The 57,671-nt window shown below is 41.5% G+C and carries 53 protein-coding genes and 1 riboswitch (2 of these 54 cut by a window edge); of the genes, 28 read left to right on the plus strand and 25 right to left on the minus strand.

Annotated features, from left to right (window positions below):
- Together F896_RS16080 and F896_RS20980 are read left to right on the plus strand one after the other, a co-directional pair.
- A protein-coding gene (locus F896_RS16080) for a hypothetical protein (RefSeq protein ID WP_016162628.1) crosses the window boundary here: on the plus strand, positions 1 to 490 show its end. Its footprint begins 866 nt before the window's first position; only the last 490 of its 1,356 coding nucleotides appear in the window; the start codon falls outside the window, past its left edge; it ends in the stop codon at positions 488 to 490.
- 20 nt (positions 491 to 510) lie between these two features.
- Positions 511 to 1,602, plus strand: a complete 1,092-nt coding sequence (locus F896_RS20980) for a hypothetical protein (RefSeq protein WP_016162629.1) — start codon at positions 511 to 513, stop codon at positions 1,600 to 1,602.
- 515 nt (positions 1,603 to 2,117) lie between these two features.
- Here the strand turns inward: F896_RS20980 and F896_RS16075 are convergent.
- The 3 genes from F896_RS16075 to F896_RS16065 all read right to left on the minus strand — a co-directional run bounded on the left by F896_RS16075 (position 2,118) and on the right by F896_RS16065 (position 5,461).
- Entirely contained in the window at positions 2,118 to 2,699 is a 582-nt protein-coding gene (locus F896_RS16075) for a L,D-transpeptidase family protein (protein WP_016162630.1), read from the minus strand.
- A 12-nt stretch (positions 2,700 to 2,711) separates the two neighbouring features.
- Entirely contained in the window at positions 2,712 to 4,154 is a 1,443-nt protein-coding gene (locus F896_RS16070; protein WP_016162631.1) for a protein adenylyltransferase SelO, read from the minus strand.
- 137 nt (positions 4,155 to 4,291) lie between these two features.
- Positions 4,292 to 5,461: an acyl-CoA desaturase gene (locus F896_RS16065; RefSeq protein ID WP_016162632.1), complete on the minus strand. Its 1,170-nt coding sequence runs from the start codon at positions 5,459 to 5,461 to the stop codon at positions 4,292 to 4,294.
- A 211-nt stretch (positions 5,462 to 5,672) separates the two neighbouring features.
- On the opposite strand from F896_RS16065, the gene F896_RS16060 reads away from it, so the two are divergent.
- A complete protein-coding gene (locus F896_RS16060; RefSeq protein ID WP_016162633.1) occupies positions 5,673 to 6,197 on the plus strand; it encodes an META domain-containing protein in 525 nt (174 codons plus the stop codon).
- Between the two features lie 37 nt (positions 6,198 to 6,234).
- Here F896_RS16060 and F896_RS16055 read toward each other — a convergent pair whose 3' ends face one another.
- The 3 genes from F896_RS16055 to F896_RS16045 form a co-directional block, all read right to left on the minus strand.
- A complete protein-coding gene (locus F896_RS16055; RefSeq protein ID WP_016162634.1) occupies positions 6,235 to 6,951 on the minus strand; it encodes a glycerophosphodiester phosphodiesterase in 717 nt (238 codons plus the stop codon).
- A 21-nt stretch (positions 6,952 to 6,972) separates the two neighbouring features.
- Positions 6,973 to 7,560: a cob(I)yrinic acid a,c-diamide adenosyltransferase gene (locus F896_RS16050; RefSeq protein ID WP_016162635.1), complete on the minus strand. Its 588-nt coding sequence runs from the start codon at positions 7,558 to 7,560 to the stop codon at positions 6,973 to 6,975.
- A gap of 104 nt (positions 7,561 to 7,664) precedes the next feature.
- Positions 7,665 to 9,488 (minus strand): TonB-dependent receptor plug domain-containing protein, encoded by a 1,824-nt coding sequence (locus F896_RS16045; RefSeq protein ID WP_016162636.1) that lies wholly within the window; start codon positions 9,486 to 9,488, stop codon positions 7,665 to 7,667.
- Positions 9,489 to 9,522: 34 nt separating this feature from the next.
- Positions 9,523 to 9,737, minus strand: a riboswitch (cobalamin riboswitch).
- 119 nt (positions 9,738 to 9,856) lie between these two features.
- Here F896_RS16045 and F896_RS16040 point away from each other — a divergent pair.
- From F896_RS16040 to F896_RS16030, 3 genes are read left to right on the plus strand one after another with little or no spacing between them, the layout of a single operon-like run.
- Positions 9,857 to 10,516, plus strand: a complete 660-nt coding sequence (locus tag F896_RS16040; RefSeq protein WP_016162637.1) for a phosphoribosylanthranilate isomerase — start codon at positions 9,857 to 9,859, stop codon at positions 10,514 to 10,516.
- Positions 10,497 to 11,741, plus strand: a complete 1,245-nt coding sequence (trpB, locus tag F896_RS16035) for a tryptophan synthase subunit beta (RefSeq protein ID WP_005193001.1) — start codon at positions 10,497 to 10,499, stop codon at positions 11,739 to 11,741. The genes F896_RS16040 and trpB overlap by 20 nt, the downstream gene beginning before the upstream one ends.
- A 9-nt stretch (positions 11,742 to 11,750) precedes the next feature.
- Positions 11,751 to 12,263 carry a DUF1543 domain-containing protein gene (locus F896_RS16030; RefSeq protein ID WP_016162638.1) on the plus strand — a complete coding sequence of 171 codons (513 nt, stop codon included), beginning with the start codon at positions 11,751 to 11,753 and terminating at the stop codon, positions 12,261 to 12,263.
- A 62-nt stretch (positions 12,264 to 12,325) separates the two neighbouring features.
- Here the strand turns inward: F896_RS16030 and F896_RS16025 are convergent, their stop codons facing one another.
- Positions 12,326 to 14,104, minus strand: coding sequence for a bifunctional metallophosphatase/5'-nucleotidase (locus F896_RS16025; RefSeq protein ID WP_016162639.1), 1,779 nt, complete (start codon positions 14,102 to 14,104; stop codon positions 12,326 to 12,328).
- A gap of 214 nt (positions 14,105 to 14,318) precedes the next feature.
- Here F896_RS16025 and F896_RS16020 point away from each other — a divergent pair, with 214 nt between their 5' ends.
- Complete coding sequence (locus F896_RS16020) at positions 14,319 to 15,314, plus strand: DUF2804 domain-containing protein (protein WP_016162640.1); 996 nt, start codon at positions 14,319 to 14,321, stop codon at positions 15,312 to 15,314.
- Between the two features lie 226 nt (positions 15,315 to 15,540).
- Complete coding sequence (locus tag F896_RS16015; protein WP_016162641.1) at positions 15,541 to 15,936, plus strand: hypothetical protein; 396 nt, start codon at positions 15,541 to 15,543, stop codon at positions 15,934 to 15,936.
- 57 nt (positions 15,937 to 15,993) lie between these two features.
- Here F896_RS16015 and F896_RS16010 read toward each other — a convergent pair whose 3' ends face one another.
- On the minus strand, positions 15,994 to 16,869 hold the full coding sequence (locus F896_RS16010) for a metal-dependent hydrolase (protein WP_016162642.1): 876 nt from the start codon (positions 16,867 to 16,869) through the stop codon (positions 15,994 to 15,996).
- 116 nt (positions 16,870 to 16,985) lie between these two features.
- Between F896_RS16010 and F896_RS16005 the strand changes: the two genes are divergently transcribed.
- The gene (locus F896_RS16005) at positions 16,986 to 18,008 is read left to right on the plus strand and encodes an AraC family transcriptional regulator (RefSeq protein WP_016162643.1); all 1,023 of its coding nucleotides are present in this window, start codon (positions 16,986 to 16,988) and stop codon (positions 18,006 to 18,008) included.
- Positions 18,009 to 18,278: 270 nt separating this feature from the next.
- Here the strand turns inward: F896_RS16005 and F896_RS16000 are convergent, their stop codons facing one another.
- The gene (locus tag F896_RS16000) at positions 18,279 to 19,610 is read right to left on the minus strand and encodes a Na+/H+ antiporter NhaC family protein (protein ID WP_016162644.1); all 1,332 of its coding nucleotides are present in this window, start codon (positions 19,608 to 19,610) and stop codon (positions 18,279 to 18,281) included.
- 275 nt (positions 19,611 to 19,885) lie between these two features.
- On the opposite strand from F896_RS16000, the gene trpA reads away from it, so the two are divergent.
- From trpA to F896_RS15975, 5 genes are all read left to right on the plus strand, one after another.
- A complete protein-coding gene (trpA, locus tag F896_RS15995; protein ID WP_016162645.1) occupies positions 19,886 to 20,689 on the plus strand; it encodes a tryptophan synthase subunit alpha in 804 nt (267 codons plus the stop codon).
- Entirely contained in the window at positions 20,686 to 21,582 is an 897-nt protein-coding gene (gene accD / locus F896_RS15990; protein WP_004802814.1) for an acetyl-CoA carboxylase, carboxyltransferase subunit beta, read from the plus strand. Before trpA ends, accD begins: the two co-directional genes overlap by 4 nt.
- Positions 21,579 to 22,865, plus strand: a complete 1,287-nt coding sequence (folC, locus tag F896_RS15985; RefSeq protein WP_016162646.1) for a bifunctional tetrahydrofolate synthase/dihydrofolate synthase — start codon at positions 21,579 to 21,581, stop codon at positions 22,863 to 22,865. Before accD ends, folC begins: the two co-directional genes overlap by 4 nt.
- Positions 22,856 to 23,920: an SPOR domain-containing protein gene (locus F896_RS15980; RefSeq protein ID WP_016162647.1), complete on the plus strand. Its 1,065-nt coding sequence runs from the start codon at positions 22,856 to 22,858 to the stop codon at positions 23,918 to 23,920. Before folC ends, F896_RS15980 begins: the two co-directional genes overlap by 10 nt.
- Positions 23,921 to 24,014: 94 nt before the next feature.
- On the plus strand, positions 24,015 to 24,953 hold the full coding sequence (locus tag F896_RS15975) for a DUF6929 family protein (RefSeq protein ID WP_016162648.1): 939 nt from the start codon (positions 24,015 to 24,017) through the stop codon (positions 24,951 to 24,953).
- A gap of 132 nt (positions 24,954 to 25,085) precedes the next feature.
- Here F896_RS15975 and F896_RS15970 read toward each other — a convergent pair whose 3' ends face one another.
- From F896_RS15970 to F896_RS15960, 3 genes are all read right to left on the minus strand, one after another.
- Entirely contained in the window at positions 25,086 to 25,670 is a 585-nt protein-coding gene (locus tag F896_RS15970) for a dual specificity protein phosphatase family protein (RefSeq protein ID WP_032882025.1), read from the minus strand.
- A 1-nt stretch (position 25,671) separates the two neighbouring features.
- Positions 25,672 to 26,481 carry an MBL fold metallo-hydrolase gene (locus tag F896_RS15965; RefSeq protein WP_016162650.1) on the minus strand — a complete coding sequence of 270 codons (810 nt, stop codon included), beginning with the start codon at positions 26,479 to 26,481 and terminating at the stop codon, positions 25,672 to 25,674.
- Between the two features lie 413 nt (positions 26,482 to 26,894).
- Positions 26,895 to 27,536: a peroxiredoxin gene (locus F896_RS15960; RefSeq protein ID WP_016162651.1), complete on the minus strand. Its 642-nt coding sequence runs from the start codon at positions 27,534 to 27,536 to the stop codon at positions 26,895 to 26,897.
- A 363-nt stretch (positions 27,537 to 27,899) separates the two neighbouring features.
- Between F896_RS15960 and secA the strand changes: the two genes are divergently transcribed.
- Both secA and F896_RS15950 read left to right on the plus strand, forming a co-directional pair.
- The gene (gene secA / locus F896_RS15955) at positions 27,900 to 30,629 is read left to right on the plus strand and encodes a preprotein translocase subunit SecA (RefSeq protein ID WP_016162652.1); all 2,730 of its coding nucleotides are present in this window, start codon (positions 27,900 to 27,902) and stop codon (positions 30,627 to 30,629) included.
- Between the two features lie 150 nt (positions 30,630 to 30,779).
- Entirely contained in the window at positions 30,780 to 31,184 is a 405-nt protein-coding gene (locus tag F896_RS15950; protein ID WP_004802827.1) for a thioredoxin domain-containing protein, read from the plus strand.
- A gap of 62 nt (positions 31,185 to 31,246) precedes the next feature.
- Here F896_RS15950 and lpxO read toward each other — a convergent pair whose 3' ends face one another.
- The 3 genes from lpxO to trhA form a co-directional block, all read right to left on the minus strand.
- Positions 31,247 to 32,152 carry a lipid A hydroxylase LpxO gene (gene lpxO / locus F896_RS15945; protein WP_016162653.1) on the minus strand — a complete coding sequence of 302 codons (906 nt, stop codon included), beginning with the start codon at positions 32,150 to 32,152 and terminating at the stop codon, positions 31,247 to 31,249.
- A 162-nt stretch (positions 32,153 to 32,314) separates the two neighbouring features.
- Positions 32,315 to 33,625, minus strand: a complete 1,311-nt coding sequence (locus tag F896_RS15940; RefSeq protein WP_016162654.1) for an MFS transporter — start codon at positions 33,623 to 33,625, stop codon at positions 32,315 to 32,317.
- Between the two features lie 105 nt (positions 33,626 to 33,730).
- A complete protein-coding gene (gene trhA / locus F896_RS15935) occupies positions 33,731 to 34,372 on the minus strand; it encodes a PAQR family membrane homeostasis protein TrhA (RefSeq protein WP_023271383.1) in 642 nt (213 codons plus the stop codon).
- Between the two features lie 101 nt (positions 34,373 to 34,473).
- Between trhA and F896_RS15930 the strand changes: the two genes are divergently transcribed.
- Positions 34,474 to 35,691 carry a class I SAM-dependent methyltransferase gene (locus F896_RS15930; RefSeq protein ID WP_016162656.1) on the plus strand — a complete coding sequence of 406 codons (1,218 nt, stop codon included), beginning with the start codon at positions 34,474 to 34,476 and terminating at the stop codon, positions 35,689 to 35,691.
- A gap of 17 nt (positions 35,692 to 35,708) precedes the next feature.
- Entirely contained in the window at positions 35,709 to 36,137 is a 429-nt protein-coding gene (locus F896_RS15925; RefSeq protein WP_016162657.1) for a GNAT family N-acetyltransferase, read from the plus strand.
- A gap of 32 nt (positions 36,138 to 36,169) precedes the next feature.
- Here the strand turns inward: F896_RS15925 and F896_RS15920 are convergent, their stop codons facing one another.
- From F896_RS15920 to F896_RS15900, 5 genes are all read right to left on the minus strand, one after another.
- Positions 36,170 to 36,403, minus strand: coding sequence for a hypothetical protein (locus F896_RS15920; protein ID WP_016162658.1), 234 nt, complete (start codon positions 36,401 to 36,403; stop codon positions 36,170 to 36,172).
- 200 nt (positions 36,404 to 36,603) lie between these two features.
- On the minus strand, positions 36,604 to 37,458 hold the full coding sequence (locus tag F896_RS15915; protein WP_016162659.1) for a patatin-like phospholipase family protein: 855 nt from the start codon (positions 37,456 to 37,458) through the stop codon (positions 36,604 to 36,606).
- Positions 37,459 to 37,524: 66 nt separating this feature from the next.
- On the minus strand, positions 37,525 to 37,749 hold the full coding sequence (locus tag F896_RS15910) for a hypothetical protein (protein ID WP_016162660.1): 225 nt from the start codon (positions 37,747 to 37,749) through the stop codon (positions 37,525 to 37,527).
- A gap of 166 nt (positions 37,750 to 37,915) precedes the next feature.
- A complete protein-coding gene (locus F896_RS15905; RefSeq protein ID WP_016162661.1) occupies positions 37,916 to 40,051 on the minus strand; it encodes a 3-hydroxyacyl-CoA dehydrogenase NAD-binding domain-containing protein in 2,136 nt (711 codons plus the stop codon).
- Positions 40,052 to 40,061: 10 nt separating this feature from the next.
- Entirely contained in the window at positions 40,062 to 41,267 is a 1,206-nt protein-coding gene (locus tag F896_RS15900) for an acetyl-CoA C-acetyltransferase (RefSeq protein ID WP_016162662.1), read from the minus strand.
- A 226-nt stretch (positions 41,268 to 41,493) separates the two neighbouring features.
- On the opposite strand from F896_RS15900, the gene F896_RS15895 reads away from it, so the two are divergent.
- The 3 genes from F896_RS15895 to F896_RS15885 all read left to right on the plus strand — a co-directional run bounded on the left by F896_RS15895 (position 41,494) and on the right by F896_RS15885 (position 43,645).
- A complete protein-coding gene (locus F896_RS15895; RefSeq protein WP_016162663.1) occupies positions 41,494 to 42,591 on the plus strand; it encodes an agmatine deiminase family protein in 1,098 nt (365 codons plus the stop codon).
- A gap of 83 nt (positions 42,592 to 42,674) precedes the next feature.
- On the plus strand, positions 42,675 to 43,217 hold the full coding sequence (locus tag F896_RS15890) for an AAA family ATPase (RefSeq protein ID WP_016162664.1): 543 nt from the start codon (positions 42,675 to 42,677) through the stop codon (positions 43,215 to 43,217).
- The gene (locus F896_RS15885; protein WP_016162665.1) at positions 43,214 to 43,645 is read left to right on the plus strand and encodes an NUDIX hydrolase; all 432 of its coding nucleotides are present in this window, start codon (positions 43,214 to 43,216) and stop codon (positions 43,643 to 43,645) included. The genes F896_RS15890 and F896_RS15885 overlap by 4 nt, the downstream gene beginning before the upstream one ends.
- Before the next feature lies 1 nt (position 43,646).
- On the opposite strand, the gene F896_RS15880 is transcribed toward F896_RS15885, so the two are convergent.
- Positions 43,647 to 44,132, minus strand: coding sequence for a GNAT family N-acetyltransferase (locus F896_RS15880; protein WP_032882062.1), 486 nt, complete (start codon positions 44,130 to 44,132; stop codon positions 43,647 to 43,649).
- Between the two features lie 95 nt (positions 44,133 to 44,227).
- A complete protein-coding gene (locus F896_RS15875; protein WP_004652394.1) occupies positions 44,228 to 45,241 on the minus strand; it encodes an AraC family transcriptional regulator in 1,014 nt (337 codons plus the stop codon).
- A gap of 213 nt (positions 45,242 to 45,454) precedes the next feature.
- Between F896_RS15875 and F896_RS15870 the strand changes: the two genes are divergently transcribed.
- The 5 genes from F896_RS15870 (at position 45,455) to F896_RS15850 (ending at position 52,786) form a co-directional block, all read left to right on the plus strand.
- Positions 45,455 to 46,573, plus strand: coding sequence for a CaiB/BaiF CoA transferase family protein (locus F896_RS15870; protein ID WP_016162667.1), 1,119 nt, complete (start codon positions 45,455 to 45,457; stop codon positions 46,571 to 46,573).
- Positions 46,574 to 46,717: 144 nt separating this feature from the next.
- Positions 46,718 to 47,941 (plus strand): carbohydrate porin, encoded by a 1,224-nt coding sequence (locus F896_RS15865; RefSeq protein ID WP_171069645.1) that lies wholly within the window; start codon positions 46,718 to 46,720, stop codon positions 47,939 to 47,941.
- A gap of 144 nt (positions 47,942 to 48,085) precedes the next feature.
- Positions 48,086 to 50,491 carry a glucose/quinate/shikimate family membrane-bound PQQ-dependent dehydrogenase gene (locus F896_RS15860; protein ID WP_016162669.1) on the plus strand — a complete coding sequence of 802 codons (2,406 nt, stop codon included), beginning with the start codon at positions 48,086 to 48,088 and terminating at the stop codon, positions 50,489 to 50,491.
- A gap of 173 nt (positions 50,492 to 50,664) precedes the next feature.
- Positions 50,665 to 52,308, plus strand: coding sequence for a nitrite/sulfite reductase (locus F896_RS15855; protein WP_016162670.1), 1,644 nt, complete (start codon positions 50,665 to 50,667; stop codon positions 52,306 to 52,308).
- Positions 52,301 to 52,786, plus strand: coding sequence for a DUF934 domain-containing protein (locus F896_RS15850; RefSeq protein ID WP_016162671.1), 486 nt, complete (start codon positions 52,301 to 52,303; stop codon positions 52,784 to 52,786). The genes F896_RS15855 and F896_RS15850 overlap by 8 nt, the downstream gene beginning before the upstream one ends.
- Before the next feature lie 69 nt (positions 52,787 to 52,855).
- Here the strand turns inward: F896_RS15850 and F896_RS15845 are convergent, their stop codons facing one another.
- The 3 genes from F896_RS15845 to F896_RS15835 all read right to left on the minus strand — a co-directional run bounded on the left by F896_RS15845 (position 52,856) and on the right by F896_RS15835 (position 55,230).
- On the minus strand, positions 52,856 to 53,299 hold the full coding sequence (locus F896_RS15845) for a VOC family protein (protein WP_004652388.1): 444 nt from the start codon (positions 53,297 to 53,299) through the stop codon (positions 52,856 to 52,858).
- 129 nt (positions 53,300 to 53,428) lie between these two features.
- Positions 53,429 to 54,604, minus strand: a complete 1,176-nt coding sequence (locus F896_RS15840; RefSeq protein ID WP_016162672.1) for a thiolase family protein — start codon at positions 54,602 to 54,604, stop codon at positions 53,429 to 53,431.
- Positions 54,605 to 54,714: 110 nt separating this feature from the next.
- Positions 54,715 to 55,230, minus strand: a complete 516-nt coding sequence (locus F896_RS15835; RefSeq protein WP_016162673.1) for a GspH/FimT family pseudopilin — start codon at positions 55,228 to 55,230, stop codon at positions 54,715 to 54,717.
- A 366-nt stretch (positions 55,231 to 55,596) separates the two neighbouring features.
- On the opposite strand from F896_RS15835, the gene omp38 (F896_RS15830) reads away from it, so the two are divergent.
- Together omp38 (F896_RS15830) and omp38 (F896_RS15825) are read left to right on the plus strand one after the other, a co-directional pair.
- Positions 55,597 to 56,613: an outer membrane protein Omp38 gene (gene omp38, locus F896_RS15830; RefSeq protein ID WP_016162674.1), complete on the plus strand. Its 1,017-nt coding sequence runs from the start codon at positions 55,597 to 55,599 to the stop codon at positions 56,611 to 56,613.
- A 458-nt stretch (positions 56,614 to 57,071) separates the two neighbouring features.
- Positions 57,072 to 57,671, plus strand: the 5' portion of a protein-coding gene (gene omp38 / locus F896_RS15825; RefSeq protein ID WP_004802880.1) for an outer membrane protein Omp38. The gene runs 501 nt beyond the window's last position; only the first 600 of its 1,101 coding nucleotides appear in the window; it begins with the start codon at positions 57,072 to 57,074; its stop codon lies beyond the right edge, outside the window.

The following is a 57,671-nucleotide window of genomic DNA, read 5'->3' on the forward strand; positions in this document are numbered from 1 at the left end:
TTTGAAAGGTAAGGCGATTAGCGGTTCGGAAAGTCTAAATTTAGATGCAAGTATCAAAATAAATAACGATTTAACCAAAACAATTGATATCACAAATGGTGAATCTGCTGCATCCTTTATTAATGCAGACTTAGTAATAAAACTATCAGGTAGTGTTAAAGGTGGCGCTAATGCGATCAAGCCATTTAATATGGATTTATCTGCTAAACGCAGTGATTATCAAAAAGGGAATGCAAATATTAAAATCGCAGTTGATAAAAATGCTTTAAATGTAGATGTTAAAACAGACAATCTAGTTGCTGAAAAGCCAACTATTGCTGCAAAAGTATCTCATGCTAATGGTGCATTTGTAGATATTGCAAATGTAGATCAGTTTACTTCAGCTGATATTAAAGTTGGCAATACCAAGTATGGAACAATCAATAAGGTTTCTAGAAGTGTTTATTCTGCCACCTTTACTGATAACACCACCAAAGCCATTGCACCATAATCATGAAAGGAGAGGGGTGCATGCTACCCCTTTTTTATATGCTAAGAAAAAGTTCCGTGCTCTCTATTTTATTGATAGCTGGCTCTTGTAATGCCCAAGAGCAGTTGTACTATCAAGTACGTGCCGATGTTTATAGTGAACCTTTATCAATTAAATCATTTACAGATGATTGGAGTGATCCAAATTTTAAATCTGGAAAGAATGCTTTTGCACATGGATTAATGCAGCTCGGCGTAAAACAAGGTGCATGGGATCTAAGTTGGATCTGGCGTTATGATTATCTATTAAGATTCAGTAAAGATACGGCTAAACTTTATTATCAAATAAAAAATGAAAAACCAATTGATGCGAATACTCAATATAATTTACAGCTTGAGGCACAGCATGTTGATACAGTCGGGTCTAGATTTGCCTATACATGGCAGTTGAGCCCTAACTGGAGTTTAACGACGGGTGCAACAGCATTAATTGGGCGACATTATGTAGATGGTCAAGTCAATGCTTTGGCTCAAACAACGGATCAGATACAACTCATGGATCGAGTCAAGTGGTTGAATGGTCAAATTGATTATAGCTATGATCAGCCTGCGTTAAAAGAAGATAAAATGGGATGGAAACAGCAAGCCAACCAAGGTTATGGCTTTGCTTTAGATACCTCAATTTCAGGGACGATTGCGAATAATTTTAAGATTCATGTCAATATTCAAGATGCACTAGCCTATTTATATTGGCAAGATGCACCTTATACCCGATATAAAATAAGCTACGATCAGGATATGCGTCCGCGCTTTGATATTCAGGGAAAATTTAATACATATCAGCAATACACGCAGAGACTTCCTTATAAAGTTTATACCGATGTGAGCTACCAGTCTGATCAACCATGGAGTGTTGGGGTCAGTTCGACAAGCAATGAATATATGAGCCTTTGGCAAATGAATGCGTATTGGGACACGATTTTGAAATGGGGAGTACACTATGAACCCCAAACTCATGCAATGGGAATCTCTATGCAACATAATAACTTCGGTTTGAAATATATCACTGATGATCTGAATACCAATCAAGCCAAGAGGATGGGGGCGCAATTATTTGCCCAATATCAATGGTGATAATGATTGAATAGCCCATCATTTTGTTTTGATATGAGACTGGGAAGAACGTAGTGTCTTATGAAGGCACTATTTGAAGAAAGGCAAAAAGTTTTATCCTGTGGCTACCCCTTGCGCCGCTTCAACGCGGCTCATATCCAAGAAAATGTAGAATAGTTTTCATAAATTAGCTCATCGTTTTCCTTCGTATAGAGAAGCCGAAACAAGATGGATCTTGATGATGATAAGGGATGAAGAACTGCAAAAAGTTTTATCCTGTGGATAACCACAGCGTTATCCACAGAAAATGTGGATAGTTTCGCAAAGCTTTTGTAGAAATTATCTGCTGTTATGTGGTTAAGTGAAAAAGCGGCATCTTAGCCACAAAAAAATATTACATTACTTTACAAACGGTTGTGAATATATCAGTAGTGTAATTGAGATCAATTCTCTCTATAAAACTTATCCCCTGCATAAGCCTTGTGCAGTTTGATCATCGTCTTTATCCGCAAAAGTTGTTCTGAATACTAGCCCCTTTATGGATGAATGATAATAGGGGTGTGATCCTTGACCAATTGCCATATTTCATCCATATCTGAGTTGGTCACCGCAATACAGCCCAGCGTCCAGTCTTTACGTGGCATATAGCTTGCGCTTGCAGGAAGTGATGTGGCTTGTGTTGGTACAGTGCCATGAATCATCACATCACCGCCAGCGGATTGACCCTGCTGTTGGGCATAGGCGCTATCCTGTTTATTCGGGTAGGAGATGTGCAAAGACTTATAGTAAGCGCTTTGAGGATTCCGCCAATCGATAGAATAAGTCCCTTCAGGTGTTTTGCCATCACCTTCAAATTGTTTGTGTCCGATCGGATCAAAGCCTAAACGCATTGGATAGCTGCGAATGACTTCCTGTTGATGTTTCAATTGCAAAATGCGCTGGCTTTTAAACACTTCAATTGAAGTCACGGGTTTGTTTTGTTGAAGCTGTTGTATTTCATGGGCTGAAAGCGGCTGATGCGTCGATCCTAATGTTGGGATGAACTTGCCATACTGGAAATAAGCCAGTCCAAATAAAAGGATTAAAATCGCACATCCGATCATCAGCCCAATTTTCATAGATTTCTTCTTCTAAGATGAACAACTGACAGAAATTTCAGGTACATCGTTTGGTAAAGGCCCAGTATCCTGTTCAGTTTCTAAATCAGGTTGTTTTTGATAAGGCTTATTCAGAAGCTTAAACAAACGATCAACCTCATTAAAGTCACCACGCTCCGCAAGCTCAATAGCTTTCTGCGCCATATGATTGCGCAGGATATATTGTGGATTAACCTGCTGCATGATCTCATCCAAGGCATCAGTATCTTGATGTTGTCGGATATTTTGATAGCGTGTCAGGAAGTCATCAAACTGCTGTATATGAATACAGTCATCCCTTAATGCTTTGTAATCCTGTTGCTGCAAACGAAGAAAACTCTGCGTGTAGTCCAATTGCTCTGTTTGCAAAATACCAAGAAAGGCAAAACTACAATCTAGGCTGTCTTTATGAAATTCTGGTAGCCCCATTTTTTGGCATAGGCCTTGTCCATAATGTTGTAAGAAGGTCGGCTCAAATTTTTCTAAACATGCTGCTAGATCAAGTTTGAATTGTTCTTTATTTTCTGCGGTCGCTAATGGAATTAAATTATTCAGCCATGTCCAAAGATTCCAATGGCCAATACTCGGCTGATTCTGATAGGTATAACGCCCTTGATAGTCTGAGTGGTTGTTAATCCAATTCGGGCGGAAACGTTCCATAAACCCGTAAGGTCCGAAGTCGAGTGTAGAGCCAGTAATATTGAGATTATCGGTATTCATGACCCCATGTGCAAAGCCAACCAGTTGCCATTTGGCAATCATAATCGCGGTTCGCTCAATCACAGCTTCGGCGAAAGCCAGAATTGGATTTTCAGCTTTTAGAAATTCTGGATAATGCCATTCAATACATTTTTGCGTGAATTCAACCAAAAGTTCAGGTGCATATTGATTGATCCATTCAAAATGCCCTAAACGAATATGGCATTCGGAAGTGCGCAACAGCATCGCACCTAGCTCTAAGGTTTCGCGCTGTACGCCTTGAGTCGAACTGGTAAAACCGACAGCATGACTCGATGCAACACCAAGGGCATTCAATGCATGACCCGCTAAATATTCACGAATCACTGAACGTAGGACTGCACGGCCATCACCCATGCGCGAGTAGGGGGTAGAGCCAGCACCTTTGAGATGTAGATCAATCGTTTCACCTTGCTTATTTAGGATTTGCCCGATCAACAAACCGCGGCCATCTCCTAATTGTCCAGCCCATTGTCCAAACTGATGCCCCGCATAGACCATAGCGAGTGGTGGGAATTCGGCAAAGGTTTTTTGTCCACTACAGATTTCTACCCAATTGTCCTTATCTTCTTCGTTCCATTGCAATTCATCAGCCAATGCTTCATTAAAATGCCCAGCTTTGGCACCACGTAACGGACTTGGTTGCTGTTGATGATAGAGTTTAGGATTGAGGGAAGCATAGCGGGGATTGAATTGCATAACTGAAACATCAGAGAAAGCTGAATCATGACTATAGCAAATATCAGTGTGAAATGGTGAATCGTCGGGAGAAAGGAATGGTAGATGAACAGATATAAAAAATGGCCTCTCTTGAGACCATTTTAGTTATCGATCGTTTATTCAGAAACTGGCGCTTTTTTGATATTACGCATTAAGGTTTCTAAACATTCACGATGGTGGCTTAAGCGATGTTCAAGCAACTGGAAATCAACTTTCAGTTTGTGATCCATCTGATGGATTTTCTCAGCCATCGCTGCTTTTTTCGCTTGAAGCTCTTGTTCTTTTAGCTTTGCCCAATCATTTAAAGTATGGGTAAAAGCTTCATATTCTTGTGCGATACGTTGTTTCATTTGCACGATGTCAGTATTGACATCATGACCATAAATTGCCAAGTCACGTTCCGCATATTTGAACTTCATCGCAAGCTCTGCTTTTTTGATATTAAAGCTAGGAATACGACGTAAGTTTTTTGCTAAACCAAGTTTAGAGCTGGTCCAAATCAACCATTTGGTTGGGTCATATTGCCACCATTTCACACCATTACGGTAATCGTATTGGAAAATGTGGTGATAGTTGTGGTAGCCCTCACCCCAAGTGAAAATAGCCAACACGAAGTTATCACGCGCCGTATTTTCATCAGTATAAGGACGTTTGCCCCACATATGACACAGTGAGTTGATAAAGAAGGTGACATGATGGCTGATGATCAAACGTAATAAACCACCGAGTAAAATTACACCCCAGATATCGCCTGTCGCCCAACCAATCAAGCCTAATACACCAACGTGAACTGCGATCACCATTGGCACATAGTAATTGTGTTGGAACATCACTAATTTATCATTGAGCAAATCAGGTGCATTTTTAAAATCTGGTTTAGATGGGGAGTGATCGCGAATCATCCAACCTAAATGGGCATACCAAAAGCCACGTTTGATTGAGTATGGGTCTTCATCAACGTCATCGACATGGCGGTGATGGGTACGGTGACCTGAAGCCCAGAACAAAATACTGTTTTGAACAGCAAAGGTGCCGCCAATCATGAGTAAAATTTTAAGCGGTAATGCTGCTTCATAAGCACGATGTGCCCAGAGGCGGTGATAACCTGCTGTAATCCCTAGGCTACTGAGTGCCAATAGGAAAATCATACTCACCCATGCACTTACACTAAAATCATAATAATAGGCGTACAAAGGAATTAATATAGCAGCAACAATTGGTGTTCCAATTAAGGTAATGCTAGCAGTCCAGTTAATGGGTGCTTTTTTGAGTGGGGCGGAAGTCATATCCGTCAGCGCTCCTAAAAACCTTGTTTGCACAAGATAATAAAACTAAACGAGATAGCAAAACCAATCATGACGATATATTGCTATTTTATCACTGATATTAGCATGTCCAAATCGATTAGCACTAGCATTATTCTACAGTTGTATCGAAAGAACAGTAACAGAATTCATTTGTAAAATTAATCAATGAATTAAAAGGTGAAATAAATCAATGTCTGAGCAAATTACCATGAAAAATCCCATTTTTTCTTTGAAGGCATTTTTTAACAAAACTTTAATATTCTCTGCTGCAGTCATGCTTGCGGCTTGCCAAAGCCAACCCAAACCTGTGCCCAAAAACACCTTGCAGCCCAAGCGAGTAACTCAGCCACCGGCAATGCAAGTACGCAAGAGTACAGATGGTGTTCAGGATATTGAATGGCAGATTACAACCATTCAGGGCAAGCGAGCATTGTTCTTTAACCAATATCCAAGCTTCTTGCTTAACTCTGTTTCAAAAATGGTGACAGGTCATACAGGATGCAACAATATTTATGGCCGTTATAAATACGATTTCACCCAACGGAAACTGGATTTTGATGTGATGGCACAACATCAGAGTTGTAATCGTGCCCTAGCGCAAGAGGCCGACTTGATGGATTCGATTCAACGGGTTGAGCGCTTCCAGCTGGATGGTGCAAACTTATATTTATTAGACGCAAAAGGGCAACGCCTTATTCAGGCGCAACGTAAATAATAAAATAAAAAAAGGCGGAATTTATTCCGCCTTTTTGTTACTTCAAATGCTGCAACATTGTGGTGGGTACATCGGTAATCAAACCTTGAATACCCAATTGCTGAAGATGTTTGGCACGTTCAACTTCATTCACCGTCCAGACACTAATCTCAAGATTGGCCTGTTGGGTACGTTGAATAATGTCATCTGTTGCCAAGGCATCTCCCCAACCAATCTGACAACATCCATATTGCTGTGCTAGTTCGATCGCATATTCACCAATCGGGATTTCCACCAGTAGTCCACGCTTAAACGAACTCTGTTGTTGCTGTAAGACAGCCAATATTTTGACATCAAAACTGGTAATGGTTGCGCTCTTCTCAAACCCTTTTAAATCTTGATGCAGTTGATAGACCAAACGCTCAGCCGCAGCTTCATCGGCAACCGCTTTAATCTCAACTTCAATATGCTCAAAGTCAGTGAGACAGTCTAAAACATGTGGCAAGCTCGGAGTGAATTCGTCAAAGGGCCATGCTTGCCATTGATGGCGGTGATCGAATTGCTGGGCTTCAACTAAGCTACTGTTTTCAACTTGTTGTGAGCGACCTGCTGTACGTACAAAATCATCATCATGAATCACCACCAAGTGGTCATCTTTCAGTTGACGTACATCAAATTCAACGGCACGTACACCTAAATCATGCAGATAGCGGAATCCACCTAAGGTGTTTTCAGGGGCTTCGCCACGCGCACCACGATGACCAATAATTCGCATCTTTATCTACCCAAGAAGTGATTATGCTTGATCGATACTGTCATTAATATTCTTTTGCCACAACACTTCGTTACCACCTTCGGCACGTTGTAAGGCACGTGAGGCAACAAATAACCAGTCTGATAAGCGATTCAGTAATTGTAATGCGGTTGCCTGAATATTTTGGTCACGATTATGTACTGACAATAAAGCACGTTCTGCACGACGGCAGACTGCACGAGCTTGATGTGCATAACTACAAGCTAAAGTGCCTGATGGCAAAATGAAGTCTTTTAACATCGGTAAAGATTCATTCATGTGATCGATTTCTTTTTCGAGAAATTCAATGCACACAGGCTGTAGTAAGTGATAGTTCGGAATACACACTTCACCCCCTAAATCGAACAGCCAATGTTGAATCAGGCTTAAGCTTTTGTCCCAGTGTGCTTTATTTTCAACTGTGCTGGCACTAATTTGTGCGCGAAGCACGCCAATGGTTGCATTCAGTTCATCGACATCACCGAGCGCAGCAATACGTAAATCATCTTTGGCAACGCGAGAACCATCCCCAAGGCCAGTTGTACCTGAGTCGCCTGTACGGGTATAGATTTTACTTAAACGATGTCCCATAGTTCTGTTTCTCTGATCCTGAAAATAAAAAGGGGATAATGTCGGTCAGAACATTACCCCGAAACTGGAGTTAAGAAAATATTTTTTATTATTTTATCATGCAATTAATAACGGAATGTGACACCCGCAGAGGCTAGGCGACCACCGTTGATGTAGTAACTACCACTACCGTATGCAGTACGGTATTTTGAATCACCTACATTTTGAATATTCGCAAAAACATCTACATTTTTATTCACTTTGTATTGTCCGTGCATATCTACACGGAAGTGTCCAGGGATTTGGACGTTGTCAAAGGCACTGTTGTCATAATCACCATTCGCAAGCATTGTAGTTGAGAAGGTATATTGTTCATCGGTCCAACCTGCAGTCAGTGCAATATTCTGACGCGGGCGACGACTTAAATCTTCATCATTTTTCTTATTTTTAGCACGTACATAGTTATAGCTTAAATTGGTAAACAGGTTTTCACCTTGCCATTTCACATAAAGCTCACTACCTTCCATTTTAGCTTTTTCAAGGTTTCTCATTTGATTGAGAACACCATCAAAATCAATGAGGTTGTCAACTTCAGTGGTATAGAGAGATAGCCCCGTTGAAATGTTGTAGGCTAATTTTTGGTCTAAACCGATTTCATAAGACAAGCTTTCTTCTGGTTTAAGGTCTGGGTTACCGCCATAAGCATACATATCATTGAGCGTTGGAGCTTTAAAAGCTGAACCAATATTTGCATAAACGCTGGTCAATGGCAGAACTTGATAACGAACAGATCCCTGAGCAACGGTATGTGTGCCGAACTTTTCATTATCTTCAACACGGACACCAACTTGGGTATTTAATCCAGCTTGGTCATATTTGTGTTGGATATAATAACCTGTTGAGTCAATATCTTCTTGGTATGGCGAGCCATAAGAAAGAACATCACCATCAATATTACGATGTGTTGCACCAACTAAAATCTGTTGATTTGGGGAAAAGCCCCATTGACCATAAATTTCAGATTCTTGTGTTTTACTATGCACAAAATCTGTCGAATTATTTTGATCTATTTCATCTTTAAATTGAGAGAAACGAGCATGTAGAGCTAAATTCTCAAGAATGTTTAAACGTCCTTTGACGTTAATGATTTCATTTTTAAAATCTTGAGAAACGAGTTTGCCAAAGTTGTCGTAATCGCTAGAACCTTGGTTCTCGCTATAATCAACCGAAGCTGCGTACTGTTCTTTTTCTACACCGATTTTTGCACTATAGCCTTTTTGATCAAATGAAGCAGTAGCTGCATTTTTTACATCTTTTACAGGTGTACCATCTGTTTCTAAGCGTTGACCACGGATTTGTGCATAGAAACCGTTTTCAGCTAGATCGGCACCGATGACAGATTTATAGGTTTTATTTTCACCAATTTCACCTGTTACAAAAGCAGAGGTTTTTTCTGGTGTTTTAGAAATCAGTTGCACGACACCTGAGATTGCATCAGTACCATATAAGACTGACGCAGGGCCTTTTAATACTTCAATTTGCTTAATATCAGTTGTATCAATAAAAGGTAAAGAGGCTGTCCCAGAGGTTGCTGAATTCAGGCGAACACCATCTCTTAAAACAAGCGTTTGGTTTGAATTACCACCACGCAGGAAGATAGATGCAGCTTGTCCATAGCCACCGCTTTGTACCATATTGATTGAAGCATCGGTTTCTAATAGTTGAGGTAAAGATGCGATTGGTGATTGTTCCAGAATCTTAGGTTCAATAATATTGATTCGTGCAGGCACTTCACTGATTTTTTGTTCAGTACGAGATGCAGTCACAACAATCGTATCTAGCGTCGCAGTTTTATCGCTTGATTGATCTTGAGCAAAAGCAGGTGAAGAAAACCCCATCGCAATAGCGATAGCACCAACTAAACGAGTCGGTTTAAAAACAGTAGACATGCGCGCTCCAGACATTCACCCGTCGTGAATGATAATGTGGAAGTAAACAACAAGCAGGTCTCCGGACTTCACTATAATCATTAAATGAATGATGTTACTCATCATCTTCCCACATCATACCGATGCAGTGATTTGGCGTTGAGCTGAGATGAGTGATTCGGTGTTACCGTTGCGAGGGCAGTGTTGGACTTACACCAACTTCCCTATAAACAAAAGAATTTGCTTTAGACTTGTTGCAAGATTACGCAAAGTATAAAGTGTTAACGTTTTTTAAACAATTGCATTTCCGAATGAACTTTGCCCAAAGCAAGTCAAATTGCATTACAATGCGAGAGTTTCAAAAATATTTAGTTTAAATTGGACAGCTCATGCGCCAAAGCCAAATGCGAACTCGCGCCAAGATTTGTGGAATTACCCGAGCACAAGATATCCAAGCCGTTGTAGAATCAGGGGCAGATGCGATTGGTTTTGTATTTTTTCCACCTAGTCCACGACATGTTAGTATCGAGCAAGCCCAAACCTTGGCAAAGCTGGTACCACCTTATGTGCAGCTGGTCGGCTTATTTGTAAATGCCAGTGCTGAAGAAATACAAACGGTGCTTGATTCCGTTCCTTTGGATGTATTACAACTACATGGCGATGAAACGCCAGAACAATGTCAATTGATTGCAACACACTGTAAACGCCGTTGGTATAAAGCCATTCAAGTCAAACCTGATTTAGATGTTGTGGCTGAAATCCAGCGTTATCAAGCAGCGGGAGCTAGTGCTGTCCTGTTGGATGCATGGCATCCTGAACTGAAAGGCGGCACAGGGCATAGTTTTGACTGGACCCAATTCCCACAACTTGAAATTCCACTTATTTTGGCAGGTGGCTTGACCCCTGAAAATGTCAGTGAAGCTATTGATACTACAGCTGCTTTTGCTGTAGATGTCAGCGGAGGCGTCGAGTCCGCAAAAGGTATAAAAGACCAACAACTGATTGAAAAATTTATGCAAGGAGTCCAACGTGGATCAGCAAAGCCCTAGTCAAAAAAATCAAGTGATTGACTACACCCAGTTTCCAGATGCTCAAGGGCATTTCGGTATTCATGGTGGACGTTTTGTATCAGAAACGCTGATGGCTGCACTTGAAGACCTCGAAAGTCTTTATGGTCGTATGAAGAATGATGCTCAATTTTTGGCAGAGTTTGACCGTGATCTTGCGTTCTATGTTGGTCGTCCTAGTCCACTTTATTATGCTGAACGATGGTCTCAGCACCTCGGCGGTGCGCAAATTTATCTGAAACGTGAAGACCTGAACCACACGGGTTCGCACAAGGTGAATAACACCATTGGTCAGGCTTTATTAGCAAAGCTATCAGGTAAAAAGCGCATCATTGCGGAAACAGGCGCGGGTCAGCATGGTGTGGCGACCGCAACCATTGCAGCACGCTTGGGCATGGAATGTGTGGTGTACATGGGTGCTGAAGACGTGAAACGTCAGGCTATGAATGTCTACCGTATGCGTTTGTTGGGTGCAACGGTGGTGCCTGTGCAAAGTGGTTCAAAAACATTGAAAGATGCCATGAACGAAGCAATGCGTGATTGGGTAACTAATGTTGATAGCACCTATTATGTGATTGGTACTGTGGCAGGTCCACATCCATATCCGCAACTGGTTCGTGATTTCCAGTCGATTATTGGTCGTGAAGCGCGTCAACAAATTCAACAACAAGCAGGGCGTTTACCTGATGCTTTAGTGGCTTGTGTGGGTGGTGGTTCAAATGCAATGGGCTTGTTTTATCCATTCCTGAATGATCAAGACGTGAAAATGTACGGTGTTGAAGCCGCAGGTTATGGTATTGAAACGGGCAAACACTCTGCACCATTAAATGCAGGTCATGTGGGCGTGTTACACGGAAACCGTACGTATTTGATGTCTGATGAGCAAGGTCAGATCATTGAAACACATAGTATTTCAGCGGGTTTGGACTATCCGGGTGTTGGTCCTGAGCATAGTTTCCTGAAAGATATGAACCGTGTTGAATATGTGCCAATCAATGATGATGAAGCCTTACAAGGTTTCCGTGATCTCACTCAAATCGAAGGGATTATTCCTGCGCTTGAAAGCTCACATGCGATGGCTTACGTGACTAAACTCGCGCCAACCATGTCGAAAGATCAAATCATTATTGCAACGGTTTCAGGTCGTGGTGATAAAGACTTGATGACGGTTGCGCGTATTGATGGTGTTGAAATGGTTGAGATGTAAGTTTTCACAATGCCAAGTTTATTTATGGTGATGTTGGGTGGTCGACATGCCAGAGCCAATACCGAAGTGCATGATGTGGTAATGGCAATAGGCGAATCATTGTCTGAAGTCATACCTCAGCTCAAACAGGCTTGGTTTGGTGAATCCAAAGGCTTGCATATCGATGCTTGGGCACAGATTTCAGGTGTGCAATCACAAGGCGTGAATTATCAAATTCAGTTTTCCGATGCAGCACCGTCTGTTTTGGATGAAAAATTATATTTGATTAACTTAGGTGGATATTCACTTAACACGTTTGGTGAATTACATAGCTACCATTTGGTGGTTGCATCCGATGCAGTGATTGCAAAACAGTTGGGTAAACAATTTATCGAACAAGATTGGCATAAACCGCATACCGATCGTGTGGTGGATGTCGATGATTGTATTCCAATTGATCATGTTGCAGGGCGTTATATCCATTTGATTCAAGATGAGTTTAATCCTACAGTTTGGGAAAATACCTATCTGACCTTGGATTAATCGATAGATAAAATAAAAAACAGGGAAGCCATGGCTTCCCTGTTTTTTTAGTACGTATGCCGTTAAGGAAGCACTTTGATGCGATCGGTTTTAGGTGCAGTCAGTGGTGAGTACTGCACCACATATTTTTCTAAGGCATCAATATCTTGTCCACCACCGACTGGATTTTTACCTTCTTTTAATACCGTGAAGTTATCACCACCATCTGCGAGGAAGCTGTTGACTGTCACACGATAAACCTTGCTATCTACCAGTGCTTGCCCTGCAACTAAGATATTGCTGGCGCGTGGGGAAGTCGAGTTGTCTTTCTTATATGAATAACTGAACTCTTTTGATGGCTGTAAGATACGAACTGTGGCTGTGTTTGCACCTGACCATTGCTGTTCTAACACATCACGAATCTGTTTACCTGTTAGGCTAAGGGTCACAATTGAATTACCAAAAGGCTGTACGGTAAAGACATCACCAAAGGTGATTTGATTACTACTATTCACCAATAAGTCGGCACGAACACCACCCGGATTCATGAGGGTAAAGTCAGAGCCTTGATTACTTGCTGCTAGTGCCATGGCCTGTTGTGCATCGGCAATTAAATTACCGAGTGGGCTTTCACCACTTTCGGTGGCATTACGATTAATCACACCGTTGGCTGTACCGACCACACGGGCTGAAATGGTGGTGACGGCTTGGCGATATTTATCCAAAATCGCTTCAATACTTGGGGTTTTATTGAATTTCTCATATAGATCAGTCAAGTTCACTGTAGTTGTACCAGAGGTATAGGCTTCACTTTGAATCGGAACTTGTTTGGCATCCTTCTTAATCACATCACCTGTTTTGCCATCCAGTTCTAATTGAATATTGGTAATGGCTGTACCATATTGCCCCGCAGAAGTAAGTAAGAACGGTTTTTGAGGATTCTTAGTGGCATAGTCACAGATATAAGACTGATGCGTGTGGCCAGAAACGACAACATCGACTGCGGGATCTAAGCGATCTAAGATACCGAGTAATGGACCACTGAGACCATCACAGGTTTTTTTATTAAACTTGGTACTTGGTGCCACACCTTCATGCACCACCACCACAATCGCTTCAATCCCTTGTTTTTTTAATTCAGGAATCAAGGCATTGACCGTATCGGCTTCGTCATGAAAGTCGACATCTTTAATGCCCGCAGCTGACACGATACTTGGTGTTGCTTTCAGGGTCATCCCGATAAAGGCAACTGGAATACCGCCATAAGTTTTAACTTTATAGGCAGGGAACAGGGTTTTCTTGGGATCAGCCTTCATTGAGACATTGGCGGCCAAGAAATTGAATTTGGCACCCTCAAATTTTGGATTGATCTGGCAGGGTTTAGCACTGGTATATTGCTGACAGCCACCATTTTGCAAACGACGTAATTCATCGGTCCCGCGGTCAAATTCATGATTACCAACCGCGTTGAAATCAATCTGAATATCATTCATGGTTTCGATGGTGGGCTCGTCTAAGAACAGCGATGATGTGAGCGGCGAGGCGCTAATTAAGTCACCTGCTGAAACCACCGCATTATTGGGGTATTGAGCGCGTAGTTTTTTAATGGCATCGGCAAAATAACTGACCCCACCAACTGGAATGCGTACGGTTTTACTATTATCGTTTGGATCATCTGCTTCAATGAAGCGTTTTGGTGGTTCTAAATTACCGTGAAAGTCGTTAAACGCAAGGATGTTGATATTCTGATTTTTGCGTTCAACCGTTGGCGTTCCGTTATTATCGTCATTGTCATTACAAGCTGTTAAAGCCAGCATCATGAGACAGAGTACGTTTGCTTTTAATAGTCGTTGAGTCGTCATGGTTTTTGATCGAGTGGTATAAGATTGTTTTTTAAAATAAAAGGTCTGTATGAATCTTTGATGAAATTGTGAGCTAAAAAAGACCATTAAGGGCTTGGATTTATCGGGTAAAATGTGAATTAAGTTGCACTTCTTTATATAAAAATAGTAGTAAATTTGATCACTTACAGTCTATTATGGGCGTAGATGCGACCTAGCAATCATGGAATATAAAATGAATTTGATACAAGCCAATGGTCAGCCGCGTTATGGCCGTTTTGAGCAAGTACCTTCGCGGATTAATCTGGACGACTATATTTATAAAACGCCTTATGGACAGGTGTTAACAGGCTGGCGCAAACAACTTAAATATAAAAAATTTAAATTCTGTGGCTTACAGCATGAGCACTACAGCATTGGGGTAGCGATTGTTGATTTATCTTGGGCAGGTCATGGTTTTTTCTATGTTTATGATCATCAGTCTAAAAAAGTGATTGAGTGGAATGCAACCCAACCACTGGCATTAAAAACACAACTCGATGAACAGCCATTGTTTAGTCAAAGCTCTTTTAAAAAATCGGCTTATCAATTCGATATGCAACATGCCAATGGGGTGCGCTACATTCAAGTGACCAAACATGGTGAAGTACAGCTGAAAGCCCGAATTTTTTGTGCGGGTACGGATGCTTTAAGTTTGTGTAGTCCAACAGGGATTAATGGTTGGACTTATACCCAGAAGCAAACCACATTGGCGGTTGAGGGATTCTTTATCAGCCCAGATCGACAACAGATTGAATTTAATGCCCATAGCCTTGCAGCTTTGGACGATACCTGTGGTTTCCTCCGTCCTGAAACCGCTTGGTTCTGGTTGTCTTGCCAGTTCCGTAATGCGCAGGACCGCCGGATTGGGCTCAATCTTGCTTCTGGGGTCAATGAAAGTTTTGGCAATGAAAATGCGTTATGGGTGAATGGACGTTTGTATCCGCTGACAGATGTTTTATTTGAGCAGCAAAGTGAAAATGTCTGGTCCATTCGCTCGTTAGGTGAATGTTTAAATTTGGTAGTAGAAACAGGCTGGTGTCGTTTCGAAAATATTAATCTGCGTTTAATCGGCAGCCAGTTTAATCAATGGCAAGCCAAAGTCAGTGGCACCATTGCCCACGAACAGGTTGAGTTGGTGTCATTAGATAATGAATATGGTCTTTTAGAACAGCATTATGCGAAGTGGTGATGTTTTAAACTATGAGTTTTTTTCTTGTATTAAATATGCCATAGTGAAATGAGGTTGTAGGTATAAATATTAATCATGTGGAGCATTGTTTCACAAGACTTCATAATACAATATTAGAAAGGGGTAATATTCAGTTATGTGTTTTTATTATTCATAAGTTGGAATGTATAAAGATAATATTGATATTTTTATTCCATAGAAAGAGCTGAAGGGTAGTAATTTTTAAATGATTAAATCAGCAGAGGAATTTATTTTACTTCGAAATAGTGAAACACATGATGAATATATGCGTGCAGCCTATGAAAATGCTTCTGACCTTGTTTGGATAGATGTCATTTCCAGATTTCCAGAAATGAGAGAATGGGTTGCATATAATAAAACTGTGCCATTAAATATATTGGAAACTCTAGCAAGAGATAAAAATGAATCTGTTCGAGCGACAGTTGCTATGAAGAGAAAGCTTAGCCCAGAGTTGTTTGATTTATTATCCCGAGACAATAGTGAGGAAGTTCGTCATAGAATAGCATGTAATAAAAAAACGCCAATTTATATTCTGAAAATGCTTACCAATGATCCAATAATGTTTGTTCGTGAAGCTGCTTTAAAACATGTTGTAAATTAATAAATTACCTTGCTCTACCACCTTATGGTAGAGCATTTAATTTTTATTTCAAATCGACTAAAGCCCCGCTTGCCAGAACGCTTCACCCGCTGCAATCGGATCATTGGTTTTAGCCAAAGTATCAATCCAGACATCATACTGGCGAATAACAGGATGTTGATTCGGATGGAAATCTTTTTTAAACCAGTCGCTATATTGTGCTCTTTTCGCCGTTAAAATACCGTTACGACCAAAGAACCACGGTAAACCTTTACGTGCCATATCCAGACGTTGTCTCAAGTTGAAACCATCGGTTTTAAGCATTACATCAGTACGGTACAAGGTAAAGCCAAACATCATCACTGTGGTAAAGACCAAGGCAAAGCGACGGGTTGCTTCTGGCACTTCACCTACTTCTCGCATTACATCAAAAGCCACATCACGATGTTCCATTTCTTCAATCGCATGCCAAGCAAAAAGCGCACGCACAAATGGATCAGCTTCTGCTAGGGTTTCTTTTTTACTATAGAAGGTATCAGCCATCAGTGCGGTTAAATGTTCGGCAGCTGCGGTCATGGCAATGTTGTATTGTGGAGAGCGATTCTTAAGTTCAAATCTAAAAATTTTCTTTAAACGCGTGGTGAACTGATCTACAGGCATGCCTTGATCTTTCATGACTTGGTTCATTTTGTCATGCGCAATGCCATGTTGTGCTTCCTGACGGATAAAATCAGCAACACGTTCCTGCAAGTCTGGATCATCAATCCTGTCACGGAATAAACGGACGCATTCGATAAAATAACGTTCGCCATCTGGGAAAGTGAGGCTTAAAGCATCAAACATACGAGTACGGAACGGATCACCCCCAAACCAGAAGCGTGGCGCTTGATCGAGGTGGAAGTCCAGTTTGGTTCTGACAACAGGATCAACTTGATAGGAAACATGTGCATTCATCTTGACTATTCCTTGTTTTTCTTCATGAACTCAGTATGAAAAAACTCCGATGAAATGTTTTGACAGTTACAGCCAAGTTTTATACAAATAACGACAGATCAGGATGAGATTGGCGTATGTCAGTTAAAATAATCATTGGATATTTGCGATTGTTTAATCGTGTTTTACAACAGGAACAAATTGATTTGTCTAAAGTTGTTGCGCCTGAACTTTGGCAAGCCTTTCAAGCCTGTTTAGAAAATCCAGATGAAAAAGACTTTGATGTTGAACGCTACGCCTTATTGTTACAGGCCGCTCAGCCACACTTTACTCGTCCAATTACGTTGGTACTGGCTGAACATGCCAACCTACAAGATTTGGGGTTAATGGGCTATTTGGCATCGACCAGTATCGATCTACAGCAAGCCTTGCAATTATTACAACGTTATTATTCTTTGGTATTTAAACAGACCAATTTAGAGCAGCTCGATGTACAACAATTTTCTGAATATATTCAAATTGTTTGGAGTGCATCCTACAGTGATTATCGGGAAATGTATGAGTTGAATCTGGCCTTGATCTTTAAAATTTCTCAATCGATTGTGCAAGATGCTTTGGTTCCCCCTCAGATGATTCAATTTGGTTATGCACCGCATACTGCGCTTTATCATTTTGAAAAATTTTATGGCTGTCCGATTCAAATTCAGCAGGGGCAATATGCCATCCGCTTTTCCAATCAAATTTTAAAGGCAAAAAGTATTGCCGCGGATCAGCAATTGAACCATGTGTTATCCACTCAGGCACAACAGTCATTGAACAGTGTCAGTTCTTTTGAGGTTCAGCAGCAACAATTTCGCCAAAAGATACATGGCTTTATCGAGCAAGGTTTATTGCAGCAGGAAGAGGTGTTGCAAAGTTATGTGGCGAAGCGTCTGCATTGTTCAGAACGTACTTTGCAACGTCAACTTAAGGCCTATGAGCTGAATTTTCAGGATGTGTTGGACCAGTATCGTTTAGAACAGAGCAAATTGTATTTACAGCAGGGTAAGTCTTTTTCTGAGATTGCGGAGCGATTGAATTATGCCGATCAGAGTGCGTTTGGACGTGCATTTAAGCGTTGGACAGGAGTTACGCCCAAGCAGTTTTTAAAATCTCTTTAGATTTTAGATCAAACTTTTAATTAATAAGTGAGTTTAGCTAAGGTTGTTTAATTGATGAATAATCAGATGGGTTTGATATTTTCCTTACTTTTCAGGGATGAAAAGTAACAAAAATCCTCTGTAGGACTGACGGTACGTCCATGTTACCGCAGTCCAACGGGCGACATCCATGTCGCCTGCCACGATAGTAGATTGTCGCTTAAATTAAAGAATTATTAAAAATGTAAGAGTCGTTGCTATATTCAATATTCAATGATTACTCCAAAATTTTTAGCGCAGTTTTAAACGTGGATAATTAAAGGCAATCGCGAGGACTGCGCAAATTGCAAGAATCCAGCAATAATAGATATTGCCAATTAATTCAACAGGTGAGAGTTTGGCAATCGAACAGGCCAACAGTAGTTGCGCACCGTAGGGGATAATCCCTTGAACTACACATGAGAAAATATCCAGTAAAGCCGCACTACGTTTAGGGTCTACGCCATATTCTCTTGCCACTTCACGCGCCATATCGCCCGATAAAATAATCGCAACCGTGTTATTGGCGACAAAGAGATTCGAGAATACCACCAGAAAGCTAATCCCTAATTCACCTGCACGTTGTTTACCGAATTTAAATAGCCGTGTAATGGCATAGATACGTTGGATCAACCATTGCAAACCACCTTCTTTCTGCATCAAAGTCGATAATCCACCCAATAACATGGAAAGTAATGCCACCTCAAACATGCCGACAAAACCATCATAAATCGCGCTATTTAACTTGAGTAAGTCAAAGTCTGGCTTTTCAATCAGTCCCATCAAGCCCGATAAAATCACGCCGATCATCAGCACTGCGAGGACATGCAGGCGGGTAAAAGCGAGGAAAAACACAGCCAGATAAGGCAAAATCAGCCAGATATCATAAGGGGTTGATTGAATCGCTTCCGCCTCATGGCTCATCGAAATGTAGACCAATAAGGTCATAATGGCCGCAGGGAGTGCAATCCAGACATTGACTCTAAACTTATCTCTAAGCTCAACATTTTGGCTACGCGTAGCAGCAATGGTTGTATCTGAGATCATAGATAAATTGTCGCCAAACATGGCACCACCGACTACAGCACCAATTGCATATACTGGCGCAATATCAGTGGCTTGGGCAAAACCAAAGGCGATTGGGGCACAGGCTGCAATGGTGCCCATTGATGTTCCCATTGCTGTTGCAATAAACGCGGCAATGATAAACAGCATGGGTAAGACAAATTCTGGCGAAATAAGTGAAAGTCCCAACTGTACCGTCGCATCGACGCTGCCTATGGCACTGGAGACACTGGCAAAAGCACCTGCCAGCATAAATACCATAAACATCAGAATCAGATTAGGGTGACTGGCACCTTGCAAAAACTCTTCAATTGCTGCATTGAGTTTTTGCTTATATAACAACAACGCCAAAATGACGGCTGGAATAGCAGCAACAGGTGCTTTGACTTGATAGAAGGCAAATTCTGTCCCAATCATTGAATGATAGACACCACTCCCTAGAAAGATGATCAAAAATACCAATAGCGGTAGCAAAGCAAGGGCATTGCTTTGTACTTTTTCCTGAGAGTGGGCAGACATAAAAATAAAAAGAAAACTTAAAAATTGCGGCTAGTATAAAGGAGCTTGGCTGATTTCTAAAATGCAGTGTAATCCGCTCAAAATTAGGAAGCTTTGATCATTGAGAAAAAACTCAAAATATAGATAAATGTAGCAAGGCTGTTGTAAGTAGCAAGATTCACTGTCGCAATCACGTCAAACTCTGTTCAATGAACAAAAAATAGCGTTACAATGCAGTGTTTTTGTATGACTACAAACAACTCCTTAATTTATATAAATCAGGAAAGCATAATCCTATGTCACGTCTTGCCACTCGTTTTGAACAGCTTAAATCTCAGCAACGTAAAGCGCTTGTTTCTTATGTTATGGCAGGTGACCCGCATCCACAGGTAACCGTTCCATTGCTTCACCAAATGGTTGAAGCGGGTGTCGATGTCATTGAGCTAGGTCTACCATTCTCTGACCCAATGGCAGATGGTCCTGTGATTGCCTTAGCCGCTGAGCGTGCTTTGGCAGGTGGAACCAATACCTTAGATGCATTGGATATGGTGAAAGCCTTTCGTGAAAAAGACCAAACTACGCCAGTAGTACTGATGGGATATTTAAATCCTGTCGAAGTCATTGGTTATGAAAAGTTTGTTGCTTATGCGAAAGACTGCGGTGTTGATGGGGTGCTTTTGGTGGACTTACCACCAGAAGAGTCGAAGCAATTAGGTGAAGTTCTTAAACAAAATGGAATGGATCAGATCTTCTTGCTTGCACCTACCTCAACAGACCAACGTATCCAACATGTGGTCAATCAGGCCAGCGGCTTTGTTTACTATGTGTCACTCAAAGGTGTGACCGGTGCAGCAACTTTAGATACCTCTGAAGCAGCAGCACGTATTGCAAAAATTAAGTCTAAGACCAATGTGCCAGTAGGCGTTGGTTTTGGGATTAGTGATGCTGCGTCTGCAAAAGCGATGGGTCAAGTTGCCGATGCCGTGATTGTAGGAAGTGCTTTCGTTAAATCTTTTGCGACATTGCCAGCGGATCAAGCTGCGCAACAGACGGTGAATAAAGTGAAGGAGCTTCGAGCTGCGCTCGATGAGTTAGTATGAGTCAAGAGTTAACATCAGGGAAGGTTCTTAACCCTTCAACACCTTGGACTGAGCGTCACGTTCCTGGTATTCAGGTTGCAGATCAACAGCAGATATTTAAAGCGACCTTTACTGAGCCTACGATTGAATGCCCTGAGTGCCATGCGCTGGTAACACGTACTGCAATGTCATTTAATGCCTATGTGTGTCCGCAGTGTGATGAGCACTTACATATGCGTGCGCGCGATCGTTTGAACTGGTTCTTTGATCAAGTGAATGGTGAGTTAGGTCAAGAATTTAATCCCAAAGATCCATTAAAATTTGTAGATAGCAGACCTTATCCAGATCGCATTCGTGAAGCACAAGACAAAACAGATGAAACCGAAGCACTTGTGGTGATGCAGGGTTCGTTGAAAGGCCTAGACCTGATTGCGTGTGCCTTTGAGTTTGATTTTATGGCGGGTTCAATGGGTACAGTCGTTGGCGACCGTTTTGTACAGGCCGCTGAACGCGCAATCGCATTGCATCAACCAATGATCTGTTTTGCAGCTTCTGGCGGCGCACGTATGCAGGAAGGTATGTTGTCTTTGATGCAGATGGCGCGTACTGCTGCGGCAATCCAGAAAATGAAAGAAGCGCGTGTTCCATACTTGGTGGTATTAACCCATCCAGTTTATGGTGGTGTGACCGCTTCATTGGCGATGCTCGGCGACGTCCATATTGCTGAACCGAAAGCCATGATTGGTTTTGCAGGTAAACGCGTGATTGAACAAACAGTACGTGAAAAACTGGAAGAACCGTTCCAACGTGCAGAATATTTGCTTGATCATGGTGTAGTCGATCAGATCGTTCATCGTCATGCATTACGTGATACTGTATACAGACTTGTCGCTAAGCTGATGAATTTACCTTGAAACCACTCGCACCACATTCAACAGACACATTAACAACATGGCTCGATTATTGGGGCCATGTTCATGTTACAGGCATTGATTTAGGTTTAGAACGTGTCATTCCCGTCGCTGAAAAGCTCGGTGTGATGCAACCTCAAGCGAAGGTGTTTACCGTCGCAGGAACCAATGGTAAAGGTTCAACCACCACAACCTTGGCTGCGATTTTAAATGCGCAAGGCTACAAGGTTGGTCTGTATCAATCACCGCATATTTATCGTTTTAATGAAAGGGTAAAGCTGGCGGGTGCTGAGGTTGATGATCGAAGTTTGGTTGATGCTTTTGTTCTAGTCGATCAAGCACGACGTGAATGTGGTTTAAGTTTATCTTTTTTTGAAGCAACCACTTTGGCTGCTTTTTTGATTTTTAAACAGCAACAATGTGATGTTTGGGTGCTTGAAGTTGGTCTAGGCGGTCGTCTTGATGTGGTCAATGTGATTGATCCTGATATCGCCGTGATTACCAATATTGGATTGGATCATGTGGATTGGCTCGGGGACACCGTAGAAAAAATCGCATTTGAAAAAGCAGGGATTATTCGTCCGAATATTCCAGTCGTTTTCGCAGGTCAGCAACAACTGCCGCAAGCCATTCAAGATAAAGTGGTTGAAACCCAAGCTCAGCTATATGCCTTGAATCGAGATTATTTTTACCAGCAGAATGATGATGGCCAAACTTGGTCATTTGCGTCTTCTGGCACAACCTTACAGCTTCCTGTTGGGCAGCTAGCGCTCGATAATATTTCTACCGCAGTTGCAGCTGTATTGACGAGTGGTGTTGAGGTTTCGCAAGCAGCGATTGCAACAGGTATTCAACAAGCACGCTTACAAGGTCGTTTTGAAATTCGACAAATCCAAGATAAAACCGTGATTTTTGATGCTGGGCATAATGCGCATGGCGTCGAATTTTTATTGAAGCAGTTGCGAAAATTCTTAAAATACAATAAACAGTACACAGAAGTTGTTGCAGTATTTTCAATGTTGGCCGATAAAGACATTCCATCGGTCACTGATTTACTAAAAACAACAGTAAAAGATTGGTTTATTGCTAATTTAGATGTGCCTAGAGCTGCACCAGTGCAACAGATACATGATGCATTGCAAGGGCAACAGGTATACGAGTTTGGCAGTATCCAGCAAGCGTTTGAAACTGTGCTGAAACAAAGTAATAACAATCAGCTGATTTTAGTCTGTGGTTCGTTTCATACTTTAGAAGCGGTCTGGGAGTATTTAGAAGAATGTCGATGAATAACAAACAACGTTGGATGGGCGGCGTTGTTCTACTCGGTGGTGGTGTTTTATTAGCTGCATTGCTGTTAAAGGGCAATGATGAAATTGAGCAAGATCACACGCAAGCTCCAGTTACTCATCCGATTCCCAAAACTGAGTCTAAACCGAAAACGGCACAGCCAGCTCAAGACAGCGAAATGGTGTCATTGCAACCATTGGCTGTCGATGTGGAAACAGAAAAGCGGTTACTGGAAGAGCAGCGTCGTTCACGTGAAAAAGCGGTGGCTGAACAAGAAGCACGTGCGGCTGAATTCTTAAAGATGCAGCAACAGGCCGAAGCTGCAGCAGCACGTAAAGCTGCAGAAGAATATGCAGCGATTAATGCACGTCGTACTGCAGCTCAAGAAAGCTCGGATAATATTCCACCTGAATTGGTTGAAGACGAAAAAGCCAAGGCTCAACGACTTGCTGAAGAAAAGCGTAAAGCTGATGAAAAGAAGCGCATTGAGCAGCAAAAAACAGATCAACAGAAGTCTGACGCTGAAAAGAAGCTAGCGGAAGATAAACGTAAAGCTGAAGCGGATAAGAAAGCAGCAGAAGACAAGCGTAAAGCAGAAGCGGACAAGAAAGCAGCAGAAGATAAGCGTAAAGCAGAAGCGGACAAGAAAGCCGCTGAAGATAAACGCAAAGCTGAAGCAGATAAGAAAGCAGCAGACGATAAACGTAAAGCAGAAGCTGACAAGAAAGCAGCAGAAGATAAGCGTAAAGCCGAAACTGAGAAGAAAGCTGAGGCTGAGAAAGCACGTGATCTGATGGAAAATGGCGATAAAAAGTGGATGGTACAAGTGGCATTGGCTGCAAACCAAGCCAATGCAGACGCTGTAGTGTCGAAATTACGTGCTAAAGGCTACAAGGTAACGACTAGCCAGACCTCTAAAGGGATCCGGATTATGGTTGGTCCTGCCAAGGATCGTGATACTGCGGATAACACGCGTAAGAAAATCACAACGGATGAAAGCTTAAATATGAAATCTGCTTGGGTGATTGATTGGGTTCCGCTTGACCAGCGATAGACGTTGAGCATCCCCTAGATTAAATCAGGAACACATCACAAGCTTTATTCATGTTGTGAGTGTTCCATCAAAATTAAATAGGGGACTCGCGATCATGAATACCGCTATCAGAATATTAGAACGATTTTTTTTTTCACAAGATTCCGATGTTAGTGCACTGTCTGGTGTCGCTTGTATAGGGGACGATGTTTATTTTGTTGGTGACGATGTACGTTACTTATTAAAAAACAATCGGGACAATAAGCTGACCAGTGCAACGGTTTTTGAAAGAGTTCCGTTATCTGAGTCGGCTGAGCACATATCACTTAGCGTATTGAGCAAAGAAAAAAAGCCTGATTTTGAAGCATTAAGTTGCATAACCTTAGATGGGCAACAGCAACTATTGGTGATGGGATCAGGTTCTACCGAAAATCGGAAACAAGCATTACTTTATAATCCCTCTAACAATCAAATCAGCATTTTTCTGGATGCAGTTGATTATCACTTTTTAGAAAACAGCGTTGAATTAACGGGTGGAGCAGATCTCAATATAGAAGCCGTCTGTTCGGATGACTGTCACCTCTATATCTTTCAACGTGGCAATATTAATCGCCATCATGGTGTTTTAGCCTTTGATTTAGCTAAAATTCAAGCAGGAAAATCGTTAGAAAATGCGCTTATCAACTCGCTTAATCTCAATTTACCTGAGATTGGGGGAGCTGCAAGTGGGATTTCTGATGCCTATTTTTTTGTGGATAAAAATCTAATAGTTGCCACGGCAGCGGTTGAGCAAACATTAAATACCTATGACGATGGTGATGTGCTGGGTAGTTTTATTTTGCTGTTCTCGCCAGATGGTAAGGCGTTATCCAGTCATTTGATTCAAGATGAAGAAGGTAAAACGCTACCGATTAAAGTTGAAGGGATTACTTGGTTCGAGTCGAGAACTGATGGAGAAGTATTCTTATTGGTCACGGATAGTGATGGTGGAGATTCTGAAATTTTGAAGGTATGGCTGGCTCATTCAGCTTTTGAAAACCAGAAGGGGAAGTAAAATTTGCTTGGTGATCATGTAATTTTGAGCAGTATATTTTGCAAGTTGATTCATGATGACTAGATAAGCCAGTTCCTTTAATAAGCTCTATCTACTAAATAAATAGAGCTTCATCACTCAAAAAATCAATTTTTAACGAGATGGGTTCGACAATTGTTGTTGAATCCATTTTACATTTTCAGGTGTAAATAAATGGTCAATGTTTTTCCAAATCACATGGAAGCCATAGCCACCTTGTTTCATCTCTTTGACCGCATCATTAATCGACCAGTTTTCAAAAATAATACGATACATCGCAATAGTTGCACCAGTGCGGTCAGATCCGTGATAGCAATGCACTAAAATTTTATGATTGTTTTGCTTGGCTGTTTGAATTGCTTGCATGGTTTGCAATAGATCTTGACGATTGATGGCCCATGTGTAAATTGGAATATGCACTAGATTAAAAGGTTGATCTTTTAAAACTTTGGCATCTTCATTTCTAGCTCTGAGATTGATGACCGTATCAATATTATATTGTTTTAGGCTTGGAATGAGTTCATTACTGGGCTGATCACTACGAAATACATCATTGCTAATTTGATAAAAATTATGTGTATGGGAGATTAACGTTCCCCAGTTTTTAGGGCGTTGTTCATCAACTAGGCTAGGATGCTTCATGCATCCACCAACACTGAGTGTAGAAATCAGGGTGAGAGTAAGGAGTGTTTTTTTCATATTACAGATAACGATTGAATTCGACGGGATCGTGCGCACAAATTAACTCAATGCTTGGTTCATGTTGAGCGAGATATTGTAACTGCTTCAGGTTTTGCAAACGCAGTTGATTATCTTCGGCCAATAAACGTTCTGTGAGATCCAAGGCTCTGAGTTTATTTTTTGGATTGAGCTCTAAATGGGTGTAATAGGCATCACCACAAAATAACATCCAACCATCTGCTTTTTTGATGGCGATGCCACAGTGCCCTGCGGTGTGTCCAATCAATGGAATCATCAAAATTTCATCCTGAAATAATGGAAGCCCTTTGACTTTTTGCAGGTTAAACCATGCTTCGCCATCGTTATGCTCAGCAAAGCTCCAATGACGATGCTGTTTGAATTGTTCAGTTTTATAACGAAGCTTGCCTTTGGCTGTGAGTGATTGGGTGGCATTAAATTCCGCAGCTAAGAGATGCACGGTGGCATTGGGGAAATCTGAAATTCCGCCTGCATGATCAAAATCTAAATGGGTCACAAAAATGTGTTTTACATCACTAGGGTTAAAGCCGAGTTGTTGAATTTGTTGGATGGCAGTGAGTTTTAAATTCGGCACAATTGAACCAAACTGTTTAAGTAAACGGCCTAAACGCTGTTCAGTATGTAAATAGTCTTGAAGTCCTAGTCCTGTGTCAATTAAGACTAAACCGCGATCAGTTTCAATCAACAGGCAATGACAGACGAGGTGGGCTTTCCAGCCTTTTTGTCCAAATAATGGCGCGCAAGTCGGGCAGAAGCTACCACAATGTAGATGGTGGATATTGTAGATCATGGTGCTTTTTTTATTGTGTGGCGGATCGAATTATTTTTATAACCGATTGATTCAGAAATACCAAAACAATTTTTACTGGTATATAAAAAAGCCTATCCAGAGGATAGGCAGAGATGCATGTTATTCAATCTTGACTCGATTTATTCATTACAGATGTGCTCTTCACCTCACGGCCTGTTTATCTTCTTGCGAAGCTTCAGTCGCTTCTTAGGAATGAGCGTTGCTCGTCTTTATTACTACGCACTTCGTTTGTCTTGCGCTTCGCTTGAAGCCTTTAATTGGCTTCAATCTCGTAATTCACAGCATAGCTGTTCATCTTCTTGCGAAGCTTTAGCCGCTTCTCAGGAACGAGCGTTGCTCGTCTTTATTGCTACGCACTACGTTTGTCTTGCACTGCGATTAAAGCATACGCTTTAATCTTGTTCAGGCTGGGGGGTGAGTCTTAAATAAGGTTTGACGGCCTTATAGCCTTTCGGGAAGCGTTGTTTGATTTCTTCTTCATCTTTCAATGATGGAACAATGACCACATCTTCACCATGTTGCCAGTTTGCTGGGGTTGCCACTTTATGCTTATCGGTTAATTGTAGTGAATCTACCACACGCAATACTTCATTAAAATTACGGCCTGTCGATGCAGGATAGGTAATAATCAAACGAACTTTCTTGTTCGGGTCAATAATCACCAATGAACGTACCGTTAAAGTCTCACTGGCATTTGGATGAATAAAGCCATACAGCTCAGAAACTTTACGGTCTTTGTCCGCGATGATCGGGAAGTTGACCGTGGTGTTCTGCGTTTCGTTGATGTCCTGAATCCAACCTTGATGTGATTCAACATCATCGACTGAAAGGGCAATGGCTTTCACTCCGCGCTTTTCAAATTCATCTTTTAGCTTTGCGGTATAGCCAAGTTCCGTGGTACAGACTGGGGTGTAGTCTGCAGGATGGGAAAAAAGGATTCCCCAGCTATCCCCTAGAAAGCCATAGAAATCAATATCGCCTTGGCTTGATTGTTGTTGGAAATTTGGGGCGATGTCGCCTAAACGTAATGTCATGATCAGTCCTCTATACATTCTTTATGTTTTCTATCTCCATTCAATATGCAGTATTCTCTTTATAAATAAAAAGATTGTTTTTTCATTTTGTTATGAATTTTTTGGATATTAATACGTGGTGATGCTAAAAAATGATCAGAAATACACATTCAAATCGATGTAAGTTAAATGCAAATTTGCTACATTAACGCTCTTTGGTTGTGTGATGTCAGAATCGCCTCGCAGATTTTTTTGCCTGTTTGAATGCAAAGCACTTGTAGTTCTTATTTCTGACTCCATAATAACAGCTAAGAAAAAATTAACCGACCTAGGGTTTGTTGAAATTGACAAACCTTATAACAAACAGGATTAGAGAGTTTATTCATGTTGGCAAGTCTGATCGGAGGTATCTTCGGTACAAAAAATGAGCGCGAGCTCAAACGCATGCGTAAAATTGTTGAACAAATTAATGCGCTTGAACCGACGATATCTGCTCTTAACGATGCAGACCTCTCTGCAAAAACTCCAGAATTCAAACAACGTTTTAGTAATGGCGAAAGTTTAGATAAGTTAATGCCAGAAGCGTTTGCGGTGTGTCGTGAAGCAGCAAAACGTGTCATGGGCATGCGCCATTATGACGTGCAGTTGATTGGTGGTATTACCTTGCACGAAGGTAAAATTGCCGAAATGCGTACAGGTGAAGGTAAAACCCTGATGGGTACTTTGGCTTGTTATCTCAATGCATTAAGCGGTCAAGGTGTTCACGTGATTACGGTGAACGACTACTTGGCACAACGTGATGCTGAGTTAAACCGTCCATTATTCGAATTCTTAGGGCTCAGCATTGGTGTGATTTACTCCATGCAAATGCCTGCTGAAAAAGCACAAGCGTATACTGCTGATATTACTTACGGTACCAATAACGAATTCGGTTTCGACTATCTACGTGACAATATGGTGTTTTCTCTACAAGAGAAAAAGCAGCGTGGTTTAAGCTATGCCATTATCGATGAAGTCGACTCAATTCTAATTGATGAAGCACGTACGCCATTAATTATTTCGGGTCAAAGTGAAGATTCATCTCATCTTTATCAGTTGATTAACAGTATTCCCCCAACATTACGTCCACAGAAAGAAGAAAAAGTGGCTGATGGTGGGCATTTCTGGGTCGATGAGAAACAACGTTCAGTCGAAATGACTGAAGTCGGCTATGAAACGGTTGAGCAAAAACTGATTGAAATGGGCTTGTTGGCTGAAGGTGAAAGCCTGTATTCAGCAACCAACCTCAACTTGGTTCACCATGTGACTGCTGCGATTCGTGCACATTATCTTTATCAAAAGAACGTACACTACATCATTGGCGTTAATCCACAGACTCAGAAAGAAGAAGTCATTATTGTGGATGAAAGTACCGGTCGTACTATGCCAGGTCGTCGCTGGTCAGAAGGTTTGCATCAAGCGGTTGAAGCCAAAGAGAACATGGAAATTCAACCTGAAAACCAAACGCTTGCAACTACAACCTTCCAGAATTATTTCCGTCTGTATAAAAAACTTTCAGGTATGACTGGTACTGCAGATACTGAAGCTGCGGAAATGAAAGAAATTTATGGCCTAGATGTTGTCATTATTCCAACGCATCGCCCAATGGTTCGTAAGGACCATAACGATTTAATTTACTTAAACCGTAATGGTAAATACACCGCGATTATTGAAGAAATTACCAATATTCGTCAGCAGGGTGTTGCACCGATCTTGATTGGTACAGCGACTATTGAAGCAAGTGAAATCTTGTCTTCTAAGTTGCTACAAGCAGGTATTCATCACGAAGTCTTGAACGCAAAACAGCACGAACGTGAAGCGGATATTATTGCACAAGCGGGTAGTCCAAATGCGGTGACGATTGCGACTAACATGGCGGGTCGTGGTACAGATATTTTGCTGGGTGGTAACTGGAAAGCCAAGCTTGCCAAAATTGAAAATTCAACAGCAGAAGATGAAGCGCGTTTACAAGCGCAATGGGAAAAAGATCACGAAGATGTTTTAAGTTCTGGTGGTTTGCATATCATTGGTTCTGAACGTCACGAATCACGTCGTATTGATAACCAGTTACGTGGTCGTGCAGGTCGTCAAGGTGACCCAGGTGTATCTCGTTTCTATTTGTCGCTTGAAGATGATTTGATGCGTATCTTCGCGGGTGATCGTGTAGTTGCCATGATGCGTGCAATGGGCTTACAAGAAAGTGAAGCCATTGAACACAAAATGGTGAGCCGTTCAATCGAGAATGCGCAGCGTAAAGTTGAAGCACGTAACTTTGATATTCGTAAGAACTTATTGAAATACGATGATGTAAACAACGAACAACGTAAGATCATTTACTCGCAACGTGATGAAGTATTGGCTGAAAGCACTTTACAAGATTACATCGAAGAAATGCATCAAGAAGTAGTGAAGGGTTTAATTGCGGACTTTATTCCACCAGAGTCGGTTCACGATCAGTGGGATATTGAAGGTTTAGAAAATGCCTTACACGCAGATTTAGGCATTGATTTGCCAGTACAGCAATGGTTAGACCAAGATCGACGTTTAGATGAAGAAGGTTTGATTGCACGTATTTCTGACGAAGTGCTTGGACGCTATCGTCAACGCCGTGAACAAATGGGTGATGAATCAGCAGCAATGCTTGAACGTCACTTTATGTTGAATTCACTTGATCGCCATTGGAAAGATCATTTAGCGGCGATGGATTATCTGCGTCAAGGTATTCATTTACGTGGTTATGCGCAGAAGAATCCTGAGCAGGAATACAAGAAAGAAGCCTTCAACTTGTTTGTGAATATGTTGGGTGTGATTAAGTCTGATGTCGTGACGGACCTTTCTCGTGTTCATGTGCCGACAGCAGAAGAGTTAGCAGAACTTGAAGCACAGCAACAACGTCAGGCTGAATCAATGCGTCTGTCTTTCGAGCATGATGATGTAGATGGTTTAACGGGTGAAGTCACTGCTTTTGAAGAGACTGAGATGACAGAAAATGCGTTCCCAGTACCAGAAAGTCGTAATGCGCCTTGTCCATGTGGTTCTGGTCTTAAATACAAGCAATGTCACGGTAAAATCTAAGTTCATGACTTGATTTCAGCTGAAATAAAAAAAGCAGAGCATTAGCCTCTGCTTTTTTTTACGAGAATTTACTTGAGTCCAAGCACGCTTTGTAGTTTCATTATTGGACTTAGAGATCTTGATTGAGTTCGCATTAAAAGCGGGAAGACAATGAAAAAACCATTACAACTTTTAATTTTGGCAACTGCGGCGGTATCTGGTTTTGCATTTGCAGACGATGCACCACAAACCACAACTGTAGATAAAGTATTGGCAGCAAAAGGTACCAATACAGCTGAGGCGCAAGTCAAGCGTGAAGTAACCACTGTGATTAGTCCACGTACTGGCATTCGCTATACTTTAGGTGATACAGGCAACCGCCCAATCGTATTGCAAACTGCTGCAATCGCACCTGCAAACTCAGCAAATATTAACCGTATTGTGGCATCAAATCCTGCATTATCAGCACAAAGCCAAGAGAAAGCTAAGATTGCTTTAATCGGTGAAACAGCTGTTCAAGCGGCCAATGCTGCTGCGGCACAAACTGCAGGTACACAAACTGCAAAAGCAAATTAATTTCAATTTGTTTGAAATAAAAAAGAGATGCAATTGCATCTCTTTTTTATGGAAGAATTTTATTATAAAAAGCTTGGTAATAAAATTAAGCCAATCAGGATAGCAAAAAGCAGCCATTTCGATACGTAGTAAAGTGGACGATTACGCTCTTTTAAACCACGACCATAGTGATGCACGGCATAGCCGTATTTAAAAATACGGTTAATAAAACCAGTTTTGTCTTGATCATCATTGGGTGAACTTGCCGCAGACATGACATTACGACCAAACCAGTAATTAAACTTTTGCGCCCAACCCCATTTCATCGGACGTTCGATATCGCAGAACAAGATAATACGGGTTTCATCAGTTTTGTTTTCTGCCCAGTGTACGAAGGTTTCATCAAAGACTGTGGCTTCCCCATCTCTCCAGCTATAACGCTCTTGATCAACCTCAATAAAGCAGTCATCGCTATTCGGTGTGACTAAGCCTAGGTGATAGCGTACCGAACCTGCATAGGGATCACGATGCTTACCTAAGTAACTACCAGAAGGCAGTTCGGTAAACATCGCCGCTTTGACTGAAGGAATACTTTCCAGTAAGGCGACCGTTTTTGGACAGAGTTGTTGTGCTGATGGATGACTATCTTGATACCATTTCAGATAAAAGCGTTTCCAACCACGCTTAAAGAAAGTATTAAAGCCAGCATCATTATTTTTTTCAGAAGCTTTAATTTGGTTCTGAAGCTGAATCGCTTCTTCACGAATCACTTGCCAATTGTCTTGCAATGGTTTCAGTTCTGGGAACTGTGCCACATCAAAGAAAGGCTGGTTCGGCAACTTAGAAAAGCCCGTCATAAACATGTTGATCGGTGCTAAAAATGTCGAATGGTCAAATAATTGTCGAGATGCTTTTAAGCGCTCTTTACCCCGTAAGTAGGTATACAAAAAGCTGACTAAAAATACGGCAACGATAATCACTGCGTACATAACACAATCGTCTAAAAAAAATGAAGGCGGTTATTTTAGCACAAAAAATATTTGGAAGAATGCAGCCCTAAGTGCAACTTTATAAGATAAAAACTATGCAATTGAATGGTATTTCAGATGATCTGAGCGTGTGTTTTTCGCAGATCATCTGAAAAATAATGATTAAATTTGGTTATTTACATCATCATGTTTGGTTTCGCGAATCATTAAAAATGCGATTAACGATAAAATGGAAGCCAAACTCAAATATAAACCAACTGCACCTAAGCCATAACTTTCTGCCAACTTGGTTGCGATATATGGTGCAAAGGATGCACCGAAAATACCTGCCAAGTTAAAAGTTAAAGCTGAGCCTGTATAGCGAACTGAAGTTGGGAAGATTTCTGACAATACGGTACCAATTGGACCATAGGTTAAGCCCATAATCGAAAGGCCGATACATAAGAACAAGAACACCAGAATTGGGCTACCTGAGCCGAGCAGTGGCGCAAAACACAGTCCGAACAAGGCTGAAAGAATACATACTGCAATTGATGTATTTCTACGGCCAAATTTCTCTGCAAAAATTGCAGAGAGCGGAATAAAGGCAGCAAAACATAATGTCGCGACGAGCTGCAATACTAGAAATTCACCACGGGCATAGCCGAGCTTGGTGGTGCCCCAGTTCAAGGCAAATACGGTGGTGAGATAGAACACCACGAAAGTACAGATTGCTGCGATCGTACCGAGGATGAGCATTGGTAAATGCTTGGTCATGACCTCTTTAAACGGTACATTCACTTCTTTTTGCTTGTTTAATACTTTCTGGAAAGCGGGGGTTTCATGTAGTTTTAAACGTATGTATAAACCAACCAAAACCAATACTGCGCTTGCGATAAATGGAATACGCCAACCCCAAGTCATGAATGCTTGTTCAGACATAAAGGCATTGAGCAACAGGAATGAGCCTGTTGCAAGGATGAAACCGATCGGTGCACCAAGTTGTGGGAACATACCGTACCAAGCACGTTTGCCCTCTGGTGCGTTCTCAGTGGCAAGGAGTACTGCGCCGCTCCATTCACCACCCAAACCTAAACCTTGACCCAAACGGCATAAGGCGAGCAATAGTGGTGCAGCAAGGCCAATTTGTGCATAAGTTGGTAATAGACCAATACACACCGTTGAAATACCCATGGTCAGCAAGGCAGCAACTAGCGTGGCCTTACGTCCGATTCGATCACCGAGATGTCCAAAAATTGCTGCACCAATCGGGCGGGCGATAAAAGCAATTGCAAAGGTCGCCAGTGACTTGAGCACCGCAGCGCCATCGCTACTTTCTGGAAAAAATAAGTGTGGAAAAATCAGTACTGCTGCTGTGGCATAGATATAAAAGTCAAAAAACTCAATCGTGGTACCGACAAGGCTAGCAAATAATACCCGTACTTTTGAATTGCTGGCCACTTCTGGGGTGGCAGTCGGAGTGCTTGACGACATACAAGACCTTCATGTTATTCATTCAAGAAACAGAATAATGGCTGTCTTGAAAAATTCCTTTTGAATGTGCAGTTTTACTTCGAAAACTTAATGCTATATATGGACTTATAATACATAACAGTAGATTGCCAAAAAGTGTAATCCTGCGCCTAATAGCACAAAAACATGCCAAATTGCGTGGGTATATCTTACCTTTTTTAAGGCATAAAACAATGTGCCGATGGTATAAGCCAAACCACCTGCAATCAGCAGTTGTACCGCTTCTTTAGACAAATAACGTTGCATATCATCCATCACCAAAACAGCCAGCCAACCCATGACTAAATAGGCAGCTAAAGAAAGTTTTTGGAAGCGATGAATGAATACCAATTTGAACAAAGTACCGATTAGAGCAATGGCCCATAAAGCAATCAGTAAGTAATGTGCCTTGGCGGTTGGAATGGCAATACTAAGAAATGGGGTGTAGGTGCCTGCAATCAGATAGTAAATCGCGGTATGATCCAGTTTTTTATACCAATAGCGTTTACGTTCATCTTGGGCAAAGTGATACAGCATGGAACTACTGAGTAACAGCACCAAGCTAAAGCCATAGACCCATAAACTGATCCATTGCCCTAAAGGCAGGCCGTAGCCTTTGATGATCAAAAAGATTGAAGCAATTAAAGCCAGTACTGCGCCAGCGCCATGACTATAGGCATTAATCAGTTCTTCTTTGGGGTCATAGTCCAGCAATGTGTTTGTGTTCATCAAGCGATCTGGTTGCATAAAAATACAACTGTATCGTAATGCAATTTCCCTTTTAAAGTAAGACGCTTTAAAATTTAGTTTCTATTTGTCAGGTTTTCATTATGTTTGCGCCGAAATTTTCTTTTGAACAAGAACAGCAGTTTTTCTTGGATATCCAGCAATCTATTGAAAATAAAAGCTTTGATCGCCTGATTTTGAGTCAGTACAAAGGTGAAATAGCGCAACTAGAAAAGATAAGCTTTCGCGTGATTGAGTTGCAAGGACAAGCAATGCTGTCTTGCTTATATCACCATACTACGCAAGATGTGACTAAAAACTATACGATGGATGAAGGCTTCGAGAAAATTGCTGAATTATTGAATCAGTGTAAACAGGCCAATTTATTTAGCTTGGAGCAAGATATTCAGCTTAAGAAAAACAAAAAGAAAGCCATGCTGAATAGTCAGAAGAAGCAAGCATCTGCCGACAAAGTAGGACAACAGCAGCACGATCGTGAAAAGCAGCGTTATGTGCAACAGCAAAGTCCATTTTTAAAACATCTCGGCCTTACCGATGAAAAAGGGCAAATCGTTCCGAGTATGGCGCGTAAGTGGAAGCAGATTAATAAATTTATTGAAATCTTTTCACATGCTTATGAACAGATTGATGCTTCACAGCAAGAATTGAATATTGTTGATTTCGGCTCAGGCAAAGGTTATCTAACTTTTGCATTATATGACTATTTACAGGCGCAGCATAAAACACCGTTAATTACGGGGGTTGAACTACGTTCGAATCTGGTTGAATTTTGCCAAAATGTTGCTGATCAAACAGGTTTTAGTCATCTTGATTTCTTTGAAGGCGATGTGCGTAGCTATCAGCCAGAAAAGTTAGATGTAATGATTGCATTGCATGCCTGTGATATCGCCACTGACTTTGCCATTCATACCGGTATTCGCCTCAATGCATCCATGATTATGTGCGCACCTTGTTGCCATAAGGAACTCCGGCCACAGCTGCAAAGTCCAGAGGTATTACAGCCGATGTTGCAATTCGGGATTCACGCGGGGCAACAGGCTGAAATGCTGACGGATACTCTACGTGCATTACTGCTTAAAGCTTATGGTTATGAAACCAAAGTTTTTGAGTTTGTGTCTTTGGAGCATACCAGTAAGAATAAAATGATTCTTGCGACCAAGCGCAAAGATATTCAACAACCTGATGCCAAAATCATGCGGCAGATTCAAGCGTTAAAAGCCATGTATGGCATTGAAAAACAGAGTCTAGAATTATTATTGCAAGATCAAATGCCAATCGAGAATATCGGTTGTAAGTGTTAATTAAAACAGAGAAAAAGATGTACCAAGTCAAGCAGGGAAATTGGGATCAATTACAGCAAGATGCGAAATTGATCCGAACATTGGTTTTTATTCAGGAACAAGGTATTGCTGAAGCGGATGAGTGGGATGAGCAAGATGCGATCTCACAACACTTTGTCATCTATGATCAGGATCAGCCGATTGCGACAGCACGATTATTGCAAAATAATAGCATTGGGCGAGTTGCTGTGCTTAAGGCTTATCGGGGGCAGGGTCTTGGTCAAATGATTATGCTGGATATTATAGCCTTTGCGGACCAGCAGGGTCGTGCATTCCTGCATTTGTCTTCACAAGTCCATGCGATGTCATTTTATCAGCAGCTTGGTTTTGTGGTGCAAGGAGATGAATATGATGAATGTGGTATTCCACATATTGAGATGATCATGCCAATCACAGGAGCGGTTTGACCTGTAAGATTGGCATCTATTGATTGTTCTGACTATTGCTTCGTTTGTGCAGCCACTTCTGAGCTTGCAGGAGAAGTTTCCTGAGAAAGCTCTTTTTGTTGTTGCGCTTTACGCTGTGCGCCTGGCATATAGTCAGGTTCTTGGGTCATGGCCAAATAGAAAAAGCTTAAAAAGATCGTGCTGAGCACACCGACAATAATTACAAATTTCCATCCCAGTACGGTTTCTTCATTTGAATCTTTTTTTTGGGATGGCTGATTATTCATAATAAATTCCAAAAATAACAAAACATAAAACTAGATTTTGCGCCCTTTAGGGCTGATTTGCCAAGTGGAAATAGGGAATTGAGGTTAAGAAATTGGCTTATACTTTGGATAGGGAAGCCTAGATCGAAGATGCTGCCATCGTTGAACTAAGAAAGAATGCTTCGCCATCCAAAGTATAATTAGATTTGTTTGTATAAGAATTAAAGCTTGTTCCAGTCCTCAATTGCCTTTAACCCTGTTTCTATTCCTACATCATAACTATAACGGATCTTGGATTTATTCTTTGAAAGTCGACCTGCCATATTTTTTAAATCAGGTGGGCAAACTTCCAGAATTTTCTGACCAGAGGCTGAGCGGGTAAATTCGACGGCAGCGTTATAACGTTGAGTTCGCGTTAATAAACTTTGTGCAAAACCACGCTGTTGTTTAAACAGGTATTTGGCAAGGAACTGATCACCTTTACTGCTGGCCTTAGAATAATTTTTTGGACGAGTTCTGAGTACCATTAACTTGGAAACATCATGCTGTTGTGCTGCCCAATGCACGGGTAAGGCATCTGCAACACCGCCATCAAAATAAGGCTCACCGAAGACTTCAACTGCTTGACGAGTTAAGACAGGAATTGAACTGGATGCTCTTAGACCTTCTAAGATATTGTCTTTGGAAGCTTTGATATAAGTGGCTTCACCTGAAATGGCATGCGTCAATACCATATAAAATTCAGGATGATTGGCAAATAAATGAGCTTGATTGAGCGGATGCTCTTTTTCGACGATGTCCCACATCCATTTTAAGTCCAGTAGGTCACCGCCTTTGAAAAAGCGACCGTATTGAATAAACTCAGAACGAAGCGAGTGATCGAGGTAGAGATTTAGGGTGCGGCCTTGCTGTGCTGCGAGGTAGTTAGCCACATTGGTTGAGCCTGAAGAGACGCCAACGCAGAGATCAAAAGGATTAAATTGTTGCTGTAAAAATGCATCTAAGACACCGCTGGTGAATGCACCGCGCATTCCACCGCCTTCAACGACCAGTGCCTGACGATTTTGTTGAAGCATTGAAAATCTCGAATATCATGATAAACCCATGTTTTACACGGATTTATCATATTCGACAATAACACTTTAGTGATTGTGTTGATGTGCTTCCGTTGTTCCTGTTTCTGCCGACATTGAGGATTGTGACATTTCAGCAGGAGTTGCGGCTTTCTTCTGATTCATCGGCATATAATCTGGTTCATTATTAATGGCCAAGTAGAAAATCACCATAAACAGTACGCTGAGAATTGTAGTGATGATTAATGCTTTCCAACCCCAAGGCGAAGTTTCTGGGCAGAGTTTTTCAGACATAAGAAATTTCCAAATGATGCAAAAAAATAAAGCAGAATTGAGCAAGTTATAGCATAAATTGTGATGTATTACTCAGATGTTTTGCTGTGATTTTGTCGAGCGCATAAAAAAGCCCGTACAGACAAGGAGTTCCGTACGGGCCTTAATTGGCTTGGCTAAATCGAGATTATTGAATCACAGTATTTTGCTGTGCTTTTTCTTTCAATAACTTTGGTGGCGTAAAACGCTCACCATATTGTGCTGCTAGTTGCTCGGCACGTTGCAATGATTTTTGAATGCCATTTTGATTCAGGAATTGAATGGCACCACCTGTCCATGGGGCAAAGCCAATTCCAAAAATCGAACCGACATTGGCATCAATCACAGACTCTAAAACACCTTCTTCATAGCAGCGCAGGGTATCCAGTGCTTGCACAAACAGGAAGCGGTCAATCATGTCTTGTTCAGAAATGCTATTCTCTTTCTGCCAACGACTGAGCCCATCCCATAAATGTTTTTTACCATTTTCAGGGTAGTCATAGAAACCAGCACCCGCAGCCTTACCTTTACGGTTCAGCTCGTGAATCATAGTGTGTACTACTTCATCGACAGGGCTTTTCGGTAAATCTTTGCCTTCCGCTTGCAGGGCTTTACGGGTTTCTGCTGCGACATGTTCAGTCAAGGTCAGAGACACTTCATCTTGAATCGCCAGTGGGCCAACCGGCATACCTGCTTTCAGCGCAGCCATTTCAATTTTGGCTGGATGTACGCCTTCTGCAAGTAGACGCATACCTTCTTGAATGAATGTACCAAACACGCGGCTGGTGAAGAAGCCACGGCTGTCATTCACTACAATTGGGGTTTTGGCAATTTGCTGGACAAAGTCGTAAGCCTTCGCCAAGGTATCAGCAGAGGTCTGTTTGCCTTTGATAATTTCAACCAACTGCATTTTATCGACTGGGCTAAAGAAATGAAGTCCAATGAACTTTTGAGCATCTTTACTCGCCGTCGCCAAACCAGTGATGGGTAGGGTAGAGGTATTCGATGCAAAGATTCCACCATCAGCCAAATATTGTTCAGCTTCCTGAGTCACTTTAGCTTTCAGTTCTTGGTTTTCAAATACCGCTTCGATGATCAGGTCGCAGCCTTGCAAGTCCGCTGCATTTGCTGTTGCAGTAATTAGTGCTAAGACTTGGTCACGCTTTTCTGCGGTCATACGACCTTGTGAAACACGTTTGTCGAGAAGCTTTTGTGAGTAGGCTTTACCTTTCTCTGCATTTTCAACCGATACATCTTTCAGGATCACAGGGATGCCTTTGATTGCGGTTGAATAGGCAATGCCTGCACCCATCATCCCCGCACCTAACACACCGACTTTAGTGGCTTGCCATTTTGCAACATCCGCAGGGCGACTTGCACCAGACTTGATTGCATTAAGACCATGCCAGAATGTGCCGATCATATTTTTAGAAATCTGACCGACCGTGAGTTGAGTAAAGTAACGTGATTCGATACGTAAAGCGGTATCAACATCAACCTGCGCACCTTCTACTGCTGCCGCCATGATCGCTTCAGGCGCAGGGTAACAGCCTTTGGTTTTATCACGTAGCATCGCAGGGGCAATTGCAAGCACTTGTGCTACAGCTGGGTTTTTTGGATCGCCACCCGGAATCTTGTAGCCTTTGACATCGAATGGCTGTTGAGATTTAGGATTGGCTTTGACCCAAGCAATCGCCTTATCTAACAGCTCTTGTTCATTCTCAGCAGTGTCATGTACCAAACCGAGCGACTTTGCTTTATCCACGCCAAATTGCTTACCTTCCATCAAGAAAGGAAACGCATTTTGTAAGCCAAGTAAACGTACCATACGCACGATACCGCCACCACCTGGCAGCAAGCCTAAGGTCACTTCAGGCAAACCAAATTTGGTTTTTGGATCATTGATGGCAATACGGTAATGACAACCTAAGGCAATTTCCCAACCGCCACCGAGCGCCGTACCATTTAATGCAGCAACAACAGGTACACCTAAAGTTTCAATCGCACGTAAGTCGCCCTTGAGTTCTTCAATCATTTTGAAAAATTCAGTGGCATGTTCTGGTTGTACTTGAATGAGTTCATCCAAGTCTCCGCCTGCAAAGAAGGTTTTCTTGGCCGAACGGAAAATAATGCCTTTTAGATCAGTTTCTGTTTTAAGCTTTTGGCTGACTTCATTGAGTGAATCACGGAATTCTGCATTCATGGTGTTGGCAGATTGACCTGATGAATCAAGGGTAAGAATTACAATATTGTCAGCGTTTTTTTCGTATTTAATAGCGCTCATGTTGTTCTCCTCACACCAACTCAATAATGGTGGCGATCCCCATTCCACCACCAACACATAATGTGGCTAGGCCACGTTTTTTACCTTGACGCTCTAATTCATCCAACAAAGTACCCAAAATCATGGCACCCGTTGCACCCAATGGATGACCCATCGCAATTGCACCGCCATTGACGTTGACTTTCTCGGCTGGAACGTTGAGCTCATTGATAAAACGCATCACCACGGCAGCAAATGCTTCATTGACTTCAAATAGGTCAATATCATCAATCGTTAAGCCAGCTTTGGCCAAGGCTTTACGCGCAGCAGGTGCAGGACCCGTGAGCATGATGGTCGGGTCAGTACCCACCAATGCCGTTGCCAATACTTTGGCACGTGGTTTTAAGCCTTGTTCTTTGACGGCTTTTTCAGAAGCCAATAACACCACCGCAGCGCCATCAACGATGCCTGATGAGTTACCTGCATGATGCACATGGTTAATTTTTTGTGCCTCAGGATACTTCTGTAGCGCAACCGCATCGAAGCCCATTTGTCCCATCATTTCAAAGCTGGCATTGAGTTTTGCCAAGCCTTCAACGGTAGTAGCACCTCGAATAAATTCATCTTTTTCTAAGATCATCACACCCGAATGGTCTTTTACAGGCACCACGGATTTATCAAAATAACCTTTGGCCTGTGCTGCCGCTGCTTTTTGTTGTGAGCCAACGGCAAAAGCATCGACATCTTCGCGGCTATAGCCATCTAAGGTTGCAATTAAGTCTGCACCAACACCTTGTGGCACAAAAGAAGATTTTAAGTTGGTTTCAGGATCTAGTGCCCAAGGACCACCATCAGAACCCATTGGGATTCGTGACATGGATTCCACACCACCAGCAACCACAATATCTTCCCAACCAGAGCGTACTTTTTGTGCTGCTAAATTGACTGCTTCTAAACCAGATGCGCAGAAACGGTTGATTTGCACGCCTGCAACATCATCATTCCAACCCGCCGCAATCGCCGCAGTTTTAGCAATATCACCACCTTGGTCAGCAATCGGTGTGACACAACCTAAGACGATGTCATCGACTTTTGACGTATCAAGTTGATGGCGTTGTTGTAATTCATTCAATAATGATGTGAGTAAAGTAATCGGTTTGACTTCATGAAGTGAGCCGTCTTTTTTCCCTTTTCCGCGTGGTGTGCGAATGGCATCAATAATGTAGGCCTCGCTCATAGGTTTTCCTTGTATCACCTTAAAATTGTTGTTTATCGAGTGTACTCAATTTAAGTGTCAGTGCAATGATGATAAACATTGGCAAGTTTGATGCTTTTCGCCAATTTGATAGATTGCGTGAGTGATCAAGCCAAGCGTTAAATTTGGTATTTTTCTGCATGTCTTGTGACATCTTCGATTAGACTAGCATTTGGAAATGATTGATAGAAAAGATGGGCGAAAGCACATGATAAAACTAAAGCGTCACTATGCTGTTATGGCATTGATCTTGTCACTTTTTGGATGTGATTCATCTGGACGGAATATTGAAAATAACAAAGCAATTGAGGATAAAAATAAGGTGAGTCAAACGTATTCAAATCAAGTTGCTGATAGCAAAATGCTATTGGTGTTGTCTGCGCCTTCTGTACATGATCCGTATTACAAATCAGCATTTCAACGGATTGTAGATTTCCAGATTGATTATGCAAAATCAATTTTGGGCAATGATAATGTGGTGATTTTGGTGGATGAGGATACCAAGCCTTATTTCACAGGCAAAGTACCTGAAGATATTTTACTGGTGGATGATGTCCGTGATATCTGGATGCGCGACTTCACCACAGTTAATCCAATGCAGCCTGTGCAATTTACCTATACTTGGGCCTCGATGACCAAGAAACAAAGTAAAGATGTGCAAAAAAGTTTTAGTCAGTTTGCTGATCGTTATCAAATTCAAAGAGCCAAAACTGATTTGATGATTGATGGGGGTAACCTTGTTGATGACTATGCGGGTCGTGTGATTACCACCACACGGTTTATGGAAGATAATGAGCTTAGCTATAACGAGGCCAAACAAGAGTTAAAAGCCACGTTGGGTGCAACTGAAGTTGCCATTCTAGAACCCGATGAAGAAGTGCTGGCACATTCGGATGGCATGGTCAGTTGGGTGGATAAAAACACCTTGCTGGTGAATGACTATTCAAAAACACCAGCATTTAGAACAACAGTAATGAAGGAGTTAAAAGCTTCTTTTCCAACTGCAAAAATTGTGGAAGTGCCTGTTGAATATAAGATCAATCCAAAAGGGCAGTGGGAAGGTTTTGAGTCCGCATGCGGTGTGAATTTAAATGCGACGGTCACACATAACAATATTTATGTGCCAACCTTTAATATGCCGCATGACCAAAAAGCACTCACGATCATCAAGCAAAATACCAGCAAGAAAGTCATTCCCGTAAATGCTGAAAGTGTCTGTCCAATGGGTGGCAGTGTGCGTTGCCTCACTTGGCAGGTGACTGGGGACAATGCTGCGAAACTTATTCAAGCGGCTAGAGATAAGTAACTGATTTACAACTTGCATCGACTGGTTCACAAGCCGATGCAAGTTGTTTAAACTCACCTGCCTTTTTATTGTGCTAATAACAAATGAAGTTTATTAATATTATTGGTACCACAGGTTCAGGTAAATCGACGCTTGCCCGACAGTTGGCGCAAAAACAACAATTACAATACATCGAACTAGATAATTTACTTTGGCTGGATGATTGGCAAGAATCGTCAAATGAAGCCTTGTTTTTGAAGCTAAAAATCGCCATGAAAAATGCTGCGGCAGGGTGGGTCATTGATGGACTTTATACCCGCACTACTCCAATGATGATGGAGAAAGTAGATACCGTCATCTGGTTAGATTATCCCTTGCACATCAATTTATATCGTTTGACCAAGCGTACATTTGGGCGTGTGATCAGTCGGAAAAAGTTATGGGAAGATTCAAATAATAGGGAAAGTTTAAAATTGATGCTGTCCAAAGAATCTATTTTTATCTGGTTAATTAAATCGTATCCTAAAAATCGTAGGAAATACTTAGCTTTGATGCAAAACCCTGACTATCAACATATCCAATTTATTCGTCTGACTTCTCCGAAACAAGCGGAAAAATTTTTAGAACAGATTAAGGCTATGCAATGACATCTATTCGAGCAAAAGCTTTATGCCTATTTCGTCATAATGACAAGGTGTTACTTGCAAAAGCGTATGATCCCAACAAGGATGAATATTTTTTCAGGCCGATCGGTGGCGGTATTGAGTTTGGAGAAACCTCTCTTCAGGCAATTGAAAGAGAGGTCTTGGAAGAGATTCAGCAGCAGATGACACAGCCTAAACTTGTCTGCGTCGTGGAAAATCTATTTAGCTTTGATGGGCAGCAAGGCCATGAAATTGTGTTTGTATATGATGCCGAATTTGTAGATCCATATATGTATAAGCAACACGAGATACAGGGGCGCGAAACCAATGGGCATAGCTATATCGCACAGTGGCTAAGTCGAGAGCAAATCGCACTCACTCAATATCCAGTTTATCCAAAAGGCATTGAGCAATGGCTATTCAATGCGTAGATCATTCCAAGCTTGAGTTTATGGACGTATTCGATAAATCTAAATGAAAGAATTGGTTATAGGGTGATTCAGTATATTCTGCGAAAGCTGCACCTTGAACAAAACCAAACTTCTTATAAAGTTTGATTGCTGCATCAAAGTGAACGTCTTTTCCTGTTTCTAAACTGACTTTTTGATAGTGACGTTGCTGGGCAAGTTCTAGTAAATATTCCAGTAGTTGTGCCGCGACTCCTTGACGCAAATGGGCCGGATGTGTCCGCATAGATTTGATTTCTGCGTGGTCGGGTGTCAGTTCTTGGATTGCACCACAGCCCAGTAATTCATCATCGTTCCATAAGGTGTAGACGCTAATTGAATCTTTTTGCAGACTGCTGAGGTCTAATGCAAAACTATGATCAAGTGGGGTGTTTTGATGCAGACCATGCAAATGGATATGAATCAAATTTTGAACTTGTGGGTGAGAAAAGTCAGCTTTTTTAATGATCATTTTAATCAAGCACATCAGAGCGGTATGCTTGATTATTAGCACATTTAAAATGTAGTGTTCAACTCTATAGTAGGTTGAACACTACATTTTAGTTATTAGTTGTGATGACCGTGCAACTGACGATATAAACCCGGTGTTACTCCCGTCCATTTCTTAAAGGCGCGGTGGAAAGTACTAGTTTCACTAAAGCCGACTTGCTGTGCTACATCTTCAAGAGTGAGATTAGGAGTCAGCAATAAATGAATTGCAGCATCACGACGCAAGGCATCTTTAACCCCTTGATAGCTTTTGCCTTCCGCAGCCAAACGACGACGTAAGGTTTGTGGTGATAAATACAACATTGCCGCGACATCGTTGAGTGTTGGCATTTCTTCACCAATCTGACTCTTCAATACATCACGAATACGCGAAGTCAACGAGTTAGTATTTTTGAATTTCACTAACAGCTGGGCAGGTGCTGCTTTTAAAAATTCTTCTAAAGTCTTTTCATCTTGACGGATTGGGAGATCCAGATAATCCGCTGCAAAGGTAATTTCGGTACGTGGTGCATCGAATTGCATCACAGGTGCAAAGAACAATGCATCGTATTCATCAGCATGATTAGGACGCTCATAACCAAAATGCACACGCTCTAAAGGTAGGCGACGTTCAATTAACCATGATGCTAGACCGTGCCAGATCATCAGCATGCTTTCTGTAATGAAATGATCAGGATCTAAAGCTTTAGGAATGTGCGGGACTAAACGTGCTTCATGTTTGTCACGTTCCAAACTAACTGACCATTCATCTCCAAACAGTTTGTAGAATTGTGAGGAGAGTTCAAGTGCTTGTCCAAGTGTCTTGGAGTGAATGATCAATTGACACATGATTGCGAATGTACCCAAGCGACGTGGCTGTACATCGAAGCCCACGTGTTCATCTTGGGTAACCATCCATAACATTTTTACAAAACGGGTGTACTGCTCTGGAGAGATTCGAGCCTTCGGTTGGCGGAGTAATTCAGCCTCTATGCCGACATGTGAAAGTAACGTTTCAACGTCCATGCCTAGGCGTTTAACACCTGTTAAAGCCGCATTCACGAAGTGGATGCTGATCGTATCACGGCTCATATTGAATCCTTCAGTTTCTTTACTATTCACGATAATTGACCTAAATAACCGTCTAAAATATCAAATTGGGCAATTGACAAGAAAAATAATTGCGCCTTGTATACATGTTAAATTGCCGAAACTATCAAGGTAAATGGCTGAACATGACATTGTTTTTGTGTTTATCCACACCTAGTATAAAAGAAAATTTGAACAAATTGAGTAAAAATTATTATGCCATCTGCACTAAAGGGATTGAAAGTCCTCGATTTTTCGACTTTATTACCAGGGCCATTTGCCAGTATGTATCTTGCAGACATGGGTGCAGAAGTTATCCATGTTGAATCACCGACTCGTCCAGACCTTGTACGGATTATGCCACCCTATGCCAATGGTCAGGCCACTGCGCATAGTTATCTGAATCGGAATAAGCAGTCGATTGCACTTGATCTCAAAGATGCAGCCAATATTGAACTGATCAAAAATAAAATTTCTGAGTTCGATATTGTGCTTGAACAGTTCCGTCCAGATGTGATGCGCCGTTTGGGTTTGGACTATGAGACCTTAGCTGAGATTAATCCACGACTCATCTATTGTTCAATTACAGGGTATGGTCAAACGGGTACTTATAAAGATCGTGCAGGACACGATATTAACTATTTAGCCTTGGCTGGCGTGTCTGGACATAGTGGTCGTCAGGATGGGGGGCCACCGCCGTTAGGTATTCAAATTGCTGATGTGGCAGGTGGTTCTTTGCATGCTGTGATCGGTATTCTTGCTGCTGTGGTCGAGCGTCAACGTAGCGGTCTGGGGCAATATCTTGATATTTCCATGACTGATTGTGTGGCGAGTCTAAATAGTATGGCGGCGTCTGCAAGTCTGGCTGGGCAAACTCCACAAGCACCAGAGGCGGGCATGCTGAATGGTGCAAGCTTCTATGATTATTATCAAACCAAAGATGGTCGCTATTTTTCAGTGGGAAGTTTAGAGCCACAATTTATGACAGGTTTGGCTGCAGCCTTAGAATTACCTGTACTGCTTGCAAAAGGTACATCTTTTGACCTTGAAGATCGTCAAGCGGTAAAGCAAGCCTTGCAGGAAAAGTTTAAAACACAAAACTTTGCCGAATGGCAACACTTGTTCCAAAGCTTGGATATTTGTGTTGAACCTGTACTCAGTCTTGATGAAGCATTGGTCTCGCCAATGGCTCAACAAAGAGGATGGGTGGTTGATGTGCCAGTATCGGAAAATGCATCACAAACTGAGCCTCAGTTGGCCTGTCCAATCAAGTTTTCCCGTTCGCAAATGAAGTATGCCTTTATCGGTCAGGGTTTGGGTGAAGGTAAATGGTAGAAAATATGTGCGACTAATCACTGATTGTTAAAATATTGTACAGATTGTTAACATTTTGAATAAGTTGTAATTTAAAAATGAGAGTAACCTTTTATACACAATAACATAAAAGGTTACGTAAACATGACAATCTCTAAATCTTTGATTGTTTCTTGTTTATCCGTTCTATCATTGAGTCTTTTCGCACAACATACTCAAGCAGCATCTTCCGCATTTGACCCAAATGGTCAATGGCTGTTTGGTGATTGGAACGGTCAACGCACTGCGTTGCAAGAACAGGGTTACAAATTTTCTGCTGATTACACAGGTGAATTTGCAGGGGTTTTAGATTCTAAACAATACTCAAGCCATGGCAGTGAATTCACTGGACAATTGGCGTTGGGCACAAACTTCGACCTAAATAAAATTTTAGGCTGGCAAGATACTGAGGCGCAGATCACCGTTACATATCGTGATGGTCAGTCTTTGTCCCAAACCGCAGATGGCTTACAAGGTCACCAAAGTTCTGTACAAGAAGTTTGGGGTCGTGGTCAAACTTGGCGTTTAACCGACCTCTGGATCAAAAAGAAATTTTTAGATCAAGCTTTAGATATTAAAGTGGGTCGTTTTGGTGAAGGTGAAGATTTCAACAGTTTTAACTGTGATTTCCAGAACTTATCACTATGTGGTTCTCAGGTGGGTAACTGGGTTGGTGACCAATGGTACAACTGGCCTGTGAGCCAATGGGCATTGCGAGTCAAATATAACCTACAACCAGATCTTTATGCACAAATCGGGGCGTATGAATATAACCCTGAGAACTTACAGCGTGGCAAAGGCTTTAACCTGAGTACAGATGGTTCTCGTGGTGCGATTATTCCAGCAGAAGTGGTCTGGAATCCTAAACTGGGTGCACTTGCTCTGCCAGGTGAATATCGCTTTGGTTATTACTACAGTACAGCGGATGCCGCAGAAATCGAGAATCCTGCCAAAACTGGACATAAACAAGGCGGTTGGTTTACTGCGAAACAACAGTTAACTCGTCATGATGGTCAGTCAGATCGTGGTTTGACTGGCTTTGTCAATGTCACGGTTCATGATTCTAAAACCAATGCCATCAAAGACATGCAAAATGTCGGATTGGTTTATAAAGGTCTGCTAGATCAACGTCCTCAAGATGAAATTGCTTTAGGTGTTGCTCGTATTCATGCCAATGATAAAAACAATAGTTTATTGGATGAAGAATATAACACTGAGCTGTATTACGGCATTCATGCCACCAACTGGCTCACCATTCGTCCAAATATTCAATATGTCCATCATGTGGGCGCACTGAAAGATGGCGATAAGACCTGGGTGGGCGGTATCAAGTTCCAAACCATTTTCTAATTTCGATATTCGGGCAGTTTTGCAGATGTAGTTCAGATGATGGCCGATATCTGCAAGATTGTTATTGTGATTTAAACTCGACCATAAAAAGAGACCTTTCCTGCTTTTTATGGATCTAAAATATAAAAGATGCAAGGTGATCTTATGAATCAATCTGCTTCAAAATCTGGGCTTAGAACCTTGACGGTGGTGATTATCGCCCTCATTGCATTGTTCTTGCTCGTTGGTGGTATCTGGCTCGCAGTAATTGGCGGGTCTTTTTATTATGTGATTGCGGGCGTGCTGTTACTCATTGTTGCAGTACAACTCTATAAGCGCGCATCTGGCCCTTTGTGGGTTTATGCTGCATTGATGTTAGGTAGTGTGGTTTGGGGTGTTTGGGAAGTTGGAACCGACTTCTGGGCACTGGCACCACGTCTTGATATCCTTGGTATTTTAGGTTTGTGGTTACTCATTCCAGCGGTGACGCGTGGGATTGATAATCTCACCTCAAGTAAAGTGGCATTGTCATCGACTTTGGCTATTGCGATTGTGGTGATGGTCTACTCGATCTTTAATGATCCACAAGAAATTAATGGTGTGATTCAAACGCCACAGCCAGCACAAGCGAAAGCAGTGGATGGCATTGCCCCTGAAGATTGGCCTGCATATGGTCGTAGTCAAGGCGGTGAGCGTTATTCTCCATTGACACAGATTAATGATAAAAATGTCAAAGATCTTAAAGTGGCTTGGACATTACGTACCGGTGATTTCCGAACTGAAAATGATTCGGGTGAAACCACTAACCAAGTAACGCCAATCAAGATTGGAAATAACATGTTTATGTGTACCCCACATCAACATTTAATTTCGATTGACCCTGCAACGGGTAAGGAAAAATGGCGTTTTGATCCAAAACTCAAAACTGATAAAACCTTCCAACATTTAACCTGTCGTGGTGTGATGTACTACGACGCTGCCAATACCACTGAATTTGCAACCAGCTTACAGGCGAAAAAATCGACCTCAACCGAGTGTCCACGTAAAGTATTTGTGCCTGTCAATGATGGTCGTTTAGTGGCAGTCAATGCAGATACTGGTAAAGCATGTTCTGACTTTGGTCAAAATGGCGAAGTGAATTTACAAGAGTTCATGCCATATGCTTATCCAGGTGGTTATAACCCAACATCTCCGGGTGTGGTTTCTGGTACTACTGTGGTGATTGCGGGTTCTGTGACCGATAACCATTCGAATAAAGAGCCATCTGGTGTGATTCGTGGTTATGACGTGAACACAGGTAAATTATTATGGGTGTTTGATACAGGCGCAGCTGATCCAAATGCAATGCCAGGTCAAGACACGCAGTTTGTGCATAATTCACCAAATGCGTGGGCACCACTTGCCTATGACTCTAAACTAGATATTGTCTATGTTCCAACAGGTGTAGGTACACCAGATATCTGGGGTGGAGATCGTACTGAATTGAAAGAGCGTTATGCCAATTCAATGCTGGCGATCAATGCAACTACAGGTAAATTGGTATGGCACTTCCAAACCACACATCATGATTTGTGGGATATGGACGTACCATCACAACCTTCATTGGCTGATATTCAAGATAAATCAGGTCAAACGGTTCCAGCGATTTATGTATTGACTAAAACGGGTAATGCCTTTGTTTTAGATCGTCGTAATGGTCAGCCGATTGTACCAATTACCGAGAAACCTGTTCCACAAACTGTGAAATGGGGTCCGCAAACCAAAGGTGAGTTCTACTCAAAAACTCAACCATTCTCTGACTTTGATTTAGCGCCAAAAGATAAATTAACCGATAAAGACATGTGGGGTGCCACCATGTTTGATCAGTTGATGTGTCGTGTGAAATTTAAACGTCTGAATTACGATGGTATCTATACACCACCTTCTGAAAATGGAACCTTGGTATTCCCTGGGAACTTAGGTGTATTTGAGTGGGGCGGGATGTCAGTGAATGCTGATCGTCAGGTCGCAGTCATGAACCCGATTGGCTTGCCATTCGTAAGCCGTTTAATTCCAGCAGATCCAAACCGTCAACCTGTGGCACGTGGTGCAGGGACAGAGCAGGGCATGCAACCAATGTATGGTACGCCATATGGTGTTGAGATCAGTCCGTTCCTATCTCCATTTGGTTTGCCATGTAAACAACCAGGTTGGGGCTTTGTCGCTGGTGTGGACTTAAAAACACATGACGTTGTTTGGAAAAAACGTATTGGTACCATTCGTGACAGCTTGCCAACCTTATTCCAGTTACCACCAGTGAAAATTGGTGTACCAGGTCTAGGTGGTTCGATCTCGACCGCAGGTAATGTGATGTTTGTCGGTGCAACACAAGATAATTACATCCGTGCCTTTAATGTGTCAAATGGCGATAAGTTATGGGAAGCACGTTTACCTGCGGGTGGGCAAGCAACACCAATGACCTATGAAGCCAATGGCAAACAATATGTGGTGATTATGGCTGGTGGACATGGTTCATTCGGTACCAAAATGGGTGATTATTTGGTCGCTTATGCATTGCCAGATAAGAACTAATTTCATTTAGAAATTGATTGTCAAAGCTCAGATTCGTCTGGGCTTTTTCTTTTTGTGGCAATTAGATAGGCTTATCAATAAAACCGTTATTAAATATGCAAAAAAAGCATTTTGTTGATGAATAAAAGCTCGCTATGCTAGTCGCCTTTATAATGAATGACTAGCCATACGCCATGTATTTATATACGGATTTCGATCAACAACTGATTAACCAACGTGTTGCTCAGTTTCGCGATCAAACAGAACGCTATTTAGCTGGAAAATTAACAGAAGACGAATATCGTCCATTACGTTTGCAAAATGGTCTATACGTGCAACGTTATGCACCTATGCTCCGTATCGCTGTGCCGTATGGCTTGATGAATACTAAACAACTCAGAAAAATTGCTGAAATTGCGACAGAGTACGATCGTGGTTATGCCCATGTTTCAACTCGTCAAAATATTCAGTTGAACTGGCCTGCATTGGAAAATGTACCTGACATTTTAGCAGAGCTAGCAACGGTACAAATGCATGCTGTACAAACTTCAGGAAACTGTATTCGTAATACCACCACTGATCAGTTCGCTGGTGTAGTTGCGGGTGAGATTGCTGACCCACGTCCTACATGTGAGTTGATTCGTCAGTGGAGTACGTTTCACCCTGAATTTGCCTTCTTACCACGTAAGTTTAAAATCGCGGTGTCTGCTTTAGAAGAAAAAGACCGTGCTGCAACTGCATTCCACGATATCGGTGTTTATCTGGTACGTAATGATGCAGGCGAAATGGGCTATAAAATCATGGTCGGTGGTGGTCTAGGCCGTACCCCGATTATTGGTAGCGTGATCCGTGAGTTTTTACCACGCGAAGATTTAATCGCTTATTTAGAAGCGACATTACGTGTTTATAACTTACATGGTCGTCGTGATAACAAATACAAAGCGCGTATCAAAATTTTGGTGAAAGCATTAACACCTCAAGTGTTTGCACAAAAAGTGGAAGCTGAATTTGAGCACACGCGTGAAGCATTGAAGATTCAACCTGAAATCTTGAAAAAATTAGATGAAGAATTTACACCATTTGATTATCAAGATTTAGAAGATCTGGACTTCACAGACTTATTCGCTGCACATCCGAAATTCAAACAGTGGTTTAACGTTAATACCAATGCACATAAAGTGAAAGGTTACCGTATTGTTACGATTTCTTTAAAACGTGCGGGTATTGCACCAGGTGATGTCACTAGTGAGGAAATGAACTTAATTGCTGACTTAGCCGATAAATATACTTTCGGTGAGTTCCGTACCACGCACGAACAGAACATTTCATTGGTCGACGTGCCGCAGAAAGATCTATTTGAATTGTGGCAGACGCTTGAACACAGCGACATGGCACGTGCACATATCGGCTTTATTACGGATATTATCTGCTGCCCAGGTGGTGATTTCTGTTCATTGGCCAATGCCAAATCGATTCCAATTTCAGAAGCGATCAGCCGTCGTTTTGATGACCTAGACACCATTTATAACCTTGGTGAACTTGATCTGAATATTTCTGGCTGTATGAATGCGTGTGGTCATCACCATGTCGGTAACATCGGTATTTTGGGTGTTGATAAGAAAGGTGCTGAGTTCTATCAAATTACCTTAGGTGGTCATGCCGATCATGATGCATCTTTGGGTGATATTTTAGGGCCTTCTTTTGCAGCCGAAGTTGTACCAGATGTGATTGATGAGATTTTGAATACTTATCTTGATTTACGTACCGAAGGTGAGCGTTTTATCGATACCTATCGCCGTGTTGGTATTCAACCATTTAAGGAGCGTGCTTATGCTTAATACAACGCTACAAGTGCTCTCTAAAGATGGCACAATTGCAGACAATACTTATCAAGTGATTGCTGAAGATGGTGTGATTCCACAAGGTGACGTGATTGTAACAACTGAACAGTTGGATCAATTGGCAAATGTACAAGGCAAAAAGGCGCTTTACATTACTGTGAATGATTCGCCTGAAACCCATCAATTTCCATTGAATGAGCTTGATGCCATTTTTATTGAATTTGCTGGTTTTAATGATGGCCGTGGTTATTCATTTGCTGCGTTATTACGTCGCCAAGGGTATCAAGGTGAATTACGTGCAGTCGGTGATATCTTTAAGGATGTTTTAAACTATTTAAAACGTTCTGGCTTTGATACGTTCGTGGTGAAAGAGGGTAAGGATATTCATGAGGCTGCTGCTGGGCTTCAGGATTTTACCAACCCTTATCAAGCTTCAACTGCCGTGCCTCAGGCGAGCTATCAAACTGGCGCATAAGCAGATTGAAAGAAAAAAGCTGAACCATGGTTCAGCTTTTTTTTGTTTTGATTGTTAAGTTCAAAATGATTATTCATCTAACTGACAATTGATCATCCATTTAATCCCAAACTGATCAGTGAACGCACCATAGAGTGCACCCCAGAAGGTTTTTTCTAAAGGCATCTCAATTTGACCATTTGCAGACAAAGCATTAAAGAGTCGTTGTGCTTCGTCCTGTTCATCTGGATCAAGATTAATTGAAATATAGTGGTTGTTTCCTTGGGTGAAGACACTATTTTGGGCGCAGAATTGATCATTAACATCTGAAGCCATCAATACGGTAAATTCATTGATGGGTAGGGAAACATGTAAAACCAAGTTTTTATCCGCTTCTGAAAGGCTGACGCCTTCAGTAGGTGGCATATCGCCATAGCGGCTGAGCATGGCAAATTCGCCACCAAACACAGATTTATAAAAATTGAATGCTTGTTCTGTTTGTCCTTTAAAATTTAGATAATGATTGAGTTGCATATGGGACTCCTTATTGTTTTTTTATACAAAGCATAACTTATCGGGAATTTAACAATGGGTGCATTATTTTTTGTAACCCTAAAAATAAAAATCCTGCATTAAGCAGGATTTTTATTGCATTAAAAAGGCTTAGATTAATTCAATCGCAACGGCTGTCGCTTCACCACCACCGATACACAAGGCTGCAACGCCTTTCTTACCGCCAGTACGTTTAAGCGCATGAATTAGCGTCAGGATGATACGTGAGCCTGTAGAGCCAACTGGGTGGCCCAATGCACATGCACCGCCATTAATATTGACTTTTTCAGCATCTAATTTGAAATCATCGATTGGACACATGGTCACCATGGCAAATGCTTCGTTGATTTCCCATAGATCCACGTCTTGTGCGTCCCAACCTGCTTTTTTCAATACTTTTTCGATAGCACCGACAGGAGCAATGGTAAATTCAGAAGGATGTTGAGAGTTTGACGCAGTTGCAAGAATCTTTGCCAAAGGTTGTAAACCACGTTGAGCTGCAACTTCACTTGAAGTTAATACCAATGCTGATGCACCATCAGAAATTGAACTCGCATTCGCGGCAGTAATCGTACCATCTTTTGCAAAAGCTGGTTTTAATGATGGGATCTTGTCGATTTTTGCACTTAAAGGTTGTTCATCTTGATCAACAACCACATCACCTTTACGGGTAGAAACCGTTACAGGAACGATTTCATCTTTAAAGTAGCCTTGAGTAATCGCTTTCTGTGCACGTTTTAATGAACGAATAGCAAAGTCATCCATTTGCTCACGGGTATAGCTACGTTTATTCGCCATATCTTGGGCAAATGAACCCATTAAACGACCAGTTTCAGCATCTTCCAAACCATCAAGGAACATATGATCCTTAATTTCACCATGACCCATACGGTAGCCAGCACGTGCTTTCGGTAATATATATGGTGCATTGGTCATTGATTCCATACCACCTGCAACCACGATCTCTGCACTACCAGCTTTAATCATATCTGCTGCTTGCATCACCGCTTTCATGCCTGAACCACAAAGCTTGTTAATGGTCACTGCACCGGTAGAGTCTGGTAAGCCGGCTTTACGCATTGCTTGGCGCGCAGGGCCTTGTTTTAAGCCTGCAGGTAAAACACAACCCATGATTACTTCTTCTACATCAGTCGGTTGCAGGCCAGAACGGGCAATTGCTTCTTTAATGGTAACAGCACCTAAGTCTGGCGCTGTAACACCAGATAATGCACCTTGGAAGCCGCCCATTGCTGTACGAGCGCCATTAACGATTACGATATCAGTCATGATGTGTCTCCACACTTATAATTTATAAAAATGTTCCAAACTTAAGCAGTATAGTAAAAAAAGGATCGGAATAAAGTGTTTTACCCATTTTAGGCTAGACTGGAGAGTTTTTAGCAACTTGATAACTTTTCAAAGCGAATATTGCCCATACGGCTCAAGACAATTTTGGTATGGTGTTGTGGTGACTCTGAGCAGTAGACAAAACTACCATTGGAGGCAAAGGGAAGGCCATTCTCGGCTTGAAAAACAAGAGAGTTGGGACTTCGTCCAAAAGACCTAAAGTTGAGGTAACCATATTTATGGTTCAAAGGGACACTAAAGAGGAGCGTCTCATTCTGATCACGTTTGTTGTTTCGATTAATATCAATAAATCCAATAAAACCTTTGTTCCAATCTGTGTCACAGGTCTCAAAATTCGAACTTGGGCACAGCATCACATTTTTATGATGAAGTTGTGCATCCGTTTTTGCTTTTTGTATATGAATTGTGAGGATTCTTTTAAGGTAGTTTACTTCGGTGGAGATCATCATTTCACGAAAATGGGGGATTGCAACAGTAATCAAAATTGCCACAATTCCAAGGGTGATCACTAATTCAATCAAAGTAAAGCCAAATGGTTTAAACATATTCTACCTATCTATTTTTATTAATTTTTTTATTAACAATATGTTAAATGAAAACTTAATTTTGCTAGTGAGTATTTCTAAAAAAAAAATTAAGATATACTAAAGCACAAGTTTCTGAACAATAATTCAATCAGATACCCGATGGGAATTGAAAATTTACTGAACTACAACGGAAATTGTAAGAAATTTTGTCAATAATTTATGAGGTTAAAGTTATCAAGCACTTGGAAAATTCATCAAGTGTTTGTATGATTCAAAGTGAAGTGAATAGCTGAAAAAATAATACTGTAGAACACCAGTTGTTCTCAGGACGAAAAATCATAGGCTGAGCTTACACAAAACAATTGTTATCTCTGGAGGATATCCATGAAATTGAGTCGTATTGCACTTGCTATGCTTGTTGCTGCTCCTTTAGCTGCTGCGAATGCGGGCATAACTGTAACTCCATTATTGGTTGGTTATAGCTGGCAAGACAGTAAGCATAATAATGACAACCTAACAACTCATGCTGAGTTGCAGGATGATTTATTTGTTGGTGCTGCATTAGGCGTTGAATTAACACCTTGGTTAGGTTTTGAAGTTGAATATAACCAAGTGAAAGGTGATCTTGACGGTACTGGCGTAGCTAATGCTGAATATAAACAACAGACAGTTGCTGGTAATTTCTATGCAACTTCTGACCTAATCACTAAAAACTACGACAGCAAAATTAAGCCGTACGTATTATTAGGTGCTGGTCAAACTAAAACTGATTTTGATGGTATCTATGAAGTTAAGAAAGATACTATTGGTAATGCTGGTTTAGGTGCTTTCTGGCGTTTAAATGATGCTTTATCACTTCGTACAGAAGCTCGTGGTACTTACGACTTTGATGAGAAGTACTGGAGATATACAGCACTTGCTGGTTTAAACGTAGTTCTTGGTGGTCACTTGAAACCTGCAGCAGCAGTAGTAGAAGTTACTCCAGTTGCTCCAACTCCGGTTGCTCCACAACCACAAGAGTTGACCGAAGATCTTAACATGGAACTTCGCGTATTCTTCGATACGAACAAGTCTGACATCAAACCACAATACAAGTCTGAAATTGCTAAAGTTGCAGAGAAGTTAGCTGAATACCCGAATGCGACAGCTCGTATTGAAGGTCACACAGATAACACTGGTCCACGTAAGTTGAACGAACGTTTATCTTTAGCGCGTGCTAACTCTGTTAAGTCTGCACTTGTGAATGAATACAACGTGAATGCAACTCGTTTGACAACTCAAGGTTTCGCTTGGGATCAACCGATTGCTGACAACAAAACTAAAGAAGGTCGTGCTATGAACCGTCGCGTATTCGCTGCGATTTCTGGTAGCCGTACTGTTCTAGTACAACCAGGTCAATAAGCTCAATAATTTGAGTTTATGAACTGAAAAAAAGCGACTCGTCAGAGTCGCTTTTTTTATGGATATATAGGTTTTTGTAGCATTGATGTAAAACTAAAACATAAGGGTTCGAAACTAGAATAATCTTGCGTTAACTTTGGATACATTGTGGGAATTATTTAGTTTTATTGAAAAGATTTTGATACTTTGTTAAAATTTTGATTAAAAAGTGATAAGCTCTCACAGCTTTATTAGATGTTGTTAAAATAGAATTTTCTAGATTTTTGGAGAGGAATAAGAGGTTTTTTTTCAGTGGCTGCTAACTAAATGTTGTCAAATACTTGGAAAATTGATCAGGTATTTGTATGATTCAACATAAAGTGAATGACTGAAAAAGATACAATAAGATTATTTCTCAGTATTCAAAAACTATTAGAGTTTAGAGAACAAACAATTTTTTGTTTTTTGGAGGATATTCCATGAAAATGAGTCGTATTGCACTTGCTATGCTTGTTGCTGCTCCTTTAGCTGCTGCGAATGCGGGTGTAACAGTCACTCCATTAATGCTTGGTTATCACTGGTATCCTGAGAATGCTCAGGACAAGATGCGTGATACTTTAACAGATCGTGATCCTCAGGGTCGTGGTGATGCTGGAAGCTTAAAAAATGGTGTTGCGTTACAAAGTGATTTACTTGTTGGCGCTGCAATTGGTGTTGAGTTAACACCTTGGTTACAAGCAGAGATTGAGTATCAACAAACTAAAGCTGACGCAGCTCGTAATGAGAAAACCAATTTTAATGGTCAGCCGTGGGATGCTAAGCAACAAACTTTAAGTTTGAATGCAATTGCTACTGCTGATGTGTTTACTGGTAATTATGACAGTAAAATCAAGCCGTATGCTTTATTAGGTGTTGGTCATTCTAAAATTACAGTAGATAACCCAGGTTGGGATCGTCGTTCATATGACACAATCAGCAACTTAGGTGGTGGTGTGTTATGGCAAGTAAACGATGCTTTAACACTTCGTACAGAAGGTCGTGCCGTTTATAACTACGACAATAAGTGGTGGGAAGGTCAA

It is taken from the genome of Acinetobacter genomosp. 15BJ (assembly GCF_000400715.1).
Classification (GTDB): Bacteria; Pseudomonadota; Gammaproteobacteria; order Pseudomonadales; family Moraxellaceae; genus Acinetobacter.

Bases quoted from the DNA above. Each gene is read 5' to 3' on its own strand.
- F896_RS16010 (WP_016162642.1), bottom strand. From the start codon at position 16,869: ATGAATGCACATGTTTCCTATCAAGTTGATCCTGTTGTCAGAACCAAA.
- F896_RS15855 (WP_016162670.1), top strand. From the start codon at position 50,665: ATGTATTTATATACGGATTTCGATCAACAACTGATTAACCAACGTGTT.
- secA (WP_016162652.1), top strand. From the start codon at position 27,900: ATGTTGGCAAGTCTGATCGGAGGTATCTTCGGTACAAAAAATGAGCGC.
- F896_RS16070 (WP_016162631.1), bottom strand. From the start codon at position 4,154: ATGCAATTCAATCCCCGCTATGCTTCCCTCAATCCTAAACTCTATCAT.
- F896_RS16055 (WP_016162634.1), bottom strand. From the start codon at position 6,951: ATGCGAATTATTGGTCATCGTGGTGCGCGTGGCGAAGCCCCTGAAAAC.
- F896_RS16045 (WP_016162636.1), bottom strand. From the start codon at position 9,488: ATGTCTACTGTTTTTAAACCGACTCGTTTAGTTGGTGCTATCGCTATT.
- F896_RS15845 (WP_004652388.1), bottom strand. From the start codon at position 53,299: ATGCAACTCAATCATTATCTAAATTTTAAAGGACAAACAGAACAAGCA.
- F896_RS15965 (WP_016162650.1), bottom strand. From the start codon at position 26,481: ATGATCTACAATATCCACCATCTACATTGTGGTAGCTTCTGCCCGACT.
- F896_RS16065 (WP_016162632.1), bottom strand. From the start codon at position 5,461: ATGACTTCCGCCCCACTCAAAAAAGCACCCATTAACTGGACTGCTAGC.
- F896_RS16020 (WP_016162640.1), top strand. From the start codon at position 14,319: ATGAATTTGATACAAGCCAATGGTCAGCCGCGTTATGGCCGTTTTGAG.
- F896_RS15900 (WP_016162662.1), bottom strand. From the start codon at position 41,267: ATGAGCGAGGCCTACATTATTGATGCCATTCGCACACCACGCGGAAAA.
- F896_RS15970 (WP_032882025.1), bottom strand. From the start codon at position 25,670: ATGAAAAAAACACTCCTTACTCTCACCCTGATTTCTACACTCAGTGTT.
- F896_RS15910 (WP_016162660.1), bottom strand. From the start codon at position 37,749: ATGTCTGAAAAACTCTGCCCAGAAACTTCGCCTTGGGGTTGGAAAGCA.
- F896_RS16060 (WP_016162633.1), top strand. From the start codon at position 5,673: ATGTCTGAGCAAATTACCATGAAAAATCCCATTTTTTCTTTGAAGGCA.
- F896_RS15930 (WP_016162656.1), top strand. From the start codon at position 34,474: ATGTTTGCGCCGAAATTTTCTTTTGAACAAGAACAGCAGTTTTTCTTG.
- F896_RS15920 (WP_016162658.1), bottom strand. From the start codon at position 36,403: ATGAATAATCAGCCATCCCAAAAAAAAGATTCAAATGAAGAAACCGTA.
- F896_RS15890 (WP_016162664.1), top strand. From the start codon at position 42,675: ATGAAGTTTATTAATATTATTGGTACCACAGGTTCAGGTAAATCGACG.
- F896_RS16030 (WP_016162638.1), top strand. From the start codon at position 11,751: ATGCCAAGTTTATTTATGGTGATGTTGGGTGGTCGACATGCCAGAGCC.
- F896_RS16025 (WP_016162639.1), bottom strand. From the start codon at position 14,104: ATGACGACTCAACGACTATTAAAAGCAAACGTACTCTGTCTCATGATG.
- lpxO (WP_016162653.1), bottom strand. From the start codon at position 32,152: ATGTACGCAGTGATTATCGTTGCCGTATTTTTAGTCAGCTTTTTGTAT.
- F896_RS16000 (WP_016162644.1), bottom strand. From the start codon at position 19,610: ATGTCTGCCCACTCTCAGGAAAAAGTACAAAGCAATGCCCTTGCTTTG.
- F896_RS15940 (WP_016162654.1), bottom strand. From the start codon at position 33,625: ATGTCGTCAAGCACTCCGACTGCCACCCCAGAAGTGGCCAGCAATTCA.
- F896_RS15915 (WP_016162659.1), bottom strand. From the start codon at position 37,458: ATGCTTCAACAAAATCGTCAGGCACTGGTCGTTGAAGGCGGTGGAATG.
- F896_RS15980 (WP_016162647.1), top strand. From the start codon at position 22,856: ATGTCGATGAATAACAAACAACGTTGGATGGGCGGCGTTGTTCTACTC.
- trpA (WP_016162645.1), top strand. From the start codon at position 19,886: ATGTCACGTCTTGCCACTCGTTTTGAACAGCTTAAATCTCAGCAACGT.
- F896_RS15975 (WP_016162648.1), top strand. From the start codon at position 24,015: ATGAATACCGCTATCAGAATATTAGAACGATTTTTTTTTTCACAAGAT.
- F896_RS15885 (WP_016162665.1), top strand. From the start codon at position 43,214: ATGACATCTATTCGAGCAAAAGCTTTATGCCTATTTCGTCATAATGAC.
- F896_RS15880 (WP_032882062.1), bottom strand. From the start codon at position 44,132: ATGATCATTAAAAAAGCTGACTTTTCTCACCCACAAGTTCAAAATTTG.
- F896_RS16015 (WP_016162641.1), top strand. From the start codon at position 15,541: ATGATTAAATCAGCAGAGGAATTTATTTTACTTCGAAATAGTGAAACA.
- F896_RS15875 (WP_004652394.1), bottom strand. From the start codon at position 45,241: ATGAGCCGTGATACGATCAGCATCCACTTCGTGAATGCGGCTTTAACA.
- omp38 (WP_016162674.1), top strand. From the start codon at position 55,597: ATGAAATTGAGTCGTATTGCACTTGCTATGCTTGTTGCTGCTCCTTTA.
- F896_RS15960 (WP_016162651.1), bottom strand. From the start codon at position 27,536: ATGACATTACGTTTAGGCGACATCGCCCCAAATTTCCAACAACAATCA.
- F896_RS16050 (WP_016162635.1), bottom strand. From the start codon at position 7,560: ATGGGACATCGTTTAAGTAAAATCTATACCCGTACAGGCGACTCAGGT.
- F896_RS15925 (WP_016162657.1), top strand. From the start codon at position 35,709: ATGTACCAAGTCAAGCAGGGAAATTGGGATCAATTACAGCAAGATGCG.
- accD (WP_004802814.1), top strand. From the start codon at position 20,686: ATGAGTCAAGAGTTAACATCAGGGAAGGTTCTTAACCCTTCAACACCT.
- F896_RS16005 (WP_016162643.1), top strand. From the start codon at position 16,986: ATGTCAGTTAAAATAATCATTGGATATTTGCGATTGTTTAATCGTGTT.
- F896_RS15850 (WP_016162671.1), top strand. From the start codon at position 52,301: ATGCTTAATACAACGCTACAAGTGCTCTCTAAAGATGGCACAATTGCA.
- F896_RS15840 (WP_016162672.1), bottom strand. From the start codon at position 54,604: ATGACTGATATCGTAATCGTTAATGGCGCTCGTACAGCAATGGGCGGC.
- F896_RS16040 (WP_016162637.1), top strand. From the start codon at position 9,857: ATGCGCCAAAGCCAAATGCGAACTCGCGCCAAGATTTGTGGAATTACC.
- F896_RS15905 (WP_016162661.1), bottom strand. From the start codon at position 40,051: ATGAGCGCTATTAAATACGAAAAAAACGCTGACAATATTGTAATTCTT.
- F896_RS16075 (WP_016162630.1), bottom strand. From the start codon at position 2,699: ATGAAAATTGGGCTGATGATCGGATGTGCGATTTTAATCCTTTTATTT.
- F896_RS15950 (WP_004802827.1), top strand. From the start codon at position 30,780: ATGAAAAAACCATTACAACTTTTAATTTTGGCAACTGCGGCGGTATCT.
- trhA (WP_023271383.1), bottom strand. From the start codon at position 34,372: ATGAACACAAACACATTGCTGGACTATGACCCCAAAGAAGAACTGATT.
- F896_RS15895 (WP_016162663.1), top strand. From the start codon at position 41,494: ATGATAAAACTAAAGCGTCACTATGCTGTTATGGCATTGATCTTGTCA.
- F896_RS20980 (WP_016162629.1), top strand. From the start codon at position 511: ATGCTACCCCTTTTTTATATGCTAAGAAAAAGTTCCGTGCTCTCTATT.
- F896_RS15860 (WP_016162669.1), top strand. From the start codon at position 48,086: ATGAATCAATCTGCTTCAAAATCTGGGCTTAGAACCTTGACGGTGGTG.
- F896_RS15835 (WP_016162673.1), bottom strand. From the start codon at position 55,230: ATGTTTAAACCATTTGGCTTTACTTTGATTGAATTAGTGATCACCCTT.
- F896_RS15870 (WP_016162667.1), top strand. From the start codon at position 45,455: ATGCCATCTGCACTAAAGGGATTGAAAGTCCTCGATTTTTCGACTTTA.